The organism is Bradyrhizobium sp. NBAIM01 (assembly GCF_020194115.1).
GTDB classification, from domain to species: domain Bacteria; phylum Pseudomonadota; class Alphaproteobacteria; order Rhizobiales; family Xanthobacteraceae; genus Bradyrhizobium; species Bradyrhizobium yuanmingense.
The window spans coordinates 113275-169823 of sequence record NZ_JADYVU010000010.1 but is presented as its reverse complement, the minus strand read 5'-3'; the positions used below and the strand labels follow the sequence as shown (position 1 = coordinate 169823).

At 65.7% G+C, this 56549-nt stretch carries 48 protein-coding genes (2 of these 48 only partly in view); 25 read left to right on the top strand and 23 right to left on the bottom strand.

Translation table 11 applies throughout. From position 1 onward, the window contains the following. From I6F31_RS27705 to I6F31_RS27695, 3 genes are all read left to right on the top strand, one after another. Positions 1 to 387: the 3' portion of a biliverdin-producing heme oxygenase gene (locus I6F31_RS27705; RefSeq protein ID WP_346656502.1), read on the top strand. 270 nt of this gene lie to the left of the window's left edge; 387 of the gene's 657 nt are visible here — the last part of the coding sequence; its start codon lies off the left edge, out of view; its stop codon occupies positions 385 to 387. Beyond that, positions 384 to 2930 (top strand): HWE histidine kinase domain-containing protein, encoded by a 2547-nt coding sequence (locus tag I6F31_RS27700; RefSeq protein WP_225186424.1) that lies wholly within the window; start codon positions 384 to 386, stop codon positions 2928 to 2930. Before I6F31_RS27705 ends, I6F31_RS27700 begins: the two co-directional genes overlap by 4 nt. A gap of 267 nt (positions 2931 to 3197) precedes the next feature. Continuing rightward, positions 3198 to 5207, top strand: a complete 2010-nt coding sequence (locus I6F31_RS27695; protein WP_036037221.1) for a methyl-accepting chemotaxis protein — start codon at positions 3198 to 3200, stop codon at positions 5205 to 5207. A 54-nt stretch (positions 5208 to 5261) separates the two neighbouring features. Here I6F31_RS27695 and I6F31_RS27690 read toward each other — a convergent pair whose 3' ends face one another. The 3 genes from I6F31_RS27690 to I6F31_RS27680 all read right to left on the bottom strand — a co-directional run bounded on the left by I6F31_RS27690 (position 5262) and on the right by I6F31_RS27680 (position 7718). Continuing rightward, positions 5262 to 5942: a glutathione S-transferase family protein gene (locus I6F31_RS27690; protein WP_036006308.1), complete on the bottom strand. Its 681-nt coding sequence runs from the start codon at positions 5940 to 5942 to the stop codon at positions 5262 to 5264. 128 nt (positions 5943 to 6070) lie between these two features. Beyond that, positions 6071 to 6397, bottom strand: coding sequence for a hypothetical protein (locus tag I6F31_RS27685; protein WP_036037226.1), 327 nt, complete (start codon positions 6395 to 6397; stop codon positions 6071 to 6073). Between the two features lie 190 nt (positions 6398 to 6587). Next, the gene (locus I6F31_RS27680) at positions 6588 to 7718 is read right to left on the bottom strand and encodes a site-specific DNA-methyltransferase (RefSeq protein ID WP_036006312.1); all 1131 of its coding nucleotides are present in this window, start codon (positions 7716 to 7718) and stop codon (positions 6588 to 6590) included. A 418-nt stretch (positions 7719 to 8136) separates the two neighbouring features. Between I6F31_RS27680 and I6F31_RS27675 the strand changes: the two genes are divergently transcribed. Both I6F31_RS27675 and moaB read left to right on the top strand, forming a co-directional pair. Continuing rightward, positions 8137 to 9078, top strand: a complete 942-nt coding sequence (locus I6F31_RS27675) for a neutral zinc metallopeptidase (RefSeq protein ID WP_036006315.1) — start codon at positions 8137 to 8139, stop codon at positions 9076 to 9078. Between the two features lie 35 nt (positions 9079 to 9113). Beyond that, positions 9114 to 9677, top strand: a complete 564-nt coding sequence (moaB, locus tag I6F31_RS27670; RefSeq protein ID WP_036037229.1) for a molybdenum cofactor biosynthesis protein B — start codon at positions 9114 to 9116, stop codon at positions 9675 to 9677. A gap of 191 nt (positions 9678 to 9868) precedes the next feature. Here moaB and I6F31_RS27665 read toward each other — a convergent pair whose 3' ends face one another. Both I6F31_RS27665 and I6F31_RS27660 read right to left on the bottom strand, forming a co-directional pair. Further along, a complete protein-coding gene (locus I6F31_RS27665; RefSeq protein WP_225186423.1) occupies positions 9869 to 10828 on the bottom strand; it encodes a helix-turn-helix domain-containing GNAT family N-acetyltransferase in 960 nt (319 codons plus the stop codon). A 63-nt stretch (positions 10829 to 10891) separates the two neighbouring features. After that, positions 10892 to 11467: a glycosyltransferase gene (locus I6F31_RS27660; RefSeq protein ID WP_225127822.1), complete on the bottom strand. Its 576-nt coding sequence runs from the start codon at positions 11465 to 11467 to the stop codon at positions 10892 to 10894. Between the two features lie 252 nt (positions 11468 to 11719). Between I6F31_RS27660 and I6F31_RS27655 the strand changes: the two genes are divergently transcribed. Further along, positions 11720 to 12562 carry an RMD1 family protein gene (locus tag I6F31_RS27655; protein ID WP_036024879.1) on the top strand — a complete coding sequence of 281 codons (843 nt, stop codon included), beginning with the start codon at positions 11720 to 11722 and terminating at the stop codon, positions 12560 to 12562. A gap of 88 nt (positions 12563 to 12650) precedes the next feature. Here I6F31_RS27655 and I6F31_RS27650 read toward each other — a convergent pair whose 3' ends face one another. Together I6F31_RS27650 and I6F31_RS27645 are read right to left on the bottom strand one after the other, a co-directional pair. Beyond that, positions 12651 to 13823: an acetate/propionate family kinase gene (locus I6F31_RS27650; RefSeq protein WP_225186422.1), complete on the bottom strand. Its 1173-nt coding sequence runs from the start codon at positions 13821 to 13823 to the stop codon at positions 12651 to 12653. A gap of 2 nt (positions 13824 to 13825) precedes the next feature. Then, positions 13826 to 16240, bottom strand: coding sequence for a phosphoketolase family protein (locus I6F31_RS27645; RefSeq protein WP_225186421.1), 2415 nt, complete (start codon positions 16238 to 16240; stop codon positions 13826 to 13828). A 210-nt stretch (positions 16241 to 16450) separates the two neighbouring features. Here I6F31_RS27645 and I6F31_RS27640 point away from each other — a divergent pair, with 210 nt between their 5' ends. The 4 genes from I6F31_RS27640 to I6F31_RS27625 all read left to right on the top strand — a co-directional run bounded on the left by I6F31_RS27640 (position 16451) and on the right by I6F31_RS27625 (position 20744). Continuing rightward, positions 16451 to 17614 carry a PA0069 family radical SAM protein gene (locus I6F31_RS27640; RefSeq protein WP_225114537.1) on the top strand — a complete coding sequence of 388 codons (1164 nt, stop codon included), beginning with the start codon at positions 16451 to 16453 and terminating at the stop codon, positions 17612 to 17614. A 24-nt stretch (positions 17615 to 17638) separates the two neighbouring features. Beyond that, the gene (locus I6F31_RS27635) at positions 17639 to 18094 is read left to right on the top strand and encodes a VOC family protein (protein ID WP_225143136.1); all 456 of its coding nucleotides are present in this window, start codon (positions 17639 to 17641) and stop codon (positions 18092 to 18094) included. A 77-nt stretch (positions 18095 to 18171) separates the two neighbouring features. Then, the gene (locus I6F31_RS27630; protein ID WP_225147842.1) at positions 18172 to 19029 is read left to right on the top strand and encodes a ribonuclease HII; all 858 of its coding nucleotides are present in this window, start codon (positions 18172 to 18174) and stop codon (positions 19027 to 19029) included. Between the two features lie 206 nt (positions 19030 to 19235). Next, positions 19236 to 20744 carry a glycosyltransferase family 39 protein gene (locus tag I6F31_RS27625; RefSeq protein WP_225147841.1) on the top strand — a complete coding sequence of 503 codons (1509 nt, stop codon included), beginning with the start codon at positions 19236 to 19238 and terminating at the stop codon, positions 20742 to 20744. Positions 20745 to 20866: 122 nt separating this feature from the next. Here the strand turns inward: I6F31_RS27625 and I6F31_RS27620 are convergent, their stop codons facing one another. Continuing rightward, complete coding sequence (locus I6F31_RS27620) at positions 20867 to 21682, bottom strand: uracil-DNA glycosylase (protein WP_225147840.1); 816 nt, start codon at positions 21680 to 21682, stop codon at positions 20867 to 20869. A gap of 135 nt (positions 21683 to 21817) precedes the next feature. Here I6F31_RS27620 and I6F31_RS27615 point away from each other — a divergent pair, with 135 nt between their 5' ends. The 3 genes from I6F31_RS27615 to I6F31_RS27605 all read left to right on the top strand — a co-directional run bounded on the left by I6F31_RS27615 (position 21818) and on the right by I6F31_RS27605 (position 26532). Then, on the top strand, positions 21818 to 23479 hold the full coding sequence (locus tag I6F31_RS27615; RefSeq protein ID WP_109144973.1) for an electron transfer flavoprotein-ubiquinone oxidoreductase: 1662 nt from the start codon (positions 21818 to 21820) through the stop codon (positions 23477 to 23479). Between the two features lie 287 nt (positions 23480 to 23766). Then, on the top strand, positions 23767 to 25563 hold the full coding sequence (locus I6F31_RS27610) for a tetratricopeptide repeat protein (RefSeq protein ID WP_036024894.1): 1797 nt from the start codon (positions 23767 to 23769) through the stop codon (positions 25561 to 25563). An 84-nt stretch (positions 25564 to 25647) separates the two neighbouring features. After that, positions 25648 to 26532 (top strand): 4-(cytidine 5'-diphospho)-2-C-methyl-D-erythritol kinase, encoded by an 885-nt coding sequence (locus I6F31_RS27605; protein ID WP_109144972.1) that lies wholly within the window; start codon positions 25648 to 25650, stop codon positions 26530 to 26532. On the opposite strand, the gene I6F31_RS27600 is transcribed toward I6F31_RS27605, so the two are convergent. The 5 genes from I6F31_RS27600 to I6F31_RS27580 all read right to left on the bottom strand — a co-directional run bounded on the left by I6F31_RS27600 (position 26529) and on the right by I6F31_RS27580 (position 31244). After that, the gene (locus tag I6F31_RS27600) at positions 26529 to 27404 is read right to left on the bottom strand and encodes an alpha/beta hydrolase (RefSeq protein WP_225147839.1); all 876 of its coding nucleotides are present in this window, start codon (positions 27402 to 27404) and stop codon (positions 26529 to 26531) included. The genes I6F31_RS27605 and I6F31_RS27600 overlap by 4 nt on opposite strands. Continuing rightward, complete coding sequence (locus tag I6F31_RS27595; RefSeq protein ID WP_225147838.1) at positions 27397 to 28029, bottom strand: LysE family translocator; 633 nt, start codon at positions 28027 to 28029, stop codon at positions 27397 to 27399. Before I6F31_RS27595 ends, I6F31_RS27600 begins: the two co-directional genes overlap by 8 nt. Positions 28030 to 28073: 44 nt before the next feature. Further along, entirely contained in the window at positions 28074 to 29336 is a 1263-nt protein-coding gene (gene fabF, locus I6F31_RS27590; RefSeq protein WP_225186420.1) for a beta-ketoacyl-ACP synthase II, read from the bottom strand. 1 nt (position 29337) lies between these two features. Then, complete coding sequence (locus I6F31_RS27585; RefSeq protein ID WP_057026305.1) at positions 29338 to 29853, bottom strand: helix-turn-helix domain-containing protein; 516 nt, start codon at positions 29851 to 29853, stop codon at positions 29338 to 29340. Between the two features lie 383 nt (positions 29854 to 30236). After that, complete coding sequence (locus tag I6F31_RS27580) at positions 30237 to 31244, bottom strand: polyprenyl synthetase family protein (RefSeq protein ID WP_036006386.1); 1008 nt, start codon at positions 31242 to 31244, stop codon at positions 30237 to 30239. Between the two features lie 133 nt (positions 31245 to 31377). On the opposite strand from I6F31_RS27580, the gene I6F31_RS27575 reads away from it, so the two are divergent. The 6 genes from I6F31_RS27575 (at position 31378) to glyS (ending at position 37034) form a co-directional block, all read left to right on the top strand. Further along, positions 31378 to 31605, top strand: a complete 228-nt coding sequence (locus I6F31_RS27575; RefSeq protein ID WP_008562067.1) for a DUF2007 domain-containing protein — start codon at positions 31378 to 31380, stop codon at positions 31603 to 31605. Beyond that, positions 31598 to 32362 (top strand): methyltransferase, encoded by a 765-nt coding sequence (locus I6F31_RS27570; RefSeq protein WP_225186419.1) that lies wholly within the window; start codon positions 31598 to 31600, stop codon positions 32360 to 32362. The genes I6F31_RS27575 and I6F31_RS27570 overlap by 8 nt, the downstream gene beginning before the upstream one ends. A gap of 216 nt (positions 32363 to 32578) precedes the next feature. Further along, positions 32579 to 33487 (top strand): S49 family peptidase, encoded by a 909-nt coding sequence (locus tag I6F31_RS27565; protein WP_225147836.1) that lies wholly within the window; start codon positions 32579 to 32581, stop codon positions 33485 to 33487. A 104-nt stretch (positions 33488 to 33591) separates the two neighbouring features. Then, positions 33592 to 33783 carry a hypothetical protein gene (locus tag I6F31_RS27560; RefSeq protein ID WP_057026308.1) on the top strand — a complete coding sequence of 64 codons (192 nt, stop codon included), beginning with the start codon at positions 33592 to 33594 and terminating at the stop codon, positions 33781 to 33783. A 213-nt stretch (positions 33784 to 33996) separates the two neighbouring features. Beyond that, entirely contained in the window at positions 33997 to 34935 is a 939-nt protein-coding gene (locus I6F31_RS27555) for a glycine--tRNA ligase subunit alpha (protein ID WP_036006377.1), read from the top strand. Beyond that, positions 34935 to 37034: a glycine--tRNA ligase subunit beta gene (glyS, locus tag I6F31_RS27550; protein ID WP_225147833.1), complete on the top strand. Its 2100-nt coding sequence runs from the start codon at positions 34935 to 34937 to the stop codon at positions 37032 to 37034. The genes I6F31_RS27555 and glyS overlap by 1 nt, the downstream gene beginning before the upstream one ends. A 275-nt stretch (positions 37035 to 37309) precedes the next feature. Here glyS and I6F31_RS27545 read toward each other — a convergent pair whose 3' ends face one another. Beyond that, on the bottom strand, positions 37310 to 37663 hold the full coding sequence (locus I6F31_RS27545; protein ID WP_036006381.1) for a DUF1236 domain-containing protein: 354 nt from the start codon (positions 37661 to 37663) through the stop codon (positions 37310 to 37312). A 223-nt stretch (positions 37664 to 37886) separates the two neighbouring features. Here I6F31_RS27545 and I6F31_RS27540 point away from each other — a divergent pair, with 223 nt between their 5' ends. Further along, positions 37887 to 38042, top strand: a complete 156-nt coding sequence (locus I6F31_RS27540) for a DUF3096 domain-containing protein (protein ID WP_008562090.1) — start codon at positions 37887 to 37889, stop codon at positions 38040 to 38042. Positions 38043 to 38138: 96 nt separating this feature from the next. After that, complete coding sequence (ppdK, locus tag I6F31_RS27535; protein ID WP_225186418.1) at positions 38139 to 41054, top strand: pyruvate, phosphate dikinase; 2916 nt, start codon at positions 38139 to 38141, stop codon at positions 41052 to 41054. A gap of 170 nt (positions 41055 to 41224) precedes the next feature. Here ppdK and I6F31_RS27530 read toward each other — a convergent pair whose 3' ends face one another. Beyond that, complete coding sequence (locus I6F31_RS27530; protein ID WP_225186417.1) at positions 41225 to 42499, bottom strand: multidrug effflux MFS transporter; 1275 nt, start codon at positions 42497 to 42499, stop codon at positions 41225 to 41227. Positions 42500 to 42731: 232 nt separating this feature from the next. After that, positions 42732 to 44561 (bottom strand): aminopeptidase P family protein, encoded by a 1830-nt coding sequence (locus I6F31_RS27525; RefSeq protein ID WP_225143113.1) that lies wholly within the window; start codon positions 44559 to 44561, stop codon positions 42732 to 42734. A 187-nt stretch (positions 44562 to 44748) separates the two neighbouring features. Here I6F31_RS27525 and I6F31_RS27520 point away from each other — a divergent pair, with 187 nt between their 5' ends. Then, positions 44749 to 44928: a hypothetical protein gene (locus I6F31_RS27520; protein WP_036037320.1), complete on the top strand. Its 180-nt coding sequence runs from the start codon at positions 44749 to 44751 to the stop codon at positions 44926 to 44928. 39 nt (positions 44929 to 44967) lie between these two features. Here I6F31_RS27520 and I6F31_RS27515 read toward each other — a convergent pair whose 3' ends face one another. Beyond that, on the bottom strand, positions 44968 to 45855 hold the full coding sequence (locus tag I6F31_RS27515; RefSeq protein WP_225147832.1) for a 50S ribosomal protein L11 methyltransferase: 888 nt from the start codon (positions 45853 to 45855) through the stop codon (positions 44968 to 44970). Between the two features lie 154 nt (positions 45856 to 46009). Here I6F31_RS27515 and I6F31_RS27510 point away from each other — a divergent pair, with 154 nt between their 5' ends. After that, positions 46010 to 46174: a Flp family type IVb pilin gene (locus I6F31_RS27510; RefSeq protein ID WP_036006397.1), complete on the top strand. Its 165-nt coding sequence runs from the start codon at positions 46010 to 46012 to the stop codon at positions 46172 to 46174. 274 nt (positions 46175 to 46448) lie between these two features. Here I6F31_RS27510 and I6F31_RS27505 read toward each other — a convergent pair whose 3' ends face one another. After that, positions 46449 to 48059: an NAD(P)/FAD-dependent oxidoreductase gene (locus tag I6F31_RS27505; protein ID WP_225147831.1), complete on the bottom strand. Its 1611-nt coding sequence runs from the start codon at positions 48057 to 48059 to the stop codon at positions 46449 to 46451. A gap of 229 nt (positions 48060 to 48288) precedes the next feature. Here I6F31_RS27505 and I6F31_RS27500 point away from each other — a divergent pair, with 229 nt between their 5' ends. Then, positions 48289 to 50568: a fused MFS/spermidine synthase gene (locus tag I6F31_RS27500; protein ID WP_225175226.1), complete on the top strand. Its 2280-nt coding sequence runs from the start codon at positions 48289 to 48291 to the stop codon at positions 50566 to 50568. 106 nt (positions 50569 to 50674) lie between these two features. On the opposite strand, the gene I6F31_RS27495 is transcribed toward I6F31_RS27500, so the two are convergent. From I6F31_RS27495 to I6F31_RS27480, 4 genes are all read right to left on the bottom strand, one after another. Further along, on the bottom strand, positions 50675 to 51670 hold the full coding sequence (locus I6F31_RS27495; protein WP_225175227.1) for a glycerophosphodiester phosphodiesterase: 996 nt from the start codon (positions 51668 to 51670) through the stop codon (positions 50675 to 50677). 37 nt (positions 51671 to 51707) lie between these two features. Further along, the gene (locus I6F31_RS27490; protein WP_225186416.1) at positions 51708 to 52517 is read right to left on the bottom strand and encodes a L,D-transpeptidase; all 810 of its coding nucleotides are present in this window, start codon (positions 52515 to 52517) and stop codon (positions 51708 to 51710) included. 163 nt (positions 52518 to 52680) lie between these two features. Beyond that, positions 52681 to 53442: an ABC transporter permease gene (locus I6F31_RS27485; RefSeq protein WP_036006407.1), complete on the bottom strand. Its 762-nt coding sequence runs from the start codon at positions 53440 to 53442 to the stop codon at positions 52681 to 52683. Next, positions 53439 to 54362, bottom strand: coding sequence for an ABC transporter ATP-binding protein (locus tag I6F31_RS27480; protein WP_036006409.1), 924 nt, complete (start codon positions 54360 to 54362; stop codon positions 53439 to 53441). The genes I6F31_RS27485 and I6F31_RS27480 overlap by 4 nt, the downstream gene beginning before the upstream one ends. Before the next feature lie 285 nt (positions 54363 to 54647). Here I6F31_RS27480 and I6F31_RS27475 point away from each other — a divergent pair, with 285 nt between their 5' ends. Next, complete coding sequence (locus I6F31_RS27475) at positions 54648 to 55367, top strand: hypothetical protein (protein ID WP_036024916.1); 720 nt, start codon at positions 54648 to 54650, stop codon at positions 55365 to 55367. Between the two features lie 31 nt (positions 55368 to 55398). Here I6F31_RS27475 and I6F31_RS27470 read toward each other — a convergent pair whose 3' ends face one another. Beyond that, positions 55399 to 56549, bottom strand: partial view of a cytochrome P450 gene (locus tag I6F31_RS27470; protein WP_225127785.1) — the 3' portion only. 28 nt of this gene lie beyond the right edge of the window; the window shows 1151 of its 1179 coding nt (coding positions 29-1179); its start codon lies off the right edge, out of view — the gene reads right to left on this strand; its stop codon occupies positions 55399 to 55401.

Genomic DNA, 56549 nt, shown 5'->3' with positions numbered 1-56549 from the left:
CTCGTCGAGGCCGGCGTCAGCAGCGCTTTCCCGGACTGGCCGGAGCGGTCGCGAAGCGCGGCAATTCTGGCTGATCTCGAGCGCCTCGGCAGCGCGGTGCCGCGGCTGGTGTCCGTGTCCCCACTGACGCGCAGCGGCGTTGTGGGCACGATGTATGTGCTCGAAGGCTCCCGTCTCGGGGCAAAATTCCTGCTGAAGATGGTCGCGGATTCCGCCGATCCGCGCCTCCGCGAAGCTGTCGCCTATCTCAGTCACGGCACCGGCAGGCGGCTCTGGCAGAGTTTCCTGGCGAAGCTTGCAACCAACGAGTGCTGGGACGAAGACGAGGCAATCGAGGCGGCCCGCATCGCCTTCGCCGCATTCGAGCAGGCGGCGGACCGGGCATGAACCAGGCCGTCAATCTCACCAATTGCGACCGCGAGCCGATCCACATTCCCGGCAGTGTGCAGCCGTTTGGCTTCCTGCTGGCCGTGCTCTCGGATTTCACGATCTGCATGGCCTCGGATAACGTCGGGAGCTTTCTTGGAACGGATGTTGCCGACCTGCTGCAGCGGCCGCTGTCGGGCGTGATCTCCGAGGCGGCGGTCGAAACGATCCGCAGCCGGGTCGATCATCTCGGCGGTCCGGATGCGACCGAGCGCCTGTTCGGCGTCGAGCTGCAGCCCGGCAAGCCACCCTTTGATCTTTCGATCCATCTCTCCGGCGTCTATCTGATCGTCGAGGCGGAGCCGAGCGTCCACGAGCCCGGCGTCAATTCCGGCGAGCTCGTGCGCTTGATGCTCGAACGGATCCGCAAGACGCGCGGAATGGCCGATCTTGCGCGCGAGGCGGCGCGTCAGCTTAAGGTGCTGACCGGCTTCGACCGCGTCATGGTCTATCAGTTTCACCCGGACGGGTCTGGCGAGGTGATCGCCGAGACGGCGGAGTCTGGGCTCGAATCCTTTTTCGGTCTGCGTTACCCCGCCTCCGACATCCCAAGGCAGGCGCGCGCGCTCTATCAGCGCAACTGGCTGCGCATCATCGCCGACGTCGACGCGCGGCCTGCCGCGCTGATGTCCACGGCCACGCATAATGCGGGACTGCTCGACCTGTCGATGAGCGTGCTGCGCTCGGTGTCGCCGATCCACATCGAATATCTGCGCAACATGGGCGTTGCCGCCTCCATGTCGGTGTCGATCCTGCGCGACGGCAAGCTGTGGGGTCTGTTTGCCTGCCACCATTATTCGCCGCGTTACATTTCGTTCGACAAACGCACGGCCTCCGAGCTGTTCGGTCAGATGTTCTCGTGGATCGTGGAAGGCCGCGAGCGCGAGGGTGACGTCGCCTATGAGGCCCGCGCGCATCAGGTCCAGGAGCGATTGATCGAGATCGCGGCCTCGCACGACCACAGCCGGCGGGCGATCGTCGATTTCCTGGGCGACTACCGCAAGATGATCGAGTGCGACGGCGTCGCAGTCTGGTCCGATAATACCATCGCGCTCGAGGGCGAGACCCCGACCGAAGACGAGGTGAAGGATCTCGTCGCCTTCATCAACCGGACTTCGCCGGGCCGGATCTTCGCCAGCGCCGAGATCGCCCAGGTCTACGCCGCCGGCCAGGCCTTCCGTGACCGCGCGGCGGGCTTTCTCGCCATCCCGATCTCGCGGACCCCGCGCGATTGCCTGATCTTCTTCCGCCGCGAAGTCACGCGATCGGTGAAATGGGCCGCCGATCCCAACAAGGTCTACGACGAAGGGCCGCATGGGCCGCGTCTGACCCCGCGCAAGAGCTTCGAGTTGTGGCAGGAAACGGTGGCGGGGCAGTCGAAGCCGTGGTCGGCGGCCGATATCCGCATCGCCGAGAGCCTGCGCGTCACGCTGCTGGAGGTGATCCTGCAACTGTCCGACCTCGCCGCGCGCGAGCGCCGCGGGGCGCAGGAGCGGCAGGAGCTGATGATCGCTGAGCTCAATCATCGCGTCCGCAACATCCTGAGCCTCGTGCGCGCCCTGGTGGCGCAGAGCAAGGAGACCGCGACCGGCATCGAGGAGTTCGCCAGCGTGCTCGGCGGCCGCATCCAGGCCCTCGCGCGCGCCCACGACCAGATCACGAACCTGAACTGGGCACCCGTCGCGCTCCGCACCCTGGTCGAGTCCGAGGCCGGCGCCTATCTCGGTGCGCGCGCAGACCGGGTGAAGATGGTCGGTCCGGACGTCGCGCTCGATCCAAAGGCGTTCGCGACGCTGGCACTCGTCGTCCATGAGATGATGACCAATTCCGCCAAGTACGGCGCGCTTGCCGATTCCACCGGCAGTGTCGAGGTGGTCTGGCGCCTCGACCCGTCTTCCAGCCTCGTCATCGAGTGGAAGGAGAGCGGCGGTCCGCCCGTGCAGCCGCCGTCGCGGCGCGGCTTCGGCACCACCATCATCGAGCGGTCGGTGCCGTTCGATCTCAAGGGTGATGCCGAGATCCGTTTCGACCTCCTGGGCGTCCAGGCGAAGTTCGTCATTCCGCCCAACTTCGTCCAGCTCGTCCCATCCATCGCGGGAGCCGCCATGCGTATCGAGGAGCAGCAATCTGCCCGTCCACGGATTTCCGACACCGCCCTGATCGTGGAGGACAACCTGATCATCGCGATGGCCGCGGAGGTCATCCTGCTCGACCTCGGCGCCCGCCACGTCGACACCGCCGCAACCGTCGACCAGGCACTGCGCTCGATCGAGCGTTCGCGGCCGAGCTTTGCCCTGCTCGACCTCAATCTCGGCAGCGAGAGCAGCATCAAGGTCGCACAGAGGCTGAAGGAGATCGGGGTGCCCTTCATCTTCGCGACCGGCTATGGCGAGCGCGCGCCGATCCCCGAGCCATTGGCCGCCGCGCCGGTGGTCCAGAAGCCTTACACGCTGGAAGTGGTCGAGAATGCACTCGGCAAATTGCAGGAGGCCGGCGCCCTATAGGCACCCATGAGGAGCGGTATGCACCGGCGTGCATGGCACAGCGGATTCGCATGCGGCTTTGCATAGCTGCCGCCAAAATCGGCAGATTTGGTGCGGGTCGAGATCGGGCGCGCGAGGAATTTGAAGGTTCAATTAAGAAGTGTCCCCCATTGTGTCGCGGTGCAGCGTAGGCCGCCAGGGCGCGGCGTGCGGCTGTCGGAGTGGCCGTGACGATCGCCGGAGTCGTTCGGCCCCTCTAATTCACATGCATCTGGGTGGACAGTGGGAATGCCGAAATTTCGTTTGCGGATCAGGGGACGCCTGTACGCAGGCTTCATGGCCCTGGTGGCGGTGGGTGTCGTGATGGCGGTGGTTGCCGTCTGGAATTTGCGGGACGTGCAGGATCAGGTCGCAAGACAATCTGCCCTCTCGGACAGCACGGCGCGGGTGCTGGAAATATCGGCCCATCTGCAGGCTATTCAGCGGGCCAATTTGCGCTACGTCTACGACGGCAACGAGTCCGCAATGAAGGAAGCGCAAGAGCGCGAGACCGCGGCGAGCGAGCTGCTCCGGGTCGGCGCTCAGGGGGCGCTCTCCGAGGAGCGGCGCGCGCTCTACAACGGCCTGATCGACGAGATCGCGAAAATGCGACGCCTGCGTGACAATCTCGGCGACGCCGTCAACGAGACGAGAACGGGCAAGGCGACGCTGCTGCCGAGTGGCGAGGACCTTGCCACCAAGACGAACAAGCTCGTCGACGTGGCGCGCGCCGCCGTCGATGAAGATACCGCTTCCCTCGTCGCCGATCTCGAATCCCGAATCCTGCTCGTGAGGATCGTAAACTGGCGTTTTCTGGCCCTTCGCGATGCGCAGGGCCCTGCGACCTTCAGGGCGAGCATCGACAGGGCATTACAACGGCTCGGGGCACTCGAAAAGAGCCCGCAGGCGGCGGCGTTGCGCGCCACGCTGGCGCCGGTGAAGACCTCGCTTGAAACCTACAAGACGGCGTTCGAGACGACCTCCGCAGCGATGCTTAAAGCGGACGAGATCTACCACAAGAGCCTCGCGCCCCTCATCGTCGACAGCATCGGCAAGCTCAAGGTGGCGGAAACGACGCTGAAGGAGGACTACCAGGCATCGCGCACCACCGCCGAGGCCGTGATCGCGGGAACGACGACCGTGCAGGAGATCGCCGGCGGCCTTGCCATCCTGTTCGGAGGCATCGTCGCCTTCCTGATCGCCCGCAGCATCGTCGGTCCGCTGACCTCGATGACGCAGGCGATGGGGCGACTTGCCGGCGGCAATCTCGAGGTCGAGATTCCCGGCCGCGGCAGGGCCGACGAGATCGGCGACATGGCCAAGGCGATCCAGGTCTTCAAGGACAACATGATCGAGACCGAGAGCATGCGCGCCGAGCAGGCCGAACTCGAGGCGCGGCAGGCCGAGAACCGCAGGAAAGACATGGCCAGGCTCGCCGATCAGTTCGAGCAGGCCGTCGGCGAGATCGTCAACACGGTGTCGTCGGCATCGGGCGAGCTCGAAGCCTCCGCCGGCACGTTGACGACGACTGCCGCGCGCGCCCAGGACCTCTCGACGGAGGTCGCCAGCGCTTCGCAGGAGGCCTCGGCCAATGTGCAGGCGGTCGCCTCTGCGACCGAGGAGCTCTCCTCTTCGGTCTCCGAGATCGCCCGCCAGGTGCAGGAATCCGCCCGCATCGCCACCGAGGCTGTCGGTCAGGCGAGCCGGACCAACGAGCGCGTCGGTGCGCTCTCCAAGGCCGCCGCGCGGATCGGTGACGTGGTCGAGCTGATCAGCACCATTGCCGGCCAGACCAACCTCTTGGCGCTGAACGCCACGATCGAGGCGGCGCGTGCGGGCGAAGCCGGCCGCGGCTTTGCCGTGGTCGCTACCGAGGTCAAGGCGCTCGCCGAGCAGACGGCAAGGGCCACCGGCGAGATCGCCCAGCAGGTCTCCGGCATCCAGGCCGCGACCGAGGAGTCGGTCGGTTCGATCCGGGAGATCAGCGGCACCATCGAGCGGCTGTCGGAGATCGCCTCGACGGTCGCCGCGGCCGTGGAGCAGCAGGGCGCGGCGACGCAGGAGATCTCCCGCAACGTCCAGCAGGCGGCCCAGGGCACGCAGCTCGTCTCGTCCAACATCGGCGACGTGCAGCGCGGCGCCTCCGAGACCGGCTCGGCCTCCTCGCAGGTTTTGTCGGCGGCGCGCTCGCTGTCGGCCGACAGCAACCGGTTGAAGCAGGAAGTCGCCAAGTTCCTGAGCTCGGTCCACGCTGCCTGACGTCTTGAAAGCAAGAGGCCACGCGGATGCGCGTGGCCTCGAACAGCGGCGCGATCAAGCCACCTTGGTGGTCATGTGCTTGAACATGTTGGCTCGCGCTTCGTCGTCCATCTCGGCCTTGAAGGTGAACTTGTCCTTCAGGGCGATGGCACGCGCCGCCGCCGGGCGCGCCGAGATCTCGTCGACCAGCCGCTTCACGTTCGGGTATCGCGCAAAGGCGTCGTCGCCGAGCTTGAACGGCACCATCCGCGCCCAGCCCCACATCGCCATGTCGACGATCGAATAGCTGTCGCCGACCATGTAGCGGCGGTCCTTCAGGTGAGCGTCGAGGATCTTGTAGTGGCGGTCCGTCTCGTACTGATAGCGGTTGTTGGCGTAGTCGTGGTTCTGGTCCTTCGGCGCAAAATGCTTGAAGTGCACGGCCTGACCCGAAAACGGCCCGACGCCGCTCGCGACGAACATCAGCCAGGACAAGAGCTCGGCGCGGTTGGAGGGGAGGAATTTGCCGGTCTTCTCGGCGAGATAGAGCAGGATGGCGTTCGAATCGAACACGATGGTGCCCCCATCGTCGATCGCCGGCACCTTGCCGTTCGGATTGATCTTGAGGAATTCCGGCGTGAACTGCTCGCCCTTGCGGGTGTCGATCTTCACCGGCTCGAACGGCAGGCCGGATTCTTCGAGATAGAGCGCGACCTTGGTCGGGTTCGGTGATCCATTGAAATAGAACTTGAGCATCAAGCATCTCCCCGGTGTCTATATTGCCGCGCGCGGCCGCGGCGTCGTTGGGCGAGCCTGTCTTGCCTGAACCTCGCCCGAGAGAGCAACCGGCGAGTTTGCCGGGCGGTGTCTGCGCGGTACGCAGATCAGGCGGCGTAACAGAGGCCGATTGCCGCCGCAACGACCATGGCCGCGCCCACGGCTTCCAGCCGCAGGCCGAGCCGCGCGGCGAGATGCATGTCCGAGGCCCGCGCCGCGCGCTCCGACCCGCGCGCATAGCCGTGAACGATGACGTCGTGGTTGAAAGTATCGTGCGCCTCGTTGCTGCTGGCGAGCCCGACGCAGATCACGAGCACGCCGAACAGCGCCAGGCCGAAGAATCCGAGCAGCGCGATCAGGAACATCGGAAACATGCCGATCAGGAAGATCGGCAGCAGCGGCACCAGCAGCAATGTCTCGGACTGTCGTCGCATGGGAGCCCAACCGGTCAGGAGGGGGCTAGTCGGGCGAATCTAGTCCTGGTTGGCGCGGCTTTCAACTCACGCCGCTGTCATTCCGGGGCGCGCCTCTTGGCGCGAGCCCGGAATCCATTGGGCGGCATGGGACGTGGCTCGATGGATTCCGGGTTCTCGCTTCGCGAGCCCCGGAATGACGGTGGGAAAGCTACTCCGCCGCCATTCCCGCGCGGATCTCGGCGCGGAGCTCGTCGATCAGCTTGAGGCCCTTCTTGGTCTCGACGTGCCAGAAGGTCCAGCCGTTGCAGGCCTGCGCGCCTTGCGCCACCGCGCCGATGCGGTGGATCGAGCCGACCTTGTCGCCAAGCATGATGGCGCCGTCGGCGCGCACCAATGCGCCGAGCTTCTTCTTGGCGTCGAACAGCTTGGTGCCGGGCATGATCATGCCGCGCTCGATCAGCTCGGAGAACGCAACGCGCGGCGCCTCGCGCGCGGTCATGAACGGGGCAAGGCTCTCTTCCGGCAACGGTTCGACCTTGGCGATGCGCGCCTCGGCCGCCTTGGCGTAGGTCTTGTCGCGCTCGAAGCCGACATAGGAGCGGCCGAGGCGCTTGGCGACCGCGCCGGTGGTGCCGGTGCCGTTGAACGGGTCGATGACGAGATCGCCGGGCTTGGACGAGGACAGCAGCACGCGCGCCAGCAGGCCTTCCGGCTTCTGTGTCGGATGCACTTTCTTGCCGTCGGCGCCCTTGAGGCGCTCCTCGCCGGTGCAGAGCGGAATCAGCCAGTCGGACCGCGCCTGCACATCCTCGTTGGCGGCCTTCAATGCCTCGTAGTTGAACGTGTAGCCCTTGGCCTTCTCGTCACGCGCGGCCCAGATCATGGTTTCGTGCGCGTTGGTGAAGCGGCGGCCGCGGAAATTCGGCATCGGATTGGTCTTGCGCCAGACGATGTCGTTCAGCAGCCAGAAGCCGAGGTCCTGCATGATGGCGCCGACGCGGAAGATGTTGTGATAGGAGCCGATCACCCAGATCGTCGCCGACGGCTTCATGGCGCGGCGTGCGGCGAGCAGCCAGGCGCGGGTGAAATCGTCGTAGGCGGCAAACGAATCGAACTTGTCCCAGTCGTCGTTGACGGCATCGACATGGGATTCGTCGGGGCGCTTGAGGTCGCCCTTGAGCTGCAGATTGTAAGGCGGGTCGGCGAAAACCAGGTCGACGCTGCCTGCCTGGAGCTTCGACATCTCGGCGACGCAATCGCCGACGATGATGCGATGCGAAGGCGACTCAAAATTTGTGCGGGGCGCCCTTGCAGACGCCCCGCGACGCGACTCTACCATGACTCAAGAACTCTGACTCAGGCGACGCTGTCGGCGACGCGGGACCAAACAACCGACTGCCCGTTACATTGAAGGGGCAAAGTAAAAATCGACTTAACCCGCCGCTTTCGTGAGCACTCCCCGCATGATCGTTCGCGCACAAATTGTTGCGCGCATTCGCCTTGTTTTACAGTGTATTTCGCGATTGCGCGGTTCGCTGGAGCGATCGTGGCGGGAAAAAGGCTGTAAATTTCTCTCGGAAAAAACTGCTCGGCCCTCGGAAAAATTTGCTGGCATCGACAGGCTGTCGCACTAGGCAATTTTTGCCGGCCACGATATTGATAAAAGCAACGGAAATTTTACGTATGTGGCGCGTTGAGCTTTCGCGTTTCTGTGCGCCGTCGAAACTTAAATCAGGGACCCCAGAGGAAAGGCCGCCATGCGCTACGATGACTTCCGCCGCAGCGACGACATCGAGGATCGTCGCGACGAAGGTGGTGGCTTTGGCGGCGGCGGAGGCGGCGGGTTCGGCCTGCCGATGGGCGGTGGCGGGCTTGGCATCGGCACCATCATCATCCTCGGCCTGGTCGGCTACGCCTTCGGCATCGATCCCCGCATCCTGATCGGCGGCGCCGAGATCCTCTCCGGCGGCGGCCATGCGCCGACCTATCAGACCGATCGTCAGGCCTCCTCCGGCAAGCGCGGCGCGCCGACCGACGAGATGGGCAGCATGATCTCCGGCATCCTCGGCGAGCTCGACGATCGCTGGAGCGAGATCTTCCAGGCCAACGGCCAGTCGTACACCGGTCCGAAGATCGTGCTGTTCCGCAACGCCACCAATGGCGGCCGCTGCGGCATGGCGCAGTCGGCCATGGGGCCGTTCTATTGTCCGCCCGATCGGACCATCTTCCTCGACACCGCCTTCTTCCGCGAGGTCGAGACCCGCTTTCGCGGCTGCTCCGGCAAGTCGGCGTGCAATTTCACCACCGCCTACATCATCGCGCACGAGGTCGGCCATCACATCCAGAACCTGCTCGGCATCATTCCGCGCGTGACGCGGCTGCAGCAGCAGGTCGGCTCGAAGGCCGAGGCCAATGCGCTCCAGGTCAAGGTGGAGTTGCAGGCCGATTGTCTGTCCGGCGTCTGGGTCAACCGTGAGGCGAAGAAGCGTCCGAACTTCCTCGAGCCCGGCGACATCGAGGCGGCGCTGACCACGGCGAGCGCGATCGGCGACGACACGCTGCAACGCCAGGCCACCGGCCGCGTGGTACCCGACTCCTTCACCCACGGCTCGGCGGCGCAACGCAAGCAATGGTTCATGATCGGCTACCAGCAGGGCACGGTCCAGGCCTGCAACACGTTCGGTGCGGGGGCGTTGTAACGCGTCAGCCCCGGAACGACGAGCGAGGGTGAAGAATGGCCTCTATCGACGAATCCAAACAATTCATCCCGCTCAACATTGCGGTGCTCACGGTGTCCGACACGCGCGCGCTTGCGGACGACAAGTCCGGTCAGACCCTCGCCGATCGTCTCACCGCTGCGGGTCATCATCTCGCCGCGCGCGAGATCGTCACCGATGATGTCGAGGCGATCCGCGCCGTGATCCGCCGCTGGATCGCCGATAGCGGCATCGACGTCGTCATCACCACCGGCGGCACCGGCTTTACCGGGCGCGACGTCACGCCCGAGGCGATCGAGCCGCTGTTCGAGAAGCGCATGGACGGCTTCTCGATCGCCTTCCACATGCTGAGCCACGCCAAGATCGGGGCGTCGACGATCCAGAGTCGCGCCACCGCCGGCGTGGCGGGCGCGACCTACATCTTCTGCCTGCCGGGCTCGCCCGGCGCCTGCCGCGACGGCTGGGACGGCATCCTGGCGGCTCAGCTCGACTACCGCACGCGCCCCTGCAATTTCGTCGAGATCATGCCGCGGCTGGACGAGCATCTGCGCCGGCCAAAGGCGCAAGGCGCGACGGTGTGAGTTCTTGCTTTTCTTCCCTTCTCCCCTTGTGGGAGAAGGTGGCGCGAAGCGCCGGATGAGGGGTTCTCTCCGCGCGCACCAATGCTTGTGGAGACATACCCCTCACCCAAGCGAGCTTGCATTTGCCAGTTGACATGCTCTCTGCCGCAAGGGGAGAGGGCGCAGCAACGCGCATCTCGCTCGCTGCGAGATCAGAGATCCAGCTCCCACGTCTCGCCGACCAGGTCGGCACCGAAGCTGTGATGCGGCTCCGTCGCGACCAGCTTGAATCCCGCGCTTTGATAAATCCCGCGCGCAGCCACCAAAATGCTCTGCGTCCACAGCGTCATCTTGCCGTAGCCGCGCTCGCGCGCGCCCTGGATGCATTGCTCGACGAGGGCGCGGCCGACGCCGAGGCCCCGTGCTTTCTTCTCAACCTGCAACAGGCGGAGTTTGGCGATCTCGTCCGTGGCCTTGACCAGGAACACCGAGCCGACCGGCTCGCCACCGACCTCCGCGATCCAGCAGTGCTCGCGCGCGGCGTCGTAATTCCTGATGAACTGTGCGCAGATCTCGGCGACCAGCGCCTCGTAACTGATGTCCCAATTGTAGTCCGCAGCATAGGCGGCGCCCTGGCGGGAGATCACCCAGCCCATGTCGCCGACGCGATGGCTGCGCAGCATGAAAGAAGCGGGCGGGCTTCGGCGTTGCTCCAGCACGGCCTCGATCGTGGCCATCGCCTGCGTGAGCCGGGTCGCATCGCCAGGCGAAAGCTGAGCCAGCATCGCGGCGACCTCGTTTTGCGAGTTCAGGTTCAGCTTGGCGAAAGCCTGCCGGCCTTTGGCGGTCAGGCTGAGCTGGTACTGCCTGCGGTCCGCGGGCAGCGGCTTTCGCGTGATCAGCCCCTTCTCGTCGAAGCTCTGGACGATGCGGCTGAGATAGCCGGGATCGAGACCGAGCTCGTGTCCGATCTCTTTTGCGGCAAGGTCGTCGCGATGGGCGAGCTCGTAGAGCACCCGTGCCTCGCTGAGCGAGAACGGACTCTTGCCGAGGTGCTGGTCGAGCACACCGAGCTTGCGGGTGTAGAAGCGGTTGAAGGCGCGAACCGCTGCGACGTGGTCGTCGGCAGCCTGTTCGGCCACGGCGCTTGACGGCAAAGCTTTCGATAGCATGGGATCACCTCGATATTTGCCATTGTCAATTAATTGATTGACGTTGGCAAGTATCTCGGCGCTTCAGCCGACCATGACAATCCGGCTGCGCAGCATCGTCCGGGACGACCGGCCGAGCCGCCGGAGCAGCCGCGCCTCGGAATGCCGGGCGTGGGGCGGGTATCCGCCGATCCGGTCGTAATGATCGCGCGCGATCAGCAGCCCTTGATCGCCGAGCGGACCGACGAGCCTGCGCGCCACCGCCCAGAGGACGTCGCGCACTGCGGTATTTGCGTAAGGCGAGCGGGCATAGCGGAACACCGCGGCACGATCCCGGCCGCTGGTGGCGACGGCTTGGATGAACTGGGTCGTTTCCTCGATCCAGCCCGTTTCCAGCACCGCGCCGGCAGGCAGGAACATCAGCCAGGGCGATCGGGCCTGGCGCGCGCCGGCAGCGAGCGCAGCGCCTTGCGAATGCCCTTCGAAGCCGATGAAACGGCAGCCCGCGACGTCGGCAACGCGCTCGATGACGCCGTTGCGCGTGCCGTCGACCAGAAGCACTTCCCGGATTACGCCGGCTGTGGCGCCGGGCACCAGCGCGGCCAGGGTTGCGACCGCCGTCTGCTCGACACCTTCGGTCGGAATGATGACGCTCAGCATGATTGAGGCTTCAGTTTCCGCACTTCGGTAGAAGCGTAGCGTTGCATGATGTTGTCATAAACCCGTCGCGCTGCCGAGTGCAACTTTCGGAAGGGGCTTCGGCGTGCGATGGTAAACTGCCGCGAGTTCATCGCGGCCAGATGTGCCAGGCGCGGCTGGTAATATTGCCGAATGTTTCGGCACAAGCCGATCCTGACGGTATTAACCCCGAATGCTTCGTGGCGACGTTTCGCTGCCCGGGAGAGACTTTGCATGAACGCCGATCACCTCGCCGTTGGCACCGCGCCAACATCGCCGAAGCAGGAGGCCGCGCCGACCTTGCGGATCCGGGCGCTGATGCTGGGCGACCGCATCAACGCGTCTGGCCTCGAGATCGGCACGCTGGTGTCCTCGACGCCGGCCGCCTTCCGCGTTCATGCCGGCCTTGCCGTGATCTTTCGCTACGGCGTCGTCGTGCTGATCGGGCTGTTGCCGTCGGAGGAGAAGGTCCTCGTCGACAACCTGAGATCGCGCGTGACCGGAGAGTTCAGCCCCTACGAGGAGGAGATCGCGCAGGCGCAGCTCTGCAACGAGGAAGCCGGCGAGACGATCCAGCCGGGCGGGCCGATCTGCCTCGCCAAGTTCTCCGACGACCGGCTGCTGCTGGTTGCGGACGCACTCGCCAAGAGCACGTCGCTGGCGCGCGACGAGCGGCGCGTCGCCGCGGTCTTCGACGTCATCGAGCCGTTTGCACGGGAGCTCGCCGAGCGCGGTCGCACGCCGCAACGGCGCAAGGGTATCCTGCAATTGATCGGCAACGCGCTGCTGGTGCAGCAGCGGGTCGCCGGCCGCGTCGCCGTCGCCGAGAAGCCCGACGTGCTCTGGGAGAAGCCCGAGCTCGACCGGCTCTATTCGCGCCTGGAGGACGAATACGAACTGAAGGAGCGCCTCGACACGCTCGAGCGCAAGCTCGCCGCGGTGTCGGAGACCGCCAACGCGCTGACCGATATCATCGACACCCAGCGCTCGCTCCGCCTGGAGATCGCCGTCGTGGTGCTGATCCTGATCGAGGTCGCGATGGGGACTTTTCAGCTCCTGACCGGCCGCGGTCACTAAGCATGATGAGATCAGGTTTGATTGCTATAACGTAAGTGCACTCCCTCTCCCGCTTGCGGAGAGGGTGTTTTCGCAACGGGATAACGCCCTAGATCAGAGCCGCGCAATGGCGCGCGATCATCATCTCTTCGTTGGTGGGGATGACGAAGACCTCGACCATGCTGTCGTTGCCGTTGATGCGCTCGCGCGCGGCATCGTTGCTTGCGGCGTCGATGCGCACGCCCATCCAGGCGAGACGCTCGCCGATCGCGCCGCGGATCTCCTTGGCGTGCTCGCCGATGCCACCGGTGAAGATCAGGCAGTCCAGGCCGCCGAGCGTGGTCGCCATCATCGCGGCCTGCTGCGCCGCACGGAAGGTGAAGAGGTCGACGGCCTCACGCGCCGCAGCCTCGCGGCTCGCCAGCAGCGTGCGCATGTCGGCGGATATCCCTGAGACGCCGAACAGGCCTGACTCGTGATAGAGCAGGTGCTGGACATTCTCGACCGACATGTTCTCGTGCTGTTGCAGATAGAGCAGCACGCCCGGATCGATCGCACCGCAGCGCGTGCCCATCACGAGGCCGTCGAGCGGCGTCAGCCCCATCGTGGTGTCGATGCTGTGGCCATCGCGCAGGGCGCAGAGGCTGGCGCCATTGCCAAGATGCGCGATGACAGTGCGCTTGGCCACGAGCTCCGGCGCGATCTCGGCCAGGCGTCCCGCGACATATTCGAACGAGAGGCCGTGAAAGCCGTAGCGCCTGATCCCACGCGCCTCGAATCGCCGGGGAATGGCGAAGCGGCTCGCCGGCGGCGCGAGGCCGTGATGGAAGGCGGTGTCGAAACACGCGATCTGCGTCAGCCCGGGCCGGATCGCCGCCAGTGTGCGCACCGGCGCGAGGCAGCGCGGCTGGTGCAGCGGCGCCAGCGGCGTCAAGGCCTCCAGTTTCGCAATGATGTCGTCTGTCAGGACCTCCGGGCCTGAATAATCCGGCCCGCCGTGGACGATGCGATGGCCGATGGCCCGCAGGCTGCGTCCACCGAACCGGTCCTCGATGAAGGTGAGCACGTCCGCGAACAGATGGCCGCGGGCTCCGTCAGGCGCCTGATTGCTTGTCTCGAACAGGTCTTCGCCCGTGGGGCCCTTCACCACCAGCCGGGGTTTGGCCTCGTGCTCGTCGAGCAGGCCCTTGCAGAGCAGGGCAGGCTCGGCCGCCGCGGCATCGAACAGGCCGAACTTGATGCTCGACGATCCCGCGTTGAGGACGAGGACCGTGTCCGACATCGCTAATCGCCGGCCTCGGCCGGCGTGTTGCCGCCGGCGCTGTTTTGCCAGACCCAGTCACGAATCTCAGGCATGTCTTCACCGTGTTCGCGGACATAACGGGAGTGTTCGATCAGTCTGTCGCGGAATTGCTGCTTCACCTGAGCGGCCTTGGTCGCCAGTCCCGGCACCCGTTCGATCGCCTCGATCGCGAGGTGGTAGCGGTCGAGTTCGTTGAGCACGACCATGTCGAAGGGCGTCGTCGTGGTGCCCTCCTCGGCAAAGCCGCGCACATGCATGCCGGCATGGTTGGTGCGATTATAGGTCAGCCGGTGAATGAGATAGGGATAGCCGTGATAGGCAAAGATCACAGGCTTGTCGCGCGTGAACAGGCTGTCGAAGTCGCGGTCGGACAGGCCGTGCGGATGCTGCTCCCTCGGCTGCAGCGTCATGAGGTCGACGACGTTGACGACGCGGATCTTCAAGTCCGGCAGCGCCTTGCGTAGGAGGTCGACGGCAGCGAGCGTCTCCAGCGTCGGCACGTCGCCGGCGCAGGCCATGACGACGTCGGGCTCGCCCTTTCCGTCCTCCGTGCCCGCCCAGGTCCAGATGCCGATGCCGGCATCGCAATGCGTCGCCGCGTCCTGCATCGACAGCCATTGCGGCGCCGGCTGCTTGCCGGCGACGATTACGTTGATGCGGTTATAGGTGCGCAGGCAGTGGTCGGCGATCCAGAGCAGCGTGTTGGCATCCGGCGGGAAGTAGATGCGGACGATGTCGGCCTTTTTGTTGGCGACGAGATCGACGAAACCGGGGTCCTGATGGCTGAAGCCGTTATGGTCCTGGCGCCAGACATGCGAGGTCAGCAGATAATTGAGCGAGGCGATCGGACGCCGCCACGGCAGCTCCCGCGTCACCTTCAGCCATTTGGCGTGCTGGTTGAACATGGAATCCACGATGTGGATGAAGGCCTCGTAGCAGGAGAAGAAGCCGTGCCGTCCGGTGAGCAGATAGCCCTCCAGCCAGCCCTGGCAGAGATGCTCGCTCAGCACCTCCATGACGCGGCCGTCCTGGGCGAGGTGCACGTCGTAAGGCTCAGTGGGCTCCATCCAGACGCGTTCGGTGGCTTCGAACACGGCGTCGAGCCGGTTCGATGCCGTCTCGTCCGGGCCCATGATGCGGAAGTTGCGCTCCTTCGCGTTGAGGCGGATGACATCGCGCAGGAATTTGCCGAGCTCGCGCGTCGCTTCCGCAACGACTTCGCCGGGCTGCGTCACCTCGATCGCGAAGCTGCGGAAGTCGGGCAGCTTCAGCTCCTTCTTCAGCACGCCGCCATTGGCATGCGGATTGGCGCCCATGCGCCTGACGCCTTCGGGCGCAAGCGCCTGAAGCTCGGCAACGAGCGCGCCGTTGCCATCGAACAGTTTTTCCGGCTCGTAGCTGCGCATCCAGTCTTCGAGCACCTTGAGATGCTCCGGGTTCTCGCGGCAGCCTGCGACTGGCACCTGATGCGCGCGCCAGAAGCCCTCGACCTTCTTGCCGTCGACCTCCTTCGGGCCGGTCCAGCCCTTGGGGCTGCGCAGCACGATCATCGGCCAGCGCGGCCGCTCGACGGTTGTGCGGCCGTCGCGGGCATGTTGCTGGATCGAGCGGATGCTGGCGAATGCAACGTCGAGCGCATCGGCCATGGCCTGGTGCATCAATTTGGGATGGTCGCCGCTGACGAACAGCGGCTCGTGGCCGAACCCGCGGAAAAGGTCGCGGATCTCCGCGTCCTGCATCCGCCCAAGCACGGTCGGGTTGGCGATCTTGTAGCCGTTGAGATGCAGGATCGGCAGCACCGCCCCGTCATGGGCAGGGTTCAGGAACTTGTTGGAGTGCCAGGACGCAGCGAGCGGGCCGGTCTCGGCCTCGCCGTCGCCGACCACGCAGGCGACAATCAAATCCGGGTTGTCGAATGCGGCGCCATAGGCGTGCACCAGCGCATAGCCGAGCTCGCCGCCTTCGTGAATCGAGCCCGGCGTTTCCGGCGCGGCGTGGCTCGGGATGCCGCCGGGGAAGGAGAACTGCCGAAACAGCTTGCGCAATCCGTCCGCGTCGCGCGCAATATCGGGATAGATCTCGCTGTAGCTGCCTTCGAGATAAGTGTTGGCGACCATGCCCGGACCGCCATGGCCGGGACCGCAGACATAGATCACGCTGACATCGAGCGCCCGGATGACGCGGTTGAGATGGGCGTAGATGAAGTTCAGGCCCGGCGTCGTGCCCCAATGACCCAGCAGACGCGGCTTGATGTGCTCGGGCCGCAGCGGCTCGCGCAGCAGCGGATTGTCGAGCAGGTAGATTTGCCCGACCGAGAGGTAGTTGGCGGCGCGCCAATAGCGATCGAGCAGATCGAGGTCGCTGCTCGCTTCGGCCGTTTTTTGTTGGATTGTCATGTTCCTGCCGACCTTCACTTCGCGATCGTCACCAACCCGGTTCCGGGGCGATCGATCCGTCGGGCATGAAACGGGATGGTCGTGACGGCTGTGTTGCGTGAGGTCAAAGGCAGGCGCGCGAAGTTTGGGCAGCTCTACTGTGCATGGGGTTGTTTTCACGTTTTTGATTTGTGTTCTTGATTTGTTCCTATGTCGTGCTATCTTGGCTGCATGAGTCCAGCATCCTCTCATGCTCTCAAGCACCCGCCGGTCACGGCGCCCTCCGAGCCGGCGGGTGCGCCTTCAGATTTCCCCGAGCTTGGCGTCGCCATCGACCGCGCGCGACGGCGAGGGCGGGGCGCGCAGTCCAACGCCAGCGGCCGTTACGAGGCCGAGGCGCGGGTCGCTTTCGACGACGGCTGGCAGAGCCTCGACGAGCTGCCGCCGTTCAAGACGAGTGTCGCCGTCGACACCTCGCGCAAGGTGATCACACGCAACGATTCCCCCGACATCGGTTTCGACCGCTCGATCAATCCCTATCGCGGCTGCGAGCACGGCTGCGTCTATTGCTTCGCGCGGCCGACCCACGCCTATCTCGGCCTGTCGCCGGGGCTCGACTTCGAGTCAAAACTGTTCGTGAAGCCCGAGGCGCCTTCGCTGCTCGAGAAGGAGCTTGCGGCTCCCGGCTACGAGCCGCGGATGATCGCGATCGGCACCAACACCGATCCCTACCAGCCGATCGAGCGCGAGCGCAAAATCATGCGCGGCATTTTGGAAGTGCTGGAGCGCGCAGGGCATCCCGTCGGCATCGTCACCAAGTCGGCGCTGGTGCTGCGCGACATCGACATTCTCCAGCGGATGGCCAAGCGCAACCTCGCCAAGGTCGCGATCTCGGTCACCTCGCTCGATCCGAAGCTGGCGCGCACGATGGAGCCGCGGGCCTCGACGCCGCCGAAACGGCTGGAGGCGCTGAAGCAGCTCTCGGACGCCGGCATTCCCACCACGGTGATGGTCGCGCCCGTGATCCCTGCGCTGAACGATTCCGAGATCGAGCGCATCCTCGACGCCGCCGCCCATGCCGGGGTCAAGGAGGCTGCCTATGTGCTGCTGCGGCTGCCACTGGAGGTGCGCGATCTCTTCCGCGAATGGCTGATGGCGAACTATCCGGACCGCTATCGTCACGTCTTCACCCTGATCCGCGACATGCGGGGCGGGCGCGACTACGACGCCAAATGGGGCGAGCGGATGAAGGGCACCGGACCGATGGCTTGGACCATCGGCCGCCGCTTCGAGATCGCCTGCGAGAGGCTCGGCCTCAACAAGCGGCGCTCCAAGCTGACCATTGATCACTTTGCGCGGCCGAAGCGGAACGGTGATCAGCTCAGCCTGTTTTGAGCGGACACATGCAAGAGGTGTCGCATGCTCAAGGAACTCGCGGTGCCGGTGCCGCGGCTGACCGTCATCACGCTCGGTGTGAACGACATCCGCGCCAGCATCGCCTTCTACGACGCGCTCGGTTTCTCGCGCCGGCTGAAGGAGACCGGCGAGGCGGTTGCGTTCTACGACACCGGCGGTCCGGTGCTAGCGCTTTATCACTGGGATCGGCTCGCCGCAGACGCGTCCTCGGAGGACCAGCCGAGGCCCACGACCTTTCGCGGCATGACGCTTGCCTGGAATTGCGTGACCCGCGAGGAGGTCGACGAGGTGCTGGCATTCGCCGTCGAGAAGGGGGCCACCTTGCTGAAGGCGGCGCACGCGACCGATTACGGCGGCTATTGCGGCTATTTTGCCGATCCCGATGCACATGTCTGGGAAGTCGTGGTCGCACCCGGCATCGAGGTGGGCGAGGACCGGCGGGTGCATCTGGCGGAGTAGGGCGGGCGGCCTGAATAACGGGAATATCGTGGGTTCCCGGTTGCGCTGGCGAAGCCCCCTGGCGCACGATCCCGGCCATGATTCGGGACCCCTCCGCCAAGACCCCAGCCAAAGCCGCGCCGAAGAAAAAGGCCGCGCCGAAGGCTGTGCCCGCCAAGGCGGCAAAGATATCTGCGGCCGATGCTGCGAAGGTCCCTGCCGGTAGGAAAGGCATCATTGCCGTTGCTGCCCCCAGCTTCCGCCGCGAGCGCGTGCTGATCAAGCGCGGCGTCTGGCCGGTCGCGGGCTGCGACGAGGCTGGCCGCGGCCCGCTCGCAGGTCCCGTGGTGGCCGCCGCGGTGATTCTCGATCCCCACCGCATCCCGCGCGGCATCGACGATTCCAAGCGCCTGACCGCCGAGGAGCGCGAGAAGCTGTTCGACAAGATCTGCGCCACCGCGCAGGTCTCGGTCGCCGTCGCCTCGCCGGCGCGAATCGACCGCGACAACATCCTGCGCGCCTCGCTGTGGGCGCTGAAGCGCGCCGTGGTGGCCCTGCCCGAGGCGCCCAGGCACGTCTTCGTCGACGGCCGCGACCGGCTCGACACCGCATGCGACTGCGAGGCCGTGATCGGCGGCGACGGTATCGTGCTGTCGATCGCCGCGGCCTCCATCGTCGCCAAGGTCACCCGGGACCGGCTGATGTGCGCGCTGGCGCAGGACTGCCCGGGCTACGGCTTCGAGCAGCACAAGGGCTACGCCGTGCCAGAGCATCTCGACGCGCTTGATCGCCTCGGCCCTTCCATCCACCACCGCAGCTTCTTCGCTCCCGTCGCCGCCGCCCGCGCCAAGCACATGCCCTGGACCGTCGAGCCGGTGCACGACCTGTTCTCGGTGACCGAGGTCGAGGTGCAGGTGGAGGCGAGCGTCGAGATCGACGCTTCCGTAAATCTCTAGCGATCCTCCTACAGCTTTCCCATCCGTCATGGCCGGGCTTGACCCGGCCACCTACGTCTTACCAGCGGCACGAAGAACGTGGATGCCCGGGACAAGCCCGGGCATGACGAACTGCGGCGGTTGCCACAACCCGTGACGCCCTTTATCAAAACAGACGTGAGCGAATAGGGCCGGCTGGACGGGTTGGCTGCACCTTCGGACGTTGCATGCGGTTTACCTCCCTGGTCATCGAGCTCATTCGCGCCCGGCCGCGGCTGATCGTTTGGATTGCGGTGCTGCTGCAGGCCGCGATGTGGCTGTTCGTGGCGCTGGTGTTCTACCGCAGCCCGCCCGGCACTCTCGCGACCCTTCTGGCCTTCGGCAGGGAATACCAGGTCGGCACCGATCTCGGCCCGCCGCTTGCCATCTGGCTCGCCGACATCGCCTATCGCGCCGCCGGCGGCCACATGCTCGGCGTCTATGTGCTCGCCCAGCTCTGTGAGATCGCGACCTTCATCGCGCTCTATCATCTCTCCCGTGCCGTGGTCGGCTCGCAGCAGGCGGTGCTTGCCGTGCTCCTCACCATGACGGTGCTGGCCTTCTCCTCCTCGGCGCTGGACTTCGGCCCGCTGATCCTGGCGCGGCCGCTCTGGGCGCTCTTGCTGCTGCACTCCTGGCAGATCATCGGCCAGCGCCGCGGTAATGCCTGGTTCGCCTGGTCGATCGAAGCCGGCCTCCTGCTGCTGACGACGCCCGCCGCGATCTTCCTGCTGCTGCTGATCGTCGTCTTCGCGGTTACGACCGCCGGCGGCCGCCGGACGCTGCGCGGGCTCGATCCGCTGTTCGCGCTAATCGTCGTCGCCGTGCTGGCGCTGCCCTATGCGGTCTTTCTGATGCGGGCCGAGACGCTGGCGCTGCCGGCCTTGCCGCCAGTCGCCGAGCTCAACGACCGCGCGCTGCATGCGGTCTGGCTGCTCGGCGGCCTCGTGCTCGGGGCGGCGGCGATCCCGGCGCTGACCTTTCTCAACACCGGAATGTTCGCCGGCAAGGGCGAGGAGCCGCCGATCATCTACCGCCCGCCGGTCGAGCCGCTTGCGCGCAACTTCGTCTATTTCTTCGCGTTCGCTCTGCCGCTCGGCGCAGTGCTGATCTCCGGCCTGCTGGGGCTCGATTCCGTCGTCGGCGGCCCCGGCGTCGTGTTGATCATGTCGGGGCTTGCCGTGGTCGTCGCGGCCGGCGATCTCATCGCGATGCGCCGCGCGCGCATGCTCCGCATGGTCTGGGCCGCCGCCGTTGCCGCGCCCGCCGCCGGCGTGGTGCTTGCCGTCCTGTTCCTGCCCTGGACGGGCACTAGCGAAATTGCGACCTCGATGCCGGCGCGCGCGATCTCGGACTTCTTCGACGAGAGCTTCGCCCGCCGCACCAACCATCGCCTGCGCGCCGTCGCCGGCGAGACCCAGCTCGCTAGCCTGATCGCGCTGCATTCCGGCCGGCCGCATTTGTTCATCGACGCCGCCCCCGCGCGGACGCCGTGGATGAGCCAGACCAAGTTCAGCGAGACCGGCGGCGTCGTGGTCTGGCGCGCCTCCGATACCGCGGGCACGCCGCCGCCGGAGATCCTCAAGCGCTTTCCCGGCATCGTGCCGGAAGTCCCGCGCGCCTTCGAATGGCTGGTGACCGGCCGCCAGCAGCTGTTGCGCATCGGCTGGGCCATCGTGCGGCCGAAGGGGACGTAGGTCGGTGTCATTCCGGGGCGCGGCGAAGCCGCGAGCCCGGAATCCATTCATCCACCAACTCTGCCGCTCGATGGATTCCGGGCTCTCGCTTCGCGAGCCCCGGAATGACGGCGTGGGCGTCGTTACACGGCGCCCTGCGCCAGCACCTTCGCGATCGCCCGCAGATCCTGCCAGGCCAGCCGCTTGTAGGCCGGCGAGCGCAAGAGATAGGCCGGGTGAAACGTCGGCAGCGCGCGGATCACGCGCTGGCCGGTGTCGTAGTCGAACCAGCGCCCGCGCGTGCGCATGATGCCTTCGCGCGTCGACAGCAGCGTCTGTGTCGAGGGATTGCCGAGCGTCACCAGCACGTCGGGGTTCACCAGCTCGATCTGGCGCTGGATGAAAGGCAGGCAGATTTGCGTCTCCTGCGGCGTCGGCGTGCGGTTGCCGGGCGGCCGCCAAGGAATGACGTTGGCGATGTAGGCGGTGGTGCGGTTGAGGCCGATGGCCCCTAACATCAGATCGAGCAGCTTGCCGCTGCGCCCGACGAAGGGCAGTCCCTCGATGTCCTCGTCGCGGCCCGGCGCCTCGCCGACGAACATGATGCGCGCCTGCGGGTTGCCGTCGGCGAACACGAGTCGCGTCGCGGTGTGCTTCAACGCGCAGCCCTCGAAATTTTGCATCAGCTCGCGCAGCGCCTCCAGGGTCGGCGCGGTGCGTGCGGCTTCGCGTGCCGAGGCGATGGCGACGTCCGGTGCAGGCGCGGCTTCGCCGCGCATGACCGCGGGCGCGGCGACCGGCCGCGGCGCTTCGGCTGGCGGGGCCGCGCGCGGGCTGGGTGGCGGCGCATCGATTTCCGCGAGGCGGTCTATCGGTTCCTCCGCGAGCGTGCAGTCGACACCGGCCTCCAGATAGAAGGCGAGCAGCTCTCGGACGGTGGGTGCGGGTTCGGGGATCATGGGAAAGTCTGACTTTTATATCACCTTGGACGGCCTTGCATCCCGGCGGAACGCGATTCCGAGGTTGTCCTACCCGGAAAAATCGGAAACAAGAGGGCGCAAACGACCAAGGACCGTCTCAAGGGCTGAGATCAGATGAGCACCGAAGAACTTCCCCCGCGCGAATCCATGGAATTCGACGTCGTCATCGTCGGCGCCGGCCCGTCGGGTCTGTCGGCCGCGATCCGGCTCAAGCAGCTCAACGCCGAGCTCAACGTCGTCGTGGTGGAGAAGGGCTCCGAGGTTGGTGCGCACATCCTCTCGGGCGCCGTGATCGATCCCGCGGGCCTCGACAAGCTGATCCCGGACTGGCGCGAGGATGCCGACTGCCCGCTGAAGACGCAGGTCAAGGACGACCGCTTCTACTGGATGACCGGCGGCGGCGCGATCAAGCTGCCGAATTTCATGATGCCGCCGCTGATGAACAATCATCACTGCTACATCGGCTCGCTCGGCAATGTCTGCCGCTGGCTGGCGCGCAAGGCCGAGGCGCTTGGCGTCGAGATCTATCCGGGCTTTGCGGCGGCCGAGGTGCTCTATGACGAGGAGGGCAAGGTCAAGGGCATCGCCACCGGCGACATGGGCATCGGCCGCGACGGCAAGCCGAAGGATTCCTTCACCCGCGGCATGGAATTGCTCGGCAAGTACACGCTGTTCGCCGAAGGCGCCCGCGGCAGCCTGACCAAGCAGCTCATCAACAAGTTCGCGCTCGACGCCAAGAGCGAGCCGCCGAAGTTCGGCATCGGCCTCAAGGAGGTCTGGCAGATCGATCCCGCCAAGCACCAGAAGGGCTTGATCCAGCATTCATTCGGCTGGCCGCTTGACCTCAAGACCGGTGGCGGCTCGTTCCTTTATCACTACGACGACAATCTCGTCGCCGTCGGCTTCGTCGTGCATCTGAACTACGACGATCCCTATCTGTCCCCATTCGACGAATTCCAGCGCTTCAAGACCCATCCCTCGATCCGCGGCACCTTCGAAGGCGCCAAGCGGCTCGCCTACGGCGCGCGCGCGATCACCGAGGGCGGCTATCAGTCGGTGCCGAAGCTGAGCTTCCCCGGCGGCGCGCTGATCGGCTGCGCGGCCGGCTTCGTCAACGTGCCGCGCATCAAGGGCGTGCACAATGCGATGGGCACCGGCATGCTGGCTGCCGAACATGTTGCGGCCGCGCTCGCCGCCGACCGCGCCAATGACGAGCTCGTCGAATACGAGAACGCCTGGCGTTCCTCATCGGTCGGCAAGGACCTGTTCCTGGTCCGCAACGTCAAGCCATTGTGGTCGAAGTTCGGCACCGTGCTCGGCGTCGCGCTGGGCGGCTTCGACATGTGGTGCAATACGCTGTTCGGCGCCTCACTGTTTGGCACGCAGTCGCACGTCAAGCCCGACCGCGCCACGCTCGATTCGGCCAAGAGCCACGCGCCGAGGAACTACCCGAAGCCCGACGGCAAGATCACGTTCGACAAGCTTTCCTCGGTGTTTTTGTCCAACACCAATCACGAGGAGGACCAGCCGATCCATCTGAAGGTCACGGACATGAACCTCCAGAAGACGTCCGAGCACGACGTCTATGCCGGCCCCTCGAACCGCTATTGCCCGGCTGGCGTCTATGAATGGATCGAGGAGGGCTCCGGCCCGCGCTTCCAGATCAACGCCCAGAACTGCGTTCACTGCAAGACCTGTGACGTGAAGGATCCCAACGGCAACATCACCTGGGTTCCCCCGGAGGGCGGCGGCGGCCCGAACTACGAGGCGATGTGAGGACATCGCAGGTGACCAGGCGCACGTTCCCGTGAGGACGGGGCTGCGGCGACCCGCCGCGGCCACGATAAGGCCATAGTGGCGGCGTCTTGGGGCGCTGGCGCGGTTTCAATGGGCCGGTTTGGGCGTGCGGAGGGGATCTTCCCGGGTCCGAATCCTTGCGGCGAAGCGCCAAAAGCGGCATTGTCGGCCTGACGGTTCCGGGCCCGGATGTCACCGGCCGCGTTCGCTTGCGATACGGTCTTCTGCTGCAAACCCAGGCACCACCCAACTCAAGGCGAGCCCTGATGTTTTCAAATCGTTTCAACCGCTGGACTGCTGCCGCCATCGCCCTCATGGGCACCGCGATCGCGACGGTCCCCGGCGCGGTCCTGGCGCAGACGCCGGATCATCCGGAAAACACGGCGGCGCAATTTCCGACGCGAAACGATCTGAAGTCGCTCACCGGCGCCGGCAGCTATCTCGCCGCCCGCCATGCTAGCGTTGAGCGCGACGCGACCTCGGCCGCCGCATTCTACCGTTCGGCGCTCCGCACCGATCCCAAGAACAACGAGCTGCTCGACCGTGCCTTCATCTCGTCGGTCGCCGACGGCGACATCGAGGAGGCGGTCAAGCTCGCCGAGCGCATCCTCACCATCGACAAGACCAACCGCGTCGCCCGTCTCGTCGTCGGCGTGCACGATCTCAAGCTGAAGAAGTACGTCGCGGCGCAGACCAACATCAACCAGTCGATCCGTGGTCCGATCACCGATCTCGTCGCCACGCTGCTGTCGGGCTGGGCCGCCTATGGTGCGGGCGATGCCAAGGGTGGTGTCGCCACCATCGACAAGCTGACAGGTCCGGAATGGTATCCGCTGTTCAAGGATCTCCACACCGGCATGATCCTGGAGCTCTCCGGCAAGGAGAAGGACGCCGGCACGCGCTTCGAGCGCGCCTACAAGCTCGACGATTCCATGCTGCGCGTGACCGAGGCCTATGCGCGCTGGCTGTCGCGCAACAAGGATTCCGCCGCGGCTACCAACATCTATCAGGCCTTCGACAAGAAGCTCGCGCGCCATCCGCTGATCCAGGAAGGCCTGCGCGAGACCAAGGCCGGCAAGAAGATGCCGCCGCTGGTCGATTCCGCGCAGGCCGGCGCCGCCGAAGCGCTCTACGGCATCGGCGCGACGCTGACCCGCCGCGGTGGCGAGGATCTGGCGCTGGTCTATCTCCAGCTCTCGCTCTACCTGCAGCCGACGCATCCGCTGGCACTGCTGTCGCTCGCCGATCTCTACGAATCGGTCAAGCGGCCGAAGATGGCGATCAAGGTCTACGAGCGCGTGCCCGCCAACTCGCCGCTCAAGCGCAACGCGCAGATTCAGCTCGCCATCGATCTCGATTCCGCCGACCGCACCGACGAGGCGATCAAGATCCTCAAGGGCGTCACCTCGGAGGATCCCAAGGACCTCGAAGCCATCATGGCGCTCGGCAACATCGAGCGCGGCCGCAAGCGGTTCGGCGATTGCGGCGCGACCTATTCACGAGGCATCGAGGTGCTGCCGCCCGGCAACGACAAGGCCAACAGCGTCTGGTACTATTATCGCGGCATCTGCCAGGAGCGCTCCAAGCAATGGGCCAAGGCCGAGGCCGACATGAAGAAGGCGCTGGAGCTGCAGCCCGACCAGCCGCACGTCCTCAACTATCTCGGCTATTCCTGGATCGACCAGGGCGTGAATCTCGACGAAGGCATGAAGATGATCAAGCGGGCCGTCGAGCAGCGTCCCGACGACGGCTACATCGTCGATTCCCTCGGCTGGGCCTATTACCGCATCGGCAATTTCGAGGAGGCGGTGAAGAACCTCGAGCGTGCGATCGATCTCAAGCCCGAGGATCCCACCATCAACGACCACCTTGGCGACGCCTATTGGCGAGTCGGCCGCACGCTGGAGGCAAAATTCCAGTGGTCGCATGCGCGCGATCTCAAGCCCGAGCCGGAAGAGCTGCCGAAGATCGAGGCCAAGATCGCCAACGGCCTTCCCGACGACAATTCGAACTCTTCTGCGGCGCAGGCCGAAAAGAAGAAGGACGACGGCAAGGGCGGCTAAGCTAGGCGCATGATCCGGAAAAGTGTGGAGCGGTTTTCCGATCAGATCATGCGCAAACAAGTGAGTCTTGGGGGCTGATCGCCAATGTCGGCGTTGATTGAAGAGGGACGGGCGAAGGTCAATTTGAGCCTTCGCGTCGTCGGCCGTCGTGCCGATGGTTATCATGATCTCGAAAGCGTGGTCGCGTTTGCCGACTGCGCCGACCGGCTCACCTTGGAGCCGGGCGGGGAGCTGAAGCTCACCACGACTGGGCCGCTGGCTGCCGCCTGCGGCGACACAGCCGACAATCTCGTGCTCAAGGCCGCCAAGCTCCTTGCCGAGGCGATCCCTGGCCTGCAGCTTGGCGCCTTCGCGCTCGACAAGGTGCTCCCCGTTGCAGCCGGCATCGGCGGCGGCTCGGCGGATGCCGCGGCCGCGCTGCGGCTCCTGGCGCGTCTCAACGATCTGTCGCTCGATGATCCCCGCATTCAGAAGGTCGCGCTCGCAACCGGCGCCGACGTGCCGGTGTGCCTCCTCTCGCGCGCCTGCGACATGACCGGCGTCGGTGAGCAGCTGCTGCCGCTCGCGCTGCCGAGCATGCCTTGCGTCATGGTCAATCCGCGTGTGCCTGTCGCCACCAAGGACGTGTTCCAGGCGCTGGGCCTGCGCAACGGCGAGCTCCTGGTCGGCGTCACCGACGTCATCCGCGCACCGGCCTGGCCCGGCGAAGGCGGCTCGATTTCCGATTGGGTCGAGGTTCTCGACACGGTCGCCAACGATCTCGAAGCACCCGCGCTGCGGATCGAGCCTGTGATCGGCGAGGTGCTGGACGCCTTGCGCGATTCCGCCGGCGTCAAGCTCGCCCGCATGTCCGGCTCGGGCGCGACGTGCTTTGCGATCTACGGCGCATCTGAGGAGGCACATGCCGCGGCCGAAACGATCCGGCGCGATCACCCCGCCTGGTGGGTGCATGCGGGCACGTTGAGCTAGCCTTCGTCCTCGTTGAGCTCGAGAAACCGCCGGATCTCACCCAACACCTCCTGCGGCTTGTCGTGCTGCAGCCAGTGTCCCGCCCCGGCAATAGTCTTAACGCTCGCGTTCTGGAAGTATCGCTCCAGGCCGGCGGAGCGAGCGCCCGCTAGAAAGCTTTCGCCGGCATTGAGCAGCAGCGTCGGGCACGTGATCCGCGACCACAGCTCGATGTGATCGTCGGGCCAGAGCCGATGTGGCGCGGAGGCGCGCTGATAGGGATCGAATTTCCAGCTGTAGCTGCCGTCCTCGTTCTGCCGCGCGCCATGCCTGGCGAGATGCAGCGCGAGGTCCCGTGACAGGCGCTTGTTGTGAAGCACCATCTGTGCGGCCGCGTCCTCGAGGCTCGGATAGCGGCGCGGGGTGCGGTCGTGGAGCTTGTCGAGCTGGCCGACCCATCTGCCGATGCGCTCATGCGCCGGCGGCTTCGGTGTGTCCGGCAACATGGTCACGCCGTCGAGGACGACGAGCCTCGTGACCTGTTCGGGGAATGCGCCCGAAAAGATCAGGCTCACCATGCCGCCCATCGAATGGCCGATGAGAGTGACCTGAGGCGTGGCTAAGGTGCGAACCAGCTGCACGAGATCGTACACGTATTCTGTCAGCGCGTAGCTGCCGCCTTTCGTCCAGTCGGAATCGCCGTGACCACGGAGATCGGGCGCAACGACGCGAAAATGCGGTTGCAGCGAGCGCGCGATGTGATCCCAGCTGCGGCAATGATCGCGGCCGCCGTGCACCAGGATGGCGGTGGGTGCGCCCTCGTTGCCCCAGTCGGCGTAGTGCAGCCGCAGGCCGTGCGATTCATAGAAGCGGCTTTGCGGGGCGCTAGCCATTGGCCGGCCGCCGCGCCAGGGCGAGCGAGAGGCCGAGGCCCGCGATGAAGACGCCGGAGCCCTGCGTGAGGCGACGCATCAGAAGCGGCCGTCCGGTCAGCTGCGCGCGCGTCGCGGAGGCCATCAGCACCACCACGACATCGGCGAGCGTGTTCAGGGCCACGGAGATCGCACCGAGCAGGATGAATTGCAGCGTCGGGTTCGAGTCCGACGGATCGAGAAACTGTGGAATGAAGGCGAGGAAGAATGCCGCGGTCTTCGGATTGAGCGCTTCGACCAGCACGCCGTCGCGAAACGCGCGCTTGTCGCCGATCGGCTCGCTCCCGAGCGACAGGTTGTTGCCGGCGCTGCGAAACGTCTTGATGCCGAGCCAGACCAGATAGAGCGCGCCGACGAATTTCACGGCGGCAAACAGCTCCGCGCTGGCCAGGATGATGGCGGAGATGCCGAGGCTGCCCGCGACCACATGAACCAGTCCGCCCAGCGCCGTGCCCGCGGTCGAGGCGAAGCCGCTGCCACGCCCCTCCGACAAGGTTCGCGCCGCGACGTAAAAAATGCCAGGGCCGGGAACGGCGGCAACGAGGAGAGCTGCGGCCAGGAACAGCCAGAAATTCGTTTCGATCATGCCGTTTTCGTAGCGGAGCGGGCGGCGATTGCAAGGCCTCTCGCTTATCCCAGCCGGCGCAAGATCACGCTGGCATTGACCCCGCCGAAGCCGAACCCGTTGGAGATGGCATGCTGCATCGGCATCGGCCGCGCGCTGCCTGCGACGATATCGATGCCTTCGGCGCCCGCATCGGGGTTTTCGAGATTGAGCGTGGGCGGCGCGATCTGGTCGCGCAACGCGAGCACGGTGAAAACCGCTTCCAGCCCGCCGGCGGCGCCGAGCAGGTGACCCGTGGCCGATTTGGTCGCGCTCACGGCAATGCCGCGGTTGCGGCCGAACAGCGCGCCGATGGCGCCTAGCTCGCTTTCGTCCCCGGCCGGTGTCGAGGTCGCGTGCGCGTTCAGGTGCTGCACATCCGCGGGCGCAAGCTTGGCCTGCCGAAGCGCGATCTCCATGGCGCGGCGGGCACCATCGCCATCCGGCGGCCCCGAGGTCATGTGATAGGCGTCCGCGGTCGTGCCGTAGCCGACGATCTCGGCGATCGGCGTCGCGCCGCGCGCCTGCGCATGCTCCAGCGCCTCGATCACCAGGATGCCGGCGCCTTCGCCCATCACGAATCCGTCGCGGTTGCGATCGAACGGACGCGAGGCGCGCGCGGGCTCGTCGTTGAAGCCGCTCGACAGTGCGCGCGCCGCCGCAAAGCCGCCGACGCTGACGATGTCGATGCAGGCCTCCGCGCCGCCGCAGATCGCAACGTCAGCTTCGCCTGATCGGATCATGCGTGCGGCATCGCCGATCGCCTGCACGCCGGCGGCGCAGGCCGTGACGGGCGTGCCCAGCGCGCCCTTGTAGCCGTATTTGATCGAGATGTGGCCGGCGGCGAGATTGGCGAGGAACGAGGGGATCGTGAACGGCGACAGCCGGCGCGCGCCGCGCTGCGCGGTGATGCGCACCGCCTCCGCCATCGCAGGAAAGCCGCCGACGCCGGAGGCGATGATCGTCGCGGTGCGCTCGAGCGCGCCAGCATCCTGCGGTGTCCATTTGGCTTGCGCGACGGCTTCTGCCGTCGCGAGCAGCGCGAACAGGATGAAGCGGTCCATCTTGCGCTGATCCTTGGGCGCGGCAGCCTGCGCCGGGTCAAAGCCGCCTTCGGCATCATCGGCCTTGTCGGGCACGAGACCTGCAATGCGCGCCGGCAGCGCCTCTGCCCATTCCGGCAACGGGCGCAGCCCGCTTTGCCCGGCCAGCAGCCGCCGCCACGTCAATCCGACGCCGCAGCCAAGCGGCGACACCGCGCCCATTCCCGTCACGACGATACGACGCATGTCAGTCTCCAGCCGGCGCGACGGCCGGGTTCATGGCCTTGAGCGAAGCAAGCCGTGCGCGCATGCCGCGGCTGGCGCGGGGACCTGCGACGACGACCGCATTGGCGAGCGTGATCGGGCGCTTATCGGCGGCATCGACCAAGAGCGGCTCGAGCGGGCGGACATCGTCGCGGCTCGCCAGCAGGATGGATTCGCCTTTCGGCGCCAGATGCTTGTTGCCCCAGGCGAAAAGCGTAGCGATCACGGGGAAGAAATCCCGCGCCTTGTCCGTCAGCACATATTCGTAGCGCGGCGGGCGCTCCTGATAGCGGCGACGCACGAACATGCCGCTTTCGGTCAGATGCGCCAGCCGCCGCGACAGGATGTTCGGCGCAATGCCGAGGCCTTGCGAGAACTCGTCGAACTTCGTCGCACCCTGAAATGCATCGCGCAGAATCAGGATGCTCCACCATTCGCCGACCGTCTCCACCGCGCGGCCGACCGGGCATTCCAGGATCGAAGGGGATTTGGGCTGCATGGCGGGCAAGGTAGGTCAGTAACTTGCAAAATGCAAGTGACCGCGCGGGGAGCCATGTGGAGCGAGTGAGGCTGGATTCTGCTGGTGAGATGAAGCGCGCTCTCGTGCCCCGGACGCAGCGCAGCGCCCCCTAGCGGTGCGCTGCAGAGCCGGGGCCCATATTGATCATGATTGCGGATGTCGCATGGGTCCCGGCTCTGCGCAGCAGCGTTTCACGCTGCAGCGTGTCCGGGACACGAGGGCGAGCGGTGCCGTCGCGGCGTACTCCGTCATTGCGAGCGCAGCGAGGCAATCCAGACTGTTTCCGCGGCGGGATTTTGGATTGCTTCGCTACGCTCGCAATGACGGGTGCGGGGAGCGCGCAAAGCGTGAGCGTCAGTCGCCTAATGCGATCTTGCCAAGCAGAACGCCACGACCTGCTCCAGCGCGCTCTTCATCGGCGAGGGCGGGAACAGCGCCAGCGCATCCACGGCCATAGCGCCGTAGTGCTGGGCGCGGATCAGCGTGTCCTCGAGCGCGCGGTGCTTGTTCATCAGGCCGATGGCGTGATCGAGATCGGAATCGCCGATCTCGCCGCGCTCGAGCGCCCGGATCCAGAAGGCGCGCTCGGTGTCGTTGCCGCGGCGGAAGGCGAGCACGACGGGCAGCGTGATCTTGCCTTCGCGGAAATCGTCGCCGGTGTTCTTGCCGAGCTTGGCGCTCTTGCCGCCGTAGTCGAGCACGTCGTCGACGAGCTGGAAGGCGATGCCGAGATTCATGCCGACCGAGCGGCAGGCGGTCTGCTCCGCCTTCGGGCGGTTCGCGATCACGGGGCCGACCTCGCAGGCGGCGGCGAACAATTCGGCGGTCTTGCCGCGGATCACGGCGAGATATTCGTCCTCGGTGGTCGCGGTGTTCTTGGCGGCGGCGAGCTGCATCACCTCACCCTCGGCGATGGTGGCGGCCGCCGCGGAGAGGATGTCGAGCGCGCGCAGCGAGCCGACCTCGACCATCATGCGGAAGGCTTGGCCGAGCAGGAAGTCGCCGACCAGCACGCTTGCCTCGTTGCCCCAGAGCATGCGCGCCGACAGCTTGCCGCGGCGCATCTCGCTCTCGTCGACCACGTCGTCGTGGAGCAGGGTGGCGGTGTGCATGAACTCGACGCTGGCAGCTAACTTGATGTGGCCGTCACCGGTGTAGCCGGCGAGGTTGGCCATGGCGAGCGTCAGCATCGGGCGCAGGCGCTTGCCGCCCGAGGAGATCAAGTGGTTGGCCACTTCAGGGATCATGGTCACGTCGGAGCCGGTCCGCGACAGGATCGTGGCATTGACGCGCTCCATGTCGGGAGCGACAAGGGCAACCAGCTCTTCGATCGACGCGCCGGGGGTTTCGAAAGGTACGATGACGGCCACGCCGGTCTCCAATATTTGCCCCGGAAGGGCTATTCTGATGGAAATACAATAGAAACTGGCGGCGGATGCGGCAAGGGCCGCGGAACCATTGACATTTGCCGCGTTAGCCACTTTCAGGCAGGAGACCTCCGTTTTGCGTGAACTGGTTCGGACCAACGATATGGTGCTGGTGTCGGCGATTGGCGCGCTGCTCGACGGCGCCAACATCCATCATCTGGTGCTGGACCAGAACATGAGCATCATCGAGGGATCTCTCGGCATTCTGCCGCGGCGGATCCTGGTTCATGAGGACGACGCCGAGGAAGCCAGGGCGCTCCTCACCGAGGCAGGCCTCAGCCACGAACTGCGCGGCGATGATTGAGGCCGCGGATATTACCGAGGACGCGTTTCTCGGCGGGCAGTTGCGCTTGATGCAGAAGCGGTCAGGCCACCGCGCCGGGCACGACGCCATCCTGCTGGCAGCAGCGACCGACGCTAAGGCGGGTGACCGCGTGGTCGAGCTTGGCGCCGGCGTCGGCACGGCGGGCCTTGCGCTGGCGCGGCGCGTCGCGGGGATCAGGCTCAGCCTGGTCGAGATCGATCCGGAACTGGCGCTGCTCGCGCGGGCCAACGCCGCCGCGAACGCGATTCCTGCCGAGGTCATCGTGCTCGACGTCACCGCCGACGCGCAGGCGTTTGCAGCGAACGGACTTCTGCCCGACGGTTCCGACGCCGTATTGATGAACCCGCCCTTCAACGACCCCGCACGCCATCGCGGCTCGCCGGATCAGGCGCGCCACACCGCGCATGTGGCGAGGGAGGAGACGCTGCATGCGTGGGTGCATGCAGCCCGGCGCATTCTCCGATCGAGCGGCGTGCTGACCCTGATCTGGCGCGCGGACGGAATTGGCGACGTCGTGGCAGCGCTGTCACGCGGCTTCGGCAGCCTCGCGATCCTGCCGGTTCATGGCGAAGCGGGAAAGCCTGCCATCCGGGTGCTGGTGCGCGCAGTCAAAGGCGGCCGGGCACCGACGCAATTGCTGCCGGGCCTCATGCTCAACGAGGAGTCAAACGTGCCGAAGAAAGAGGTGAAGGATATTCTGGAGGGGAGGGCGGCGTTGCCGCTGGCGAGGCCGTGACGGCTTATTGCGGAAGCGATCCCGTCTGCTGCTCTTGCGGCGACGTAAAGTGAAGCGCCGTGAAAAGCGCACCGATCAGCAGCAACAGCAGATAGATCTTCATGGCGTTTCCTTCCGCTGCCTATTGCAGCTTCCCAACGCGGATTCTGCAAAACACGTTCCTGGCACTTTCAATGACACTCGCGTGATAAGAAATGGTTAATCAGAGGTAAGGCCATGGCCGAACAATTGAACGATCGTGAGAGTTCCGGCCTGGCCGACAAGCTCATGCAATATCTGCCGGCGCGCTTTCGTCCCGGCACGGCGGTCGTGCCGGTGGTGCGGCTGTCCGGTGTGATCGGTGCGGTGACGCCGCTGCGTCCGGGCCTGACGCTTGCCGGCGTCGCGCGGGTGCTCGAGCGCGCGTTTTCCTATCGGCACGCCAAGGCCGTGGCGCTGGTGATCAACTCGCCAGGCGGTTCGCCGGTGCAGTCGCGCCAGATCTACTTGCGCATCAAGCAGCTCGCCGCGGAAAAGAAGCTGCCGGTGCTCGTGTTCGTCGAGGACGTTGCGGCCTCCGGTGGTTACATGATCGCCTGCGCGGGTGACGAGATCATCTGCGATCCCTCCTCGATCCTCGGCTCGATCGGCGTGGTCGGCGGCAGTTTCGGCTTTCAGGAGGCGATCAGGCGGCTCGGCATCGAGCGGCGCCTCTACACCTCGGGCGAGCACAAGGCGATGCTCGACCCGTTTCTTCCGGAAAACCCTGACGACGTCATGAGGCTGAAGGCGATCCAGCGCGAGATCCACCAGATCTTCATCGCGCTAGTCAAGGAAAGCCGCGGCGCCCGGCTGAAGGGAGCGGACGACACGCTGTTCACGGGCGAATACTGGGCAGGGGACAGCGCGATCGCGCTGGGGCTCGCCGACAGCATCGGCGATCTCCGCTCAACTCTTCGTGCCCGCTATGGTGAGAAGGTTCTCACCCCCGTGATTGCGCAGCCGACCGGGCTGCTCTCCGGCCTTTTGGGCCGGAAATCGCCCGGCGCGGGGCACCTTTCGGCCCTGGAATCAATGGCCGGGCTGCCGGACGAGCTGATCTCGGCGGTCGAGACGCGGGCGATTTGGGCGAAATTCGGGTTTTAGGTCTCGCGCTCCCGCGCCATTTCGCCCGGGCGGCGCCAATTGCGGCGCAGGTCCATCTGCGCAACAATGCGTGTGGGGGCTGAGCATGAGACGAGGATCGACCGATGCCGCCGTTCGTCGCTTTCGCGGGCGTCCTGGGCGGGCTTGCCGTGGTCCGCTGGGCCTACAAGACCGCCATCCGAATCAACCAGGAGCTTGAGGAGATGCGCCTGTCGCGCGTCGCCGAGGCCGCCCGTATGGGGGATATCCAGACGCTGAAGCGTGACCCCGTGACCGGAGCTTACCGGCCGGGGTAGGGCACACCTCCACGCGTTCGTCATTCCGGGGCTCGCGAAGCGAGAGCCCGGAATCCATCCGAACCACGGAGTGAGCGGCGCAATGGACTCCGGGCTCGCCCTGCGGGCGCCCCGGAATGACGCCCGAATCCAACCCCTTCGCCTTGATTCCCATCCCCGCCGTCGATACGGTCCCGCGCGATTCAAAACCCCCCGCGAGAGCCCGATCTGACGATGGACGCCTCATTGCCCGCCCATATGCGCCCGGAACGCTCGTTCCAGGGCTTCATCCTCGCGCTCCAGCGGTTCTGGGCCGAGCAGGGCTGCGTGATCCTGCAGCCCTACGACATGGAAATGGGCGCGGGCACCTTCCATCCGGCGACCACGCTCCGCGCGCTTGGGCCAAAGCCGTGGAACGCGGCCTATGTGCAGCCCTCGCGCCGGCCCAAGGACGGCCGTTACGGCGAGAACCCGAACCGGATGCAGCACTATTACCAGTTCCAGGTGATCATGAAGCCGTCGCCGCCGAACCTTCAGGAGCTGTACCTGAAGTCGCTCGCCGCGATCGGCATCGATTCCGCCGTGCACGACATCCGCTTCGTCGAGGACGATTGGGAGAGTCCGACGCTGGGCGCCTGGGGCCTCGGTTGGGAGTGCTGGTGCGACGGCATGGAGGTCAGCCAGTTCACTTACTTTCAGCAGGTCGCCGGCTTCGAATGCGCCCCGGTCGCGGGCGAGCTCACCTACGGGCTCGAGCGCCTCGCGATGTATGTGCAGGGCGTCGACCGCGTCTACGACCTCAATTTCAATGGACGCGACGGTGACCAGAAGGTCACCTATGGCGACGTGTTCCTGCAGGCCGAGCAGGAATATTCGCGGCACAATTTCGAATATGCCGACACCGCGATGCTGTTCGAGCAGTTCAAGATGGCGGAAGCTGCCTGCAAAAAATATCTCGACGCCGGCTGGCGCGACGGCGGCAACCGGAAACAGCATCTGATGGCGCTGCCTGCCTACGACCAGTGCATCAAGGCGAGCCACGTCTTCAACCTGCTCGATGCCCGCGGCGTGATCTCCGTGACCGAACGGCAGAGCTACATTCTGCGCGTGCGCGAGCTCGCAAAAGCTTGTGGCGAGGCCTGGATCCACACTGAAGCGGGCGGAGCGGCCTGATGCCCGATCTTTTGCTTGAACTGTTTTCCGAAGAAATTCCCGCGCGCATGCAGGCGAAGGCGGCGGACGATCTGCGCCGCATGGTCACCGACAAGCTGGTTGCCGAAGGCCTAGTCTATGAGGGCGCAAAGGCGTTCGCGACACCGCGCCGCCTTGCGCTCACCGTGCACGGCATCCCAGCGCGCCAGCCTGATCTGAAGACCGAGCGTCGCGGCCCGAAGGTCGGCGCGCCCGATGCGGCCGTGCAGGGCTTCCTCAAGGCAACCGGTTTGAAGTCGTTGGACGAAGCCAAAATCCAGCGCGACCCCAAGGGTGATTTCTACATCGGCTTGATCGAGAAGCCCGGCCGCGACGCGATCGACGTGCTCGCCGAGATCCTGCCTGTCATCATCCGCACCTTCCCCTGGCCGAAATCGATGCGCTGGGGCGCGCGTTCCGGCAAGCCGGGGTCGCTGAACTGGGTGCGTCCGCTGCACGCGATCACCGCGACCTTCGGACCCGAGACCGAAGAGCCCGATGTCGTGACGTTCGAGGTCGACGGCATCGAGAGCGGCCAGACCACTTACGGTCATCGCTTCCTTGCGCCGGCGCCGATCTCCGTGCGCCGCTTCGAGGACTACGAGGCTAAGCTTCTTGCAGCAAAAGTCGTGCTCGACCCCGAGCGCCGCAAGGACGCCATCCTCACCGACGCCAAGCAGCTGGCCTTCGCGCAAGGTTTTGAGCTGGTCGAGGACCAGAACCTGCTCGACGAGGTCGCCGGCCTCGTCGAATGGCCGGTCGTGCTGATGGGCTCGTTCGAGCCGGAATTCTTGAAGACTCCCGACGAAGTCATCCGCGCCACCATCCGCAACAACCAGAAGTGTTTCGTGGTGCGCGACCCCAAGACGGGCAAGCTCGCGAGCAAGTTCATCCTGGTCGCCAATATCGAGGCGACCGATGGTGGTGCGACCATCATCGCCGGCAACGAGCGCGTCATTCGCGCCCGGCTGTCGGATGCGAAGTTCTTCTACGAGACGGACCTGAAGATGAAGCTCGAGGGCCGGCTGCCGAAGTTCGATCAGATCGTGTTTCACGAGAAGCTCGGGACGCAGGCGGAACGCATCATGCGCATCGAGCGCCTGGCCGCCGAGATCGCGCCGCTGGTCGGCGCCGATGTCGCCAAGGCGACGCGCGCGGCGCATCTGGCAAAGGCAGATCTGCTGACGGAAGTCGTCGGCGAATTCCCGGAAGTGCAGGGTCTGATGGGCAAATACTATGCGCTGGCTCAGGGCGAAGACGCCTCCGTCGCCGCGGCCTGCGAGGAGCACTACAAGCCGCAAGGGCCTGCTGATCGCGTTCCGACCGATCCGGTCAGCGTCGTGGTGGCGCTCGCGGACAAGATCGATACCCTGGTTGGGTTCTGGGCGATCGACGAGAAGCCGACGGGCAGCAAGGACCCCTATGCGCTGCGTCGTGCGGCGCTGGGCGTGATCAGGCTGATCGCCGAGAACGCGCTGCGTCTGTCGCTCATAAAGGTGGCGGGATCAGCGCTCGCCGGCTTGTCGGTGAAGCCGGCCGATGCCTCGAAGCTTCCGAGCGATCTGCTCGCCTTCTTCGCCGATCGCCTCAAGGTCCAACTCCGCGAGCAGGGCGCGCGCCACGATCTCGTCGATGCCGTGTTCGCGCTCGGCGGCCAGGACGATCTCCTGATGATCGTCCGCCGCGTCGAGGCGCTCGGAAAATTCCTCGACTCTGACGACGGCAAGAACCTGCTCGCCGGCACCAAGCGCGCCAGCAACATCCTCAGCATCGAGGAGAAGAAGGACAAGCGCAGCTTCGACGGCGCGCCGGATGCTGCGCTCTACAGCCTCGCTGAGGAGAAGGCGCTGGCCAAGGCGATCGGTGAGGTGAAGGCGGAAGCCAGCGCTGCGGTGGCCAAGGAAGACTTCGCCGCCGCGATGAGCGCGATGGCAAAGCTGCGTCCGCCGGTCGATGCCTTCTTCGACAAGGTGCGCGTCAATGACGACGATCCCAAGGTGCGCGAGAACCGCCTGAAGCTCCTCAACGAGATCCGCAGCGCCACGCGCGCGGTGGCGGACTTCTCGAAGATCCAGGATTGAGGCGCGGTTTGCGGCAAACACCGCTGTCATTCCGGGGCGCGCGTGGCGCGAGCCCGGAATCCATAACCACGATCGTGAGTATGGATTCTCAGGTGCGCAATTGCGCACCATAGCCCACGCCTCCGGCGTGTCCCGGAATGACGGCTGCTGATGTGGCTTGCCCAAAGAAGCCCCGCCCGGCGGGGGGAGGACCGGGCGGGGCCTGATGTCCGATTTAACACTGCTCGCGCCAGCCTGATGTGACGCGCCGGACATCGAATGGAGCGGCTGCGTCTTTAGTCCAGCACCTCGACGATGCGGCGCGAGCGCGGCTCGACCAGCACGGTTTCGCCGTTCACGACGGTGTAGCGATAGGTCGTGGCGCCGAAACGTTGCGGCACGTCATAATAGGTGACGCCTGCCTCGGGTAAGGTGGTGCCGACCACCACGCGATCCGGAATGCGGAAGGGCGGCACACGTTGTTCAACGACATATTCGCGGAAGGCGGGCCGTTGTTCGACGGCAATCGTCGGCGCGCCGTCGACCATGGCGGGCGCGCGTCCAATCGTGACATCGCTTTGCGCCTGCGCCGCAAGGGGCGCGCCGGTTGCGGCCGCGAGCGCTGCGAGAGCAAAAATCCTGTTCCGCATGGACAACTCCTTCGACGTGATTCTGCGGGCGCGCGAGCGGCGCGACCGGTTGCCAATGCGTGCCTCAAGCCAATGTTCCGGGAAAAGGCATGCCGCATTCGCGGCAATTTCGGGCAGTTTTCGTGAGGCCGGAACTCGCAGCAGCCCTTGCGCATCTCTACTCCCGGAACCCATCCGGTTATGATCCGCGCGCGATTCGCCTCACCTCACAGAAAGATAGTTCATGCACATCACCGTCGCCCACATTTCGCCGATCCTGTCGTTGATTGCGGGCGTGCTCATCCTGATCATGCCGCGGCTTCTCAACCTCATCGTCGCGATCTTCCTCATCGTCAACGGCGCGATCGGGCTCGGGCTCCTGAAGTGGCTCCGCTTCTAGGCGTTCACTTTTCGGAACTGTCCGTCTTGCGCGGGCCCGCCCAAAGTGGTGTAAGGCCCGCGATTTCCCATTCCTCTCGCAGGTTGTGTGCAAGCTATGGCCAAAGCCGCCTCGAAGCCTTCTAAAACTGCAGCGAAATCAAAGCCCTCCGCCAAGGCGAAGGCCGCGCCGGCGGCCCGCAAGGCGCTGGCCAAGAGCGCGCCGAAGCCGGTCGCCAAACCCACTGCAAAGCCGGTGGCAAAGGCAATGACCAAGGCGGCTTCGCCGAAGGTTGCCGCGAAGCCTGCGCCGAAGAAGGTTGTGCCTACCAAGGCGGCGCCGGCAGCGGCGAAGGCCGGCAAATGGGTCTACACGTTCGGTGACGGCAAGGCCGAGGGCCGGACGGAAATGCGCGACCTGCTCGGCGGCAAGGGCGCCAACCTCGCCGAGATGGCCAATCTCGGCCTGCCGGTGCCTCCGGGCTTCACCATCCCGACCTCGGTCTGCACCTATTTCTACGAGCACGACAAGACCTACCCGAAGGAACTGAAGCCGCAGGTTGAGAAGGCGCTCGACTATGTCGGCAAGTTGACCGGCAAGGTGTTCGGCGACACCAGGAACCCGCTGCTCGTCTCGGTGCGCTCCGGCGCGCGCGCCTCGATGCCGGGCATGATGGACACCGTGCTCAATCTCGGCCTCAACGACCAGACCGTGGAAGCGCTGGCCGAGCTGTCGGGCGACCGCCGTTTCGCCTATGACAGCTATCGCCGCTTCATCACGATGTATTCCGACGTGGTGCTCGGCTTCGAGCATCATCACTTCGAGGAGATCCTCGACACCTTCAAGGACAGCCAGGGCTACACGCTCGACACCGATCTGTCGGCTGAGGATTGGGTCGAACTGGTCGGCAAGTACAAGGACGCGGTCGCGCGCGAGACCGGCAAGGAATTCCCGCAGGATCCGCACGACCAGCTCTGGGGCGCGATCGGCGCGGTGTTCTCATCCTGGATGAACGCGCGCGCGGTGACCTACCGCAAGCTGCACGACATTCCGGAATCCTGGGGCACCGCGGTCAACGTGCAGGCCATGGTGTTCGGCAACATGGGCGAGACATCGGCCACGGGCGTTGCCTTCACCCGTAACCCCTCGACCGGCGAGAGCAAGCTCTACGGCGAGTTCCTGATCAACGCGCAAGGCGAGGACGTGGTCGCGGGCATCCGCACGCCGCAGGACATCACCGAGGAGGCGCGGAAGGAGTCGGGCTCCGACAAGGCGTCGATGGAAGCGGCGATGCCGGAAGCCTTCAAGGAGCTGACGCGGATCTACACGCTGCTCGAGAAGCACTACCGCGACATGCAGGACATGGAGTTCACCGTCGAGCAGGGTAAGCTCTGGATGCTCCAGACCCGCGGCGGCAAGCGCACTGCCAAGGCGGCGCTGCGCATCGCGGTCGAACTCGCCAATGAGGGCCTGATCTCGAAGAAGGAAGCGGTGACGCGGATCGATCCGGCCTCGCTCGACCAGCTCCTGCATCCGACCATAGATCCCAACGCCAAGCGCGACGTGATCGCAACCGGCCTCCCGGCTTCGCCTGGAGCGGCCTCCGGCGAGATCGTGTTCTCTTCGGACGAGGCGGCCAAGCTTCAGGGCGACGGACGCAAGGTGATCCTGGTCCGCATCGAGACCAGCCCGGAAGACATCCACGGCATGCACGCCGCCGAAGGCATCCTGACCACGCGCGGCGGCATGACCTCGCACGCGGCGGTGGTCGCGCGCGGCATGGGCAAGCCCTGCGTCTCCGGCTGCGGCACAATCCGCGTCGATTACGGCCGCGGCACCATGAGCATCGGCTCGCGCACCTTCAAGACCGGTGATGTCATCACCATCGACGGCTCGCTCGGCCAGGTGCTCGCCGGCCGCATGCCGATGATCGAGCCGGAGCTGTCCGGCGAGTTCGGCACGCTGATGAATTGGGCCGACCAGGTCCGCAAGATCGGCGTCCGGGTCAACGGCGACACGCCTGACGACGCGCGCACGGCGATCAAGTTCGGCGCGGAAGGGATCGGCCTCTGCCGCACCGAGCACATGTTCTTCGAGGAGACGCGCATCCGCACGGTGCGCGAGATGATCCTCTCCGAGGACGAGCAGTCGCGCCGCGCCGCGCTGGCAAAACTGCTGCCGATGCAGCGCGCCGACTTCGTCGAGCTGTTCGAGATCATGAAGGGCCTGCCCGTCACGATCCGGCTTCTGGATCCTCCCCTTCATGAATTCCTGCCGCACACCCATGCCGAGGTCGAGGAAGTGGCGCGCGCCATGAACACCGACCCGCGGCGCCTCGCCGACCGCGCCCGGGAGCTCTCGGAGTTCAACCCGATGCTCGGCTTCCGCGGCTGCCGCATCGCCATCGCCTATCCCGAGATCGCCGAGATGCAGGCCCGCGCGATCTTCGAGGCGGCGGTCGAGGCGCAGAAGCGCACCGGCAAGGCCGTCGGCCTCGAGGTGATGGTGCCGCTGATCGCGACCAAGGCCGAGCTCGACCTGGTCAAGGCACGGATCGATGCCACCGCACAGGCCGTGATGCGCGAGACCAACACCAAGCTGGCCTATCAGGTCGGCACCATGATCGAGCTGCCGCGCGCCTGCCTGCTCGCGGGCGAGATCGCGCAGTCGGCCGAGTTCTTCTCGTTCGGCACCAACGACCTGACGCAGACGACCTACGGCATCAGCCGCGACGACGCGGCGAGCTTCCTCGGTCCCTATGTGGCGAAGGGCATCCTCACGGTCGATCCCTTCATCTCGCTCGATCAGGAAGGCGTCGGCGAGCTGGTCAAGATCGGCGTCGCGCGCGGCCGCAAGACCCGCACTTCGCTCAAGGTCGGCATCTGCGGCGAGCACGGCGGCGATCCCGCCTCCGTCGCCTTCTGCCACCATATCGGTCTCGACTACGTCTCCTGCTCGCCCTACCGCGTGCCGATCGCGCGGCTTGCAGCGGCGCAGGCCGCGCTCGGCAAGGCGATCGCGAGCCAGGCGTAAGCCGAAACACAGACTTGAATTGAGAGAGGCGGGGGCCCAGCCCCGCCTCTCATTTTTGGCACTGCTCTCTCCGCGTCGTCATTGCGAGCCACCGGGCAAAGCGCGGCCCGATGACAGGCTTCACGAAGCAATCCAGAATCGTTCCGCAGAGGGACTCTGCTCGGCGCCCCTCACATCATCCCCGTCTCATCCTCCTCGGCCTGCCCGATCAGCGCCTCGCTCGCTACCGCCTCGCGGCGGGGCACGACGAACATCATCACGCAGGCGCAAAGGATCGAGATCGCGAGCACCGCGGAGGTCAGCGGCAGCGTCGTTGCGGAGTGGCCGCCGAGATAGGCGCCGAACTGCGACATCAGCGCGCCAATGCCTTGCTGCAGGAAGCCCATCGCGCCCGAGGCGGTGCCGGCCGCTTCGGGACGGATGCTGATGGCGCCGGCGGCGGAATTCGCCATCACGAAGGCATTGCCGGCCATCACGATCATATGGGTGCCGAACAGCCAGGCGGGCGCCTCGTTCCAGCCGACGAAGCTCCAGAGCAGGTTCGCAAGGCTGCCGCAGAGCTGCAGGGCGAGCCCGAACCAGATCAGCTTCTCCAGTGAGTGGCGCGGCGCAAAGCGCACGCAGAGCAGGTTGCCGACCAGAAACGCAAAGCCCGTCGTCGCGAACCAGGCGCCGTATTCGGCGCTGCTGCGGCCCATCTGCGTCACCACGATGTAGGGCCCGCCACCGGCGAAGGTGAAGATGATCTGGGACGCCAGCACCTGGCACATCACATAGCCGACGAAGGCGCGGTTGCGGATGAGCATGCCGATATCGCCGCGGAATCCGCCGCCGGCGGCGCGGCTGCGGCGGGTCTCAGGCAGCGCCAAGGCGATCCCGACGGCAACGACGATGGCGGCGATGGTGATGGCATAAAAGATCGCGCGCCATCCCAACGCGGTCTCGATCAGGCCGCCGGTGAGCGGCGAGACCATCTGCCCGATCATCAGCGCCGCGACCACGAGGCTGATCATCGAGGCGACGCGGTCGCGCTCGTAGATGTCGCGGATGATGGCCCGGCTGATCACCATGCCGGATGCGCCGCCGAGCGCCTGGAAGAAGCGTGCGGCGATCAATTGCGGCAGGGTCTCGGCGAAAATGCAGGCGACGCTGGCCGCCACCATCAGTGCAAGTCCTCCGAGCAGCACCGGACGCCGCCCGAACCGGTCCGACAGCGGGCCCATGATCAGCTGCGACAGCGCGATGCCGACCATGTAGAGCGACACCGTCATCTGCGCGATCGAGATGTCGCTGCCGAAATCCGTCGCCAGCACCGGCAGCGCCGGAACCAGGATGTAGAGCGAGATCGGTGCGACCCCGGTCATCACCACCAGCAGCAGCAACACCAGACGCGAGGTCGCGAGGTTGCCGGCCGCTTCGGGCGGCTTGCTGATGATGCCGTGCATCGCCGGACACTAGCCGCATCGCGTTGCGAGCGAATACGCTCATTTCGGCATACGGCTATGCGCGAGGCGTCAAGGCGCTGGGCCTGTAGGGTGGGCAAAGACGCGCTCTTTGCGCGGCGTGCCCACCATTGCTGCCGTCACCCGGAGATGGATGGTGGGCACGCATCCGCCTCCGCTCTTCGAGCGGCAGCGGATGCTTTGCCCACCCTACGCAGGCAGTCTTATGACGGAGTTAGAGCTTCAGCTCCGCCGTGGCCTGATCGAGCCAGGTCTTCGTCGCCTCGTCCAGCGCCGGCCGCACGTCGTCCCTGACGCGCGCATGGTACGCGTTCAGCCAATCGAGCTCGTCGCGGCTCAGCATCGCGACATCGATCAGACGGCGGTCGATCGGCGCCAGGGTCAGCGTCTCGAACGCGTTCATCGGCTTCTCGGCACCCTTGATGTCGGCGGCGACGACCAGCTCGAGATTCTCGATGCGGATGCCGAAGCCATCGGTCTTGTAATAGCCGGGCTCGTTGGACAGGATCATGCCGCGCTTCAGCGGCGTGGTGCCGAGCTTCGAAATTCGTGCCGGCCCTTCGTGCACCGAGAGATAGCTGCCGACGCCGTGGCCGGTGCCGTGCTCGAAATCGAGCCCGACGGCCCAGAGATATTGCCGCGCCAGCGTGTCGAGTTGCGCGCCCGTGGTGCCGTCCGGAAAGACGGCGCGCGCGATCGCGATGTGGCCGCGCAGCACGCGGGTGAAGCGGTCGCGCATCTCATCCGTCGGCTCGCCGACCGCCATGGTGCGCGTGACGTCGGTGGTGCCGTCTTCATATTGCGCGCCGGAATCGATCAGCAGGAGATCGCCGGGCGCGATCCGCCGGTTGCTCTTGCGGGTGACGCGGTAATGCACGATGGCGCCGTTCGGGCCGGTGCCGGAGATGGTCGGGAACGAGACGTCCCTGAGCGCGCCGGTGTCGCGGCGGAAGGTTTCCAGCGCCTCGACCGCGTCGATCTCGGTGAGCTTGCCGCTTGGCGCCTCGCGATCGATCCATGCGAGGAAGCGCGCCAGCGCCACGGCGTCGCGCAAATGAGCCGTCTTGGTGCCCTTGATCTCGGTCGCGTTCTTGACCGCCTTGAGCAGTGCAACCGGATCGCTGCCGCGCACCGGCTTGCCGCCGGCCCCGCTGATCAGGCGGCTGAGTGCGTCGGCCGCTGTGGCATTGTCGAGCGCAATGGCCGCACCGCTCTTGGCCAGCGCCATCAACGTCGGCGCCATGGCGTCCGGTTCGCGCACGTCAGCGGACTGCTCGAGATGGTCGCGTGTGAGGTTGGAGAGCTTCCGGTGGTCGATGAAGATGGTGGGACGGCCGTCCTTCGGCACCAGCGCGTAGGACAGTGGCAGCGGCGTATGGGCGACGTCGGCGCCGCGGATGTTGAAGGTCCAGGCCACCGCGTGACTGTCCGACAGCACCAAGGCATCGGTGCCGAGCTTGGCGATCTCGGCCCTGATCTGGGTCAGCTTCTCCGCTTCAGTGATACCGGCGTGCTGAAGGCTGTGCACCGCGACGGGGGCGATCGGCGGCTGCGGCCGGTCCTGCCAGATCGCGTCGATCGGATTGCTGTCGACCGCGACCAGCTCGGCCCCGGCCTTGGTGCAGGCGGCGGACAATCGCTCGGCTGCCGAAAAAGTGTGCAGCCACGGATCAAATCCGAGGCGGTCGCCGGCTTTCAGATGCGCCGCCACCCAGCTCTCCGGCGGCGGGTCGATCAGCGATTCCACTACCCATGCCTTGGCATCGACCTGCTTGGCCGCCTGCAGCGTGTAGCGGCCGTCGACGAACAGCGCAGCCTCCTGCGGCAGAACCACTGCTAGTCCCGCCGAGCCGGTAAAGCCGGTCAGCCAGGCGAGCCGCTCTTCCGATGGCGGCACATATTCGTTCTGCTGCTGATCGGCACGTGGCACGACGAAGCCGGTCAACTTGCGACGGGCAAGTTCTTCGCGAAGTGCGGCCAGTCGTGCCGCCAACGCGACGCCGGCCTCCGGCTCCTCGAATGTCTGGAAGTGCGCTTCGAACATGGTGGATCACTTTAGGATCATGGAGATCAGTCCGCAATGTAGACGCATTTGCGTCGCATCTGGCATGGACTGTGCTTGAAATAGTTCCATTCGAATTGAGTGGAGTAAAGGATGCGGCAGTTGCGCTTCGTCCGGATAACAGGGAAATTCGAGCGGGTGGTTCATCTCAACGGCGAGGGGACACACAATGCCAGCGTTCACCTTTGAGAAGATTTCGCCGCCGGCGCGCCGCGCTCCGACAGCGGCAGTAACAAAGAAGCCGCGCGGCCTCATCAGCCAGATGATCGACCGTTTCGCCGAGCGCCGCGCCAAACGCGCCTTGCGGGGCAAGCGCGCGTCACGCCGCGACGAGAAGCCGGCCGAGTAGCGCGGCGAGGGAGCGCACCGCCGTCGCGACGCGGTTAGTTCATCCCACCTTCCTCAGCAGCAGACTGCTCCACCCCTCGATGCGCAGATGCTTCACCGGCGCGAGGCCGCGGGCGCGGTAGGCGGCGATCACGGCGGGCGCCTGGTGCGTCAAGAGGCCGGAGAGGATGACGCGGGCGCCAGGCGCAAGGTGCCACGTCATCGGGCTCGCCAATTGCCGCAACGGATTGGCAAGGATATTGGCGAGCACCAGGTCGAACGGGCCTGCACGCGCAAAATCTGGCGCGGCAAAGCCGGTCGCGCGGATCACCCGCACATGGTTGCCAACTTCGTTCAGCGTGGCGTTCTCGGCGGCCACCCGGACCGATGGCGGATCGATGTCGGAAGCGAGCACCGCGCGATGCAGCGCCTTCGCCGCCGCGATCGCCAGCACGCCCGTGCCGGTGCCGAGATCGAGCAGGCTCCTTGGGCGGGAGCTCTTCAGGACATGGTCAAGCAGAAGTAAACAGCCGCGCGTCGTGCCATGGTGACCGGTGCCGAAGGCGAGCGCCGCCTCGATCTCGATGGCAAGCTTGTTCGGCGCCACACGGTCGCGATCGTGGCTGCCGTGCACGACGAAGCGGCCGGCCGGCACCGGGACGAGATCTTCAAGGCTGGCTTTGACCCAGTCCTTGGCTTCGACAGTGTCGAAGACGAGCGTCGCCGCGATCTCATTTCCTGCTGAAGTTGCAACGAGTTCGCGCAGCCATGCCTGATCGGGCGCTGCGGCGAAATGCAACGTGACGTCCCAGCGTCCGTCAGGCCGTTCGAACGCGGCGACCGCCGCATCGCCGTCGAAAAAGACCTCGGTGAGCACGTCGACGACGCGCTTGGCGTCGGCTTCGCTGCCGGTCGAAAAGCTGGCGCGATAGGTCGGGGAAGGCTGCATTCAGGGTTCCGTCGCGTTCAATTTTTGGAACTTTTGCTGCCCAGTTTTCGGACAAGTTGAGGTTCCCATATTAACGCGCCTGCAGTGTGTGGCCCGTATATTTTCGGATGTACAAGCAAGTCCACGCAGCTTTGAATTGAAACGGAGGCGAGTCTTGAAGCGCATGATTCAGAAGTTCTGGTCGGATGAGTCCGGTGCAACCGCGATCGAATACGGCCTGATCGCCGCGGGTATCGCCCTGGCGATCATTACCGTGGTGAACGGCCTGGGCACCACCATGAACGAGAAGTTCACTTCGATTAGCACCTCCTTGAAGTAATTTCCGCCGCCATTTCCCAGCGGGGGCTATTTTCTTCAAAGGCTGTTCCTGATCACCGCCCGCTAGGGGTTTCCCCTGGCGGGCGAGGTCGTTTTTGCAGCCCGACTTCACAGCTTATCCGCCTGCTTGTCCGGACTTTGTCCACCACTTTTCCCCTGATCGCCCCGCCGATTTCCCACCGGCTTTCCCCAGGATCGCTCCTGGCCGTATCGCCCAGGCCTCCTCTGGCCGCTCACAGGCCTTTCGACAGCCTGTCCACAACCAATCCACAGCCCTATCCACGGCTTCCGAACAGGGCGCGGTGATCCCGCAGGATGGCCTGCGCGGCGTTATGGCCGGGGGCGCCGGTGACGCCGCCGCCGGGATGGGCGCCGGATCCGCAATGGTAGAGGCCTCTCAGCGGCCCGCGATAATCGGCGTGGCCCAGCATCGGCCGCGCCGAGAACAACTGGTTCAATGTCAGCGCGCCGTGGAAGATGTCGCCGCCGAGCAGCCCGAATTGCCGCTCGAGGTCGAGCGGAGACAGGATCTGACGGCCGAGCACGCTCGCCGCGAAGCCCGGGGCGTATTTATCCACCGTCGCGATCATGAGATCGGCGACCTCGTCGCGATGGTCGTCCCACGACTTTCCATAGGGAAGCCCTGGTGCGACATGCTGACAGAACAGGCTCGCGACATGCTTGCCGGCCGGGGCCAGCGTGTCGTCGAGCGTCGAGGGGATCAGCATCTCCACCACGGGCTCGCGGCTCCAGCCCTGGGCGCGCGCGTCGAGCCAGGCACGGTCCATATAGCCGAGGCTCGGCGCCAGGATGATGCCGGAGGTGAGGTGATCGCCCTCGCCTGAGAGCGCCGTGAAGGAGGGCAGGCGGTCCAGCGCCACATTCATCCGGAAGGTGCCGGAGCCGTTCTTCCAATGCCGGATGCGGGCGAGGAAGTCCGCAGGCAGAGCATCGGCCGCGATCAGGCGCGTGTAGAGCAGCTTTGGATTGACATTGGCCGCGACATATTTCGCGCGGATCGCAGAGCCGTTCTCCAGCACGATTCCGACGGCGCGGTCGCGCTCGACGATGACCTCGCGCACACCGGCATCCGTGTCGATCACGACGCCACGGTCGCGTGCCGCGCGCGCCATCGCCTGCGTGATCGCGCCCATGCCGCCGATGGCGTGGCCCCACACGCCCTTCTTGCCGTTCACCTCCCCGAACGCGTGATGCAGCATCACATAGGCCGAGCCGGCGGCGTAGGGGCTGGCATAATTGCCGACGATGGCGTCGAAGCCGAACAGCGCCTTGACCAGATCGTGCTCGAAACGTTCGTCCAGCATCTCGCCGGCCGAGCGCGTGAACAGATCGAGCAGGCTGCGGCTTTGTTCCAGCGTCAGGCCGCGCAGAATGTTGGCGCTCTGCAAAGCGTTCACGGCCTCGCGGACCGCGTTGGTGCCAAAACCGTCGAGCAGGTTCGGCGGCGCGCGGAGCACGAACCGCCTGAGCACGTCGGCAATGTCTTCCAGCTCGCGCGCGAAGCCGTCGAGCGCTTCCGCATCATGCGCGCTGAGCCGCGCCACCGAGGCTTTCGTTCGCCCCTCGCCGGTGAGGAGATAGCTGCCGTCTGGCGCGGGCAGAAAATTCTGCGCACGCCGCTCGACGATGCGCAGGCCCTGCTCGGCAAGCTTGAGGTCACGGATCACCTGCGGATTGAGCAGGCTCACGGTGTAGGCGGCGACAGAATTGCGAAAGCCGGGGTGAAACTCCTCCGTCACCGCGGCACCGCCGACCACCTTGCGCCGCTCGACCACGCGCACGCGCAGGCCCGCCATCGCCAGATAGGTCGCGCAGGTGAGGCCGTTATGTCCCGCGCCGATGATGATGACGTCCGTATCGGTCATGACTTCCTTGGCATAATTCCGGGGCTACTCGGCAGAGCCGAACTATGATGCGGGCTCCGCACCGGAGAATCTCGAGGTTCCGGGTTCGATGCTTTGCATCGCCCGGAACGACCCTCTTATATCAAGCATTCCTTGCTGCAACATCACGCCACACTTTATTGCCCGTCCAGGCGCCTTGTGCTCCATTGCGCGCGATCCGGCGCTCGCCGGGGTTTGAGCCGGAGCATTCATGGATTCGATCGTGCAACCCGCCGCCACGGAGCAGCCGTCGTCGTCGCGCAACCGGCTGCTGCTGACGGTCTACACCGCTGCGATCTTCGTCAGCGCGCTGCTGCTGTTCTCGGTTCAGCCGCTGTTCACCAAGATGGTGCTGCCGCGGCTCGGCGGCTCGCCGGCGGTGTGGTCGGTGGCCATGGTGTTCTTCCAGTCGCTGCTGCTGGCCGGCTATGCCTATGCGCATCTGCTGATGCAGGCGCGGAACCGGATCGTCCCCGTCGCGGTACATCTGGTGCTGCTGTTCGCCGCCTTCGCCACGCTGCCGCTCGGCATCGCCTCCGCCTATGGCGAGCCGCCGGCTTCGGGCTACGCAGTCTGGCTGCTCGCCCTGTTCGCGGTCTCGATCGGGCTGCCGTTCTTTGCGCTCGCCGCGAACAATCCGCTGCTGCAGGCTTGGTTCGTCCGCACCGGCCATCCGGCCGGCCACGATCCCTATTTCCTCTACGCCTCCTCCAATGTCGGCAGCTTCCTCGCGCTGTTGTCCTATCCGTTCCTGCTGGAGCCGATGTTCACGCTGCAGATGCAGAACCGGTTCTGGACCGGTGGCTATGGCCTGCTGATCCTCCTCATCGGCGCCTGCGGCGTGCTGTTGTTGCGTTCGCCGAAGTTGGCGCTGACCGACACGCGGGCCGAGGACGTGAATGCACCCGCGCCCGGCCTCTTGACGCGGCTGCGCTGGATCTTCCTCGCCGCCGTGCCATCGGGCCTGCTCATCGCCGTCACCGCGCATATCTCGACCGACGTCGCGGCGGCGCCGCTTTTGTGGGTGCTGCCGCTGTCGCTTTACCTCTTGACCTGGGTCGTCGTGTTCCAGTCGCGGCCGCTGCTGCCGCACAAATGGATGCTGATGCTCCAGCCGGTCGCGATTGCGGGCGTCGTCGTCCTGCTGGCTTTCGGCGGCGAGCAGAACCTGCTGCTGACCCTCGGCGGACATCAACTCTGCTTCTTCGTCATCGCCATGGCCTGCCACGGCGAGCTGGCGCGGACGCGGCCTGCCGCCAAATATCTCACCGGCTTCTATGTCGCGTTGTCGTTCGGCGGCATGGTCGGCGGCTTGTTCGCGGGGCTGGTTGCGCCCTTCACCTTCTCGTGGATCGCCGAATATCCGATCCTGATCGCGCTTGCCGCGCTGTGCCGTCCGTCCGCGAATGAGCGGCTGGCCGCAATCGTCAAATGGTACTGGCTGGCGCTCGCCGCGCTCGCGGTGGCGCTCATCGCGCCGTCATATACGACCGGTGGCCTCTCGACCTGGTTCGAGGATCATCGTGTCTGGGTCGCCGGCGCCGTCGGCGTGCTCGCCGCGCTGCTCGCGCTGATCCTCAATGCCGGGCGCTGGAAGATCTTTGCCACCGTCGTGCTGGCGCTGGCGTTGATCCGCGTCTATCCCGCGGACGAGGGCCGCGTCACGACCGTGCGCAGCTTCTTCGGCGTGCACAAGATCGTGGTGACGCCGGGCGGTTATTTCCACGTGCTGATGCACGGCACCACCATTCATGGCGCCGAGCGTTTCCGCAACAATGACGGCACGCCTGTTGCCGGCCGGCCCGAGCCGATCACCTATTATCACAAGGACGGCGGCATCGGTCAGGCCGTCAGCGCGATCCGCGAGCGCAAGGGCGCGCCGCTGAAGGTCGCCGCGATCGGCGTCGGCTCCGGCACGCTCGCCTGCGCCGCCGAGCGGGGGGAGGACTGGACCTTTTTCGAGATCGATCAGTCCATGGTCGACGCGGCGCGCGACCCGAGGAATTTCCGCTACATCTCGAGCTGCATGCCCGACATGAAGCCCGTCATCGGCGATGCGCGCCTCACCTTCGCCAAGGAGCCCGACGGCGCCTATGATCTCGTCATCGTCGACGCCTATTCGTCCGACGCGATCCCGATCCATCTTGCGACCGAAGAGGCGATGAAGATCTACAAGGAGAAGCTCGCGCCGCACGGTGCCGTGGTGATGCACGTCTCGAACCGGCATCTGGATCTCGAAACCGTCGTCGTCGGTATCGCGGACGCCAATGATCTCAAGAGCTGGGTCTTCAACGAGGATTCCGGGCGCGATGGTGACTACATCTTCTCCACCGACGTCGTCATCTCCGCGCGCGAGGAGGCCGACATCGGCAGGCTCGCGTCCTCCAAGCAATGGGAACAGACCGAAGCCGACGACAGGGTGCGGGTCTGGACCGATGACTATTCGAACATCCTGGGCGCGCTGTATCGGCGTTGGAAGGACGGCGAGTAGGGCTCTCTTCGTAGCCCGGATGCAGCGAAGCGCAATCCGGGGGCGCTCCCGGCGTGGTACTGTCCCGGATTTCGCTGCGCTCCATCCGGGCTACGAGGCATCGCAACTACGGCGCCACGGGCGTCCCCACCGGCAGCGCAATTCCCTTAGCGCCGGCCACCTCTCGTAATAGATCCGGCCTGTCCGAGATGATGCCGTCGACGCCGAGCTCGATCATGCGCGTCATGTCCTCGCGCTTGTTCACCGTCCACACCACGACGCGCAGTCCGAGCGCGTGGGCCTCGGAGACCAGAGGCGCGGTCACGTCGCCGAAATAGGGCGACCAGATCGCGCCGCCCGCAGCCTTGATCGTGCGCGGCAGCGAGCCGGCGTGATCGGCCGGGTTGAACCCCGCCGTCCAGTTTGTCGCCTTGTCGAGCGCTACCGTCGGAGCCAGGCTGCGCTGGATCGTCAGGTACGCGGTCGGGATGTTCGGCGCCTGCTGCTGGACGCGACGCAAGGTTCGCCAGTCGAACGACTGGATCATGACGCGATCGGAGACTCCCTCGGTCTCGATCACCCCGAGCAGCTTCGCGACGAATTCTTGCGGATCAAGCGTTTCATCGGGACGGTTCGGATCGATCTTGGTCTCGATGTTGAAGCGCACTTGCCTGTTGCCGGACTTGCGCACCAGCGCGAACAGCTCGCGCAAGGTGGGAATGCGAGTCCCCGGGACGGCACGCTGGCCCGGAAATTGTTTCGCATAGGCACTGTCCGGCCGAATCTGGCCGACGTCATAGGTCCTGATCTCGTCGAGCCGCAATTTCACGAACGGCGTGCCGGGCGGAGCGATGTAGGCGCCATCGGGCCGCCGTGCCAGATCGGGATTGAGCCCGCGCTCATGCGCGACGATGACTTCGCCGTCGGCGGTGACGCCGACGTCGAGCTCCAGCGTGTCCACGCCCATCGTCAGCGAATGGGCGAAGGCGGGCAGGGTGTTTTCCGGCAGCAGCGCCCGCCCGCCGCGATGTGCCTCGAGGTCGAAGGCCAAATCAGATCCCGTGACTTGTCCGGCAGTGAGCAGCGAGAGCAGCACCGGGATTGTCGTGGCACGTGATGGCATGGTGCCTCGACGGTTAAGGCAGTTGATGGTCGCCGCGTCAGTTCTGATAGTAGTAGCCGCGCGGCTGATAAACCTGCCGCGGCTGCGGCTGATAGTAATAGCCCTGCTGGCCGTAGCCCTGGTCGTAATAGGGCCGCGGCTGCTGCTGATAGACCTGCGCGTCGTAGAGCGGGCGGGTGGCCGAGCGCGGCGCCGGATAGCGCGCGCCGGTGTCGCTGCCGTCGGCCGGGTAGATGTAATTGTCGTCCTGCGGCATGTAGCGCCGCGCGGGCTGCGCCGGCGGGGTCAGGTCCACGGGGGCGCCGGTGGTGGCGTATTGGTCTTCGCCCGGCTGCGGGGCGCGGGCGACCGCAGTGTTGTTGCGGCCGCGCGGATTGCGCGCCAGCGCCACCTGGGCCGAGCCGGTCAGCGTCACCGTGGTGTTGAGCACGCCCTGCTGCTGCACCAGCGCATAGAGCGTCGAGGCATTCTGGCGCGACAGGCGCACGCAGCCATGGGATGCCGGCGAGCCGAGCCGGCCGACCGAGTCCGTGCCGTGGATGGCGTGCCCGACCTTGGTGAAGAAGATCGCGTGCGGCATCGGCGCGTCGTCGAATTCCTTGGAGTAGTGATCCTCTTCCATGCGGAAGGCCCGGAAGGCGCCGTTCGGCGTCTCGCGCGAGGGGAGGCCGGTCGACACCGGCCAGCGGTAGCGCGCGACCCCGTCGACGGCGACGGTCATCTGCTGATTGTCCTTGTCGACGGTGATCTCGACCTTGGCCTGCGCGGTGCCCGCGCTCAAAAGCATCAGGGATGTGAGAGCAATAAAAAACGAACGCATCTGACTTCTGGCCTCCGGCCTGTTCATGCTTAGCGCCGCGGCTCTCCGTCCCCCGGCGTGCATTATGCCTGCAGCCCGGCGTTGGTTCCAGCGGCCAGCCTGTCCATCGTTATCGTGATGGCAGGCGTAAGCAAGGCCGCTTTGTGCCGCGCCGGCCGGCGGCGCTGACATTTTCGCGAGCGCCGCGTGGTCAGTTCTTGAGCCGGTATCCGGTTCGGAAAATCCACCAGATCACGACCAGGCAGATCACCAGGAAGGCCAACGTCATGCCGATGCTGACGGACACGCTGACGTCGGCGATCTCGTAAAAGCTCCAGCGGAAGCCGGAGATCAGATAGACGACCGGGTTGAGCAGCGCGACCGTGCGCCATGTCGGCGGCAGCATGTCGATGGAATAGAAGCTGCCGCCGAGGAAGGTGAGCGGCGTCACCACCAGCATCGGAATCATCTGCAGCTTCTCGAATCCGTCGGCCCAGATGCCGATGATGAAGCCGAACAGGCTGAACGTCACCGCCGTCAGCACCAGGAAGGCCAGCATCCAGACCGGATGCTGGATATGCAATGGAACGAAGAGCCCGGCGGTCGCCAGGATGATTAGACCGAGGATGATCGACTTGGTGGCGGCGGCGCCGACATAGCCGAGCACGATCTCGAAATAGGAGATCGGCGCCGACAGGATCTCGTAGATCGTGCCGGTGAATTTCGGGAAGTAGATGCCGAAGGAGGCGTTGGCGATGCTCTGCGTCAGCACCGAGAGCATGATCAGGCCCGGCACGATGAAGGTGCCGTAGCTGACGCCCTCGACCTCGCTGATGCGCGAGCCGATCGCAGCGCCGAACACCACGAAATAGAGCGAGGTCGAGACCACCGGCGAGACGATGCTTTGCAGCAGTGTCCGCCAGGTGCGCGCCATTTCGAACAGGTAGATGGCGCGAATGGCGCGGTGGTTCATGACGTCCTCACGAGGTCGACGAAGATGTCCTCGAGCGACGATTGCGTCGTGTCGAGGTCGTTGAAGCGGATGCCGGCGGCGCGCAAATCGCCGAGCAGGCTGGTGATGCCGGTGCGCTCGCCCTGGGTGTCGTAATCGTAGACCAGCGTCGCGCCGCCGTCGCAGAGCTCGAGCTCGTATTGGCTGAGGCTTTCCGGCAACGCCGTCACCTTGTTCTGCAGATGCAGCGTCAGCCGCTTCTTGCCCAGCTTCTGCATCAAGGTGGTCTTGTCTTCGACCAGCACGATCTCGCCCTTGTTGATGACGCCGATGCGGTCGGCCATCTCCTCGGCTTCCTCGATGTAATGCGTGGTGAGGATGATGGTGACGCCGGATTGCTGAAGCCCGCGTACCACCTCCCACATGCCCTTGCGCAGCTCGACGTCGACGCCGGCGGTCGGCTCGTCCAGGAACAGGATCTGCGGCTCGTGCGACAATGCCTTGGCGATCATCACGCGGCGCTTCATCCCGCCGGAGAGCGTGATGATCTTGTTGTCCTTCTTGTCCCACAGCGAGAGGGCCTTCAGCACCTTCTCGATGTGATCGGGGTTCTTCGGCTTGCCGAACAGGCCGCGGGAGAAGCTCACGGTCGCCCACACGCTCTCGAAGGCGTCGGTGTGCAATTCCTGCGGCACGAGGCCGATCAGCGAGCGCGCCTTGCGGTAGGAGGTCTGGATGTCCTCGCCGCCGACCAGGACGCGGCCTTCGCTCGGATTGGCGATGCCGCAAATGATCGAGATCAGCGTGGTCTTGCCGGCGCCGTTGGGGCCGAGCAGCGCAAAAATCTCGCCGCGCTTGATGTCGAGATTGACGTTCTTGAGCGCCTTGAAGCCGGACCCATAGGTCTTCGACAGATTGGCGACGGAAATGATGGAAGACATGATGGCCGCAAGGCTGAGGAGCAAAGGCTGGGGGAGGGGCCGGACCATCCAGGAGGACAGGTCGGCGGAGCCCTGAAATAGGAACGCCATTGTCCCTCCGCAATTCCCCGGAGAAAAATGGTCTCAAAACAGGCGCTTTAGTGGCAGGTTCCGGGCAAGTGTTGCGCGATGGTCACGGCTTGCTGCTAAGATTGGCGCTCACGCGCCTCTTTGTTGCGTCTGCGAGCGCGCCGTGGCTACGATTCCGGCCAATCGCGAAGCGTATTGTCTCCAGGGAAAAGATCGATGAGACCGAACGGCCGTCACACCGCCGGCGCCAGCCAATTGTCCGCCCTCCGTGTTTGGGCGATGGGCCTGCTCCTGCTGTCAGCTGTTGCCATCAGCCCGACCACTGCCAAGGCCGCGCCGAGCCAGGCCGCGGCGGCGACCACGCATGTCTATCTGCTCCGCGGCGTGCTCAACATCTTCTCGCTCGGCCTCGACACCATCGGCGCCCGGCTCCAGGCGCAGGGCGTTCCGGTGACCGTCGCCAATTTCGTGTCCTGGTCCTCGCTCGCCGATGAAGCGGCGGCTGCCTACAAGGCCGGTCGGCTCAAGACCATCATCCTGGTCGGCCATTCCTCGGGTGCGACCGCGCTGCCCGACATGATCGCCAAGCTCAACCAGCTCGGCGTGCCCGTGAAGCTCGCGATCGGCCTCGACTCCGTGTTCAAGACCAAGCTCTCGACCGGCGCGGAACGCTACATCAACATCTATATCGGCGATGGCCCCGGCGAGCCGGTGCGGGCCGCGGCCGGGTTCCGCGGCAAGCTCGACAATGTCGACATCCGCGGCAGTGGCGTCGGCCACATCTCGATCGACAAGAACGAGGCGATCCAGCGCCGCGTCATCGCCGAGATCGACGCCGCCATCATGCGCTCGCGCGCCCCGGCTGCGCGAGTCGCCGAACCCGCTGCGCCGCGGCCCGCACGCGCGGCGGCGGCAACGGATCCGGCGAGGAATTGAGCCGTCGCGCATCCTACCGCGTGATGCCCGCCTAAGCTGGCGTTACGCGAACCGGCATGCTCTCCAGCCCGCGCAGGGAATTGTTGAGCCTGCGCTTCGGCTCCGCCGCGAGCTCGATCGTCTTCACGCGCCTTGCGAGCTCGCCGAAGATCAATTCGCCCTCCAGACGCGCGATCATCTGGCCGACGCAGGCGTGTATGCCTGCGCCGAAGCCGACATGGCCGGTCGCAACCCGCTCCACGTCGAAACGGGCCGGCTTGTCCCAGCGCGCGGGATCGCGATTGGCGGAGGCCATGAACAGCAGCACCTTGCGGTGCGCCGGGATCATGCCGCCGCCGATCTCGGCATCGCGCGAGGTGGTACGAAAAAACGTCTGCACCGGTGAATCGTAGCGCAGACCTTCCTCGAAGGCGTTGCGTGCCAGCTCTGGTTTCTCGTGCAGCTTGCGATATTCGTCCGGATGGGTGGCGAGCGCGAGCAGGGTATTGCCGATGCCATTGACGGTGGTGTCGATCCCGGCCGTGAGGAACGGCCGCACCAGATGCGTCGCCTCGTGCTCGGTGATCTCGCCCTCATCGGCCGCCTGGTAGATCATCATGCCGAGGCTGTCGGGCCGTAGCGCATCGCGCGCACAACATTCCATGATCCAGCTCTGCGCCGCGAGGCCGTCCTTCCGCGACGCCGCGAGGATCTCGTTCTCCGGGCCGAAGCTGTTGAATACGAACGTGCTCCAGGCGAGCAGCTTCTCGCGCCCATCGGGGCGGATGCCGATCGCGTCCGGAAACACCTTCATCGGGTAGGCTTCCGCAAGATCGGTCACGGCATCGAACGTGCCTTTGTCGATCAGCTCCGAGACCTTCCTCTCTGCTTCGCGCTGGAACGTCTCGCGCAGCTTCCTTGCGACGCCCGGAGACAGCGTGCGGCCGAGCACGCGGCGGCCCTTGTCGTGGTCGGGCGGATCGATCTGCAGGGTCAGCGGCTTTGGCAGCGCCGGGTTCATCCCGTTCAGCCCGACGCCCTCGCCACTGATGAACGTTTTCCAGTCCTTCAGGGCCGCTTCGACCTCGGCATTGCGCGCCATGGCCCACACGCCGTAGCGCTCCACTTCGAACACCGGCCCGATTGCGCGCAGCGCCTCATAGGCGGGATAGGGATCCGTCAGAAAGCCGGGCGCGAACGGAT

What these genes read in the sequence shown, in the direction of transcription:
- I6F31_RS27700 (WP_225186424.1), top strand. Translation starts at nt 384, where the DNA reads ATGAACCAGGCCGTCAATCTCACCAATTGCGACCGCGAGCCGATCCAC.
- I6F31_RS27695 (WP_036037221.1), top strand. Translation starts at nt 3,198, where the DNA reads ATGCCGAAATTTCGTTTGCGGATCAGGGGACGCCTGTACGCAGGCTTC.
- I6F31_RS27690 (WP_036006308.1), bottom strand. Translation starts at nt 5,942, where the DNA reads ATGCTCAAGTTCTATTTCAATGGATCACCGAACCCGACCAAGGTCGCG.
- I6F31_RS27685 (WP_036037226.1), bottom strand. Translation starts at nt 6,397, where the DNA reads ATGCGACGACAGTCCGAGACATTGCTGCTGGTGCCGCTGCTGCCGATC.
- I6F31_RS27680 (WP_036006312.1), bottom strand. Translation starts at nt 7,718, where the DNA reads ATGGTAGAGTCGCGTCGCGGGGCGTCTGCAAGGGCGCCCCGCACAAAT.
- I6F31_RS27675 (WP_036006315.1), top strand. Translation starts at nt 8,137, where the DNA reads ATGCGCTACGATGACTTCCGCCGCAGCGACGACATCGAGGATCGTCGC.
- moaB (WP_036037229.1), top strand. Translation starts at nt 9,114, where the DNA reads ATGGCCTCTATCGACGAATCCAAACAATTCATCCCGCTCAACATTGCG.
- I6F31_RS27665 (WP_225186423.1), bottom strand. Translation starts at nt 10,828, where the DNA reads ATGCTATCGAAAGCTTTGCCGTCAAGCGCCGTGGCCGAACAGGCTGCC.
- I6F31_RS27660 (WP_225127822.1), bottom strand. Translation starts at nt 11,467, where the DNA reads ATGCTGAGCGTCATCATTCCGACCGAAGGTGTCGAGCAGACGGCGGTC.
- I6F31_RS27655 (WP_036024879.1), top strand. Translation starts at nt 11,720, where the DNA reads ATGAACGCCGATCACCTCGCCGTTGGCACCGCGCCAACATCGCCGAAG.
- I6F31_RS27650 (WP_225186422.1), bottom strand. Translation starts at nt 13,823, where the DNA reads ATGTCGGACACGGTCCTCGTCCTCAACGCGGGATCGTCGAGCATCAAG.
- I6F31_RS27645 (WP_225186421.1), bottom strand. Translation starts at nt 16,240, where the DNA reads ATGACAATCCAACAAAAAACGGCCGAAGCGAGCAGCGACCTCGATCTG.
- I6F31_RS27640 (WP_225114537.1), top strand. Translation starts at nt 16,451, where the DNA reads ATGAGTCCAGCATCCTCTCATGCTCTCAAGCACCCGCCGGTCACGGCG.
- I6F31_RS27635 (WP_225143136.1), top strand. Translation starts at nt 17,639, where the DNA reads ATGCTCAAGGAACTCGCGGTGCCGGTGCCGCGGCTGACCGTCATCACG.
- I6F31_RS27630 (WP_225147842.1), top strand. Translation starts at nt 18,172, where the DNA reads ATGATTCGGGACCCCTCCGCCAAGACCCCAGCCAAAGCCGCGCCGAAG.
- I6F31_RS27625 (WP_225147841.1), top strand. Translation starts at nt 19,236, where the DNA reads ATGCGGTTTACCTCCCTGGTCATCGAGCTCATTCGCGCCCGGCCGCGG.
- I6F31_RS27620 (WP_225147840.1), bottom strand. Translation starts at nt 21,682, where the DNA reads ATGATCCCCGAACCCGCACCCACCGTCCGAGAGCTGCTCGCCTTCTAT.
- I6F31_RS27615 (WP_109144973.1), top strand. Translation starts at nt 21,818, where the DNA reads ATGAGCACCGAAGAACTTCCCCCGCGCGAATCCATGGAATTCGACGTC.
- I6F31_RS27610 (WP_036024894.1), top strand. Translation starts at nt 23,767, where the DNA reads ATGTTTTCAAATCGTTTCAACCGCTGGACTGCTGCCGCCATCGCCCTC.
- I6F31_RS27605 (WP_109144972.1), top strand. Translation starts at nt 25,648, where the DNA reads ATGTCGGCGTTGATTGAAGAGGGACGGGCGAAGGTCAATTTGAGCCTT.
- I6F31_RS27600 (WP_225147839.1), bottom strand. Translation starts at nt 27,404, where the DNA reads ATGGCTAGCGCCCCGCAAAGCCGCTTCTATGAATCGCACGGCCTGCGG.
- I6F31_RS27595 (WP_225147838.1), bottom strand. Translation starts at nt 28,029, where the DNA reads ATGATCGAAACGAATTTCTGGCTGTTCCTGGCCGCAGCTCTCCTCGTT.
- fabF (WP_225186420.1), bottom strand. Translation starts at nt 29,336, where the DNA reads ATGCGTCGTATCGTCGTGACGGGAATGGGCGCGGTGTCGCCGCTTGGC.
- I6F31_RS27585 (WP_057026305.1), bottom strand. Translation starts at nt 29,853, where the DNA reads ATGCAGCCCAAATCCCCTTCGATCCTGGAATGCCCGGTCGGCCGCGCG.
- I6F31_RS27570 (WP_225186419.1), top strand. Translation starts at nt 31,598, where the DNA reads ATGATTGAGGCCGCGGATATTACCGAGGACGCGTTTCTCGGCGGGCAG.
- I6F31_RS27565 (WP_225147836.1), top strand. Translation starts at nt 32,579, where the DNA reads ATGGCCGAACAATTGAACGATCGTGAGAGTTCCGGCCTGGCCGACAAG.
- I6F31_RS27560 (WP_057026308.1), top strand. Translation starts at nt 33,592, where the DNA reads ATGCCGCCGTTCGTCGCTTTCGCGGGCGTCCTGGGCGGGCTTGCCGTG.
- I6F31_RS27555 (WP_036006377.1), top strand. Translation starts at nt 33,997, where the DNA reads ATGGACGCCTCATTGCCCGCCCATATGCGCCCGGAACGCTCGTTCCAG.
- glyS (WP_225147833.1), top strand. Translation starts at nt 34,935, where the DNA reads ATGCCCGATCTTTTGCTTGAACTGTTTTCCGAAGAAATTCCCGCGCGC.
- I6F31_RS27545 (WP_036006381.1), bottom strand. Translation starts at nt 37,663, where the DNA reads ATGCGGAACAGGATTTTTGCTCTCGCAGCGCTCGCGGCCGCAACCGGC.
- I6F31_RS27540 (WP_008562090.1), top strand. Translation starts at nt 37,887, where the DNA reads ATGCACATCACCGTCGCCCACATTTCGCCGATCCTGTCGTTGATTGCG.
- ppdK (WP_225186418.1), top strand. Translation starts at nt 38,139, where the DNA reads ATGGCCAAAGCCGCCTCGAAGCCTTCTAAAACTGCAGCGAAATCAAAG.
- I6F31_RS27530 (WP_225186417.1), bottom strand. Translation starts at nt 42,499, where the DNA reads ATGCACGGCATCATCAGCAAGCCGCCCGAAGCGGCCGGCAACCTCGCG.
- I6F31_RS27525 (WP_225143113.1), bottom strand. Translation starts at nt 44,561, where the DNA reads ATGTTCGAAGCGCACTTCCAGACATTCGAGGAGCCGGAGGCCGGCGTC.
- I6F31_RS27520 (WP_036037320.1), top strand. Translation starts at nt 44,749, where the DNA reads ATGCCAGCGTTCACCTTTGAGAAGATTTCGCCGCCGGCGCGCCGCGCT.
- I6F31_RS27515 (WP_225147832.1), bottom strand. Translation starts at nt 45,855, where the DNA reads ATGCAGCCTTCCCCGACCTATCGCGCCAGCTTTTCGACCGGCAGCGAA.
- I6F31_RS27505 (WP_225147831.1), bottom strand. Translation starts at nt 48,059, where the DNA reads ATGACCGATACGGACGTCATCATCATCGGCGCGGGACATAACGGCCTC.
- I6F31_RS27500 (WP_225175226.1), top strand. Translation starts at nt 48,289, where the DNA reads ATGGATTCGATCGTGCAACCCGCCGCCACGGAGCAGCCGTCGTCGTCG.
- I6F31_RS27495 (WP_225175227.1), bottom strand. Translation starts at nt 51,670, where the DNA reads ATGCCATCACGTGCCACGACAATCCCGGTGCTGCTCTCGCTGCTCACT.
- I6F31_RS27490 (WP_225186416.1), bottom strand. Translation starts at nt 52,517, where the DNA reads ATGAACAGGCCGGAGGCCAGAAGTCAGATGCGTTCGTTTTTTATTGCT.
- I6F31_RS27485 (WP_036006407.1), bottom strand. Translation starts at nt 53,442, where the DNA reads ATGAACCACCGCGCCATTCGCGCCATCTACCTGTTCGAAATGGCGCGC.
- I6F31_RS27480 (WP_036006409.1), bottom strand. Translation starts at nt 54,362, where the DNA reads ATGTCTTCCATCATTTCCGTCGCCAATCTGTCGAAGACCTATGGGTCC.
- I6F31_RS27475 (WP_036024916.1), top strand. Translation starts at nt 54,648, where the DNA reads ATGAGACCGAACGGCCGTCACACCGCCGGCGCCAGCCAATTGTCCGCC.